We start from the raw sequence: 44,531 nt of genomic DNA, 5'->3' as shown, positions 1-44,531 counted from the left end.
CCGCACGACGAGCGCACTCCCCCGCCGCACGGCCCGCGCACTCCCCCACCCAACACCCCACACACCCCCCCACCGCACGACGAGCGCACTCCCCCGCCGCACGGCCCGCGCATTCCCTCACCCGACACCCCACACACTCCCCCGCCGCGTGGCGCGCGCGCTCCCCCGCCGCGGCGCTCTCCGCTGCCGGCCACCACGGTCCTCATTCCGGCGCCGATGCGGCGAGAACCGGTACGGCGAAACCGGCGCCGCCGTACGGCGGCCGGCCGGGGGGCGGGGGTGATGGCGACCGCGTCCAGCACGGCGCCGACGCTTCGGCACCGGCTGGCGGAGCGGGGAATCGACCGGTCATTGCTGCTGCTGGTGCCCGCGCTGGCCGTCCTGGTGGCACTGTTCCTGTATCCGATGCTGTACGGCGTGGGGTTGTCGCTCCAGCCGGCGTCCGGGGGCGGGATCTTCGCCAACTACACGGCGTTCTTCCAGGACTCCTACCAGAGCGGCACGGTGTGGCGGACGATGCGGCTGGCGCTGCCCGCGGCGCTGATCAACGTGGGGGCGTCCGTGCCGATCGCGTACCGGCTGCGCGGCCGGTTCCGGGGGCGCAGGCTGCTCACCGCGATCCTGGTCCTACCGGTGACGCTCGGCACCGTGCTGGTGGCCGACGGGTTGCTGCGCTACCTAGGGCCTAAGGGATGGTTCAACCGGGTCCTGCTCGACCTCGGCCTGATCGACGAGCCGATCCGGCTCATCTACAACTACTGGGGCGTGCTGTTCTCGCTGCTCATCACCGGCTTCCCGTTCGCGTTCCTGCTCGTGCTGTCGTACATGTCCGGCATCGACCCAACGCTGGAACGCGCCGCCGCCACCCTCGGCGCCGGCCCCCGGCAGCGCGTCAGGTACATCACGCTGCCCCTGCTCGCCCCCGGCCTCGCCACCACGTTCATCCTGGCGTTCGTGCTGGCGTTCTCGGTGTTCCCGTCCGCCAACCTGGTCGGCGAACCGGCCGACGAGACACGGGTGATGGCCATCGCCGCGTACCAGGCGGCGTTCGAGAAGTACGACTACTCGATGGCGTCCACCATCGCCGTCCTGATGGGCGTCTTCGAGCTCCTGGTCATCGCCCTGGTCCTGCTGTGGCGCGGCCGACTGTACACCGGCTCGACAGGAGGCAAGGGATCATGACCGCCCTGGACCCCAACCCCGCCACGAGGACCGGCCCGGCTCCCGAACCCGCGCGCCGCTCCGGCTCCCGGTGGGGACGGCCGTACGCCTGGCTGGTCTGGGGCGCGGTGGCGTTCTTCCTCGTCAACCTGGCCGGCCTGATCCTCTCCGTCGTCGTGGACTCGTTCGCGACCACGTGGTTCGGCACCTGGCTCCCCGACGGCTACACCGCGAGCTGGTACGCCGACGCCTGGAAGGAGTTCGGCCTGGCCCAGGTGCTTCAGGTCACCCTGCTGGTCGCGCTCGCCGTGGTCGGCATCTCCCTACTGTTCGGCGTGCCCGCCGCCTACACGCTCGCCCGGCGCGACTTCGCGGGCAAGCGCGTCGTGATGCTGCTGCTCCTGCTGCCGGTACTGCTGCCACCCATCACGTACGGCATCCCGCTCGCCACCGTCCTGTACAAGTTCCAGCTCGCCGGGACGCTGTTCGGGGTGATCGCCGCCAACCTGGTGCCCGCCCTGCCGTTCGTCGTCCTGGTGATGACCCCGTTCATCGAGCAGATCGACACCAACATCGAGTCCGCCGCCCGCATGTGCGGCGCCCGCACCAGACAGGTCTTCACCCGGATACTGGTCCCGCTCCTCATCCCCGGCATCCTCGCCGCCGGAATCCTCGTCCTGGTCCGCACGGTAGCCATGTTCGAGCTCACGTTCCTCGTCGCCGGCCCCGACAGCCAGACACTGATCGTGGCCCTGTACAGCGCCGCCTTCACCCCCGGCATCCGCGCCGCCCAGGCGATCGACGCCATGGCCGTCATCTACACGGCCCTGTCCGCGACCCTGCTGGCCCTGGCCCTGCTGTTCGTCAACCCCACCCAGATCGTGTCCCAGGTCAGGGACACCTCCACGGACTAAATCAAGGCTCTCCGGCCGCCGTTCCGGCGCGGGACGGCGGCTTCGCCGTGCCTTCGTCGAAACGGGTGCGGCGGAAGTGGCGGAAATAGTTTGGAATTCTTTTTGAACCGCGAGTGGGGTAGGCCCGTACCTGTGGCCGTACGCACATGCAGACGACATAGGAGGCCTTGATGCGGCCACGCATCGTCACGTTCTGCGCTGCGGCACTCGTCCTGGGTCTCACCACCGGCACGATCCCCGCGCAAGCTGATTCCACGTCCCGTCCCAAGGAGTCCACCAGAACCACCACAGGAAGCATGCGGTTCGCGTCAGTTCCGATGATCTCGGACCTGGCGGGCAAGGCAGACGTCACCGACCCCAAGCTGGTCAACCCCTGGGGTCTGGCAATGGGTAAGACGCTCTGGGTCTCCAACGCGGGCACAGGAACGGCGACGGTGTACTCCGGCGGCGCCGGTCTCATCACCAAGGAGAAGACCGAGGTCTGGATCCCCGGCGGCACGCCCACCGGGCAGGTCTTCAACGGGACCGACGGCTTCGAGGTCTCCGCCAAGGGCAACTCCGGACCGGCGCAGTTCATCTTCGCCAGCCCGAGCGGCGCCATCACCGGGTGGAACGCCGAGGTCGACCCCAAGAACGCGATCATCGCGGCCTTCTCCCGCCACGCCGACTACAAGGGCCTGGCGATGATGCACACCAACCGCGGGTCGTTCCTGCTCGCGGCCGACTTCGCCCGCAACCGGGTGGACGCCTACGACAGCGACTTCCGCAAGGTGCGGCTTTCCCGCTGGGCGTTCCGCGACCGGGGCCTGCCGTCGGACTACCACGCCTTCAACGTCGAGATCGTGGGCACCTCGGTCTACGTGGCGTTCGCCAAGCGCGACCCCGAGACCGGCAAGTCCATCGCGGGCCGTGGCCTCGGCTTCGTGAGCCGCTTCAACGCCACCGGCCGGTTCCTCGGACGGGTCGCGGCGCGCGGCGCGCTCAACGCCCCCTGGGCCATGATCTCCGCTCCTCGCGGCTTCGGCGGCTACTCCGGCGCCCTGCTCATCGGCAACTTCGGTGACGGCTGGATCAACGCCTACAACGCCCGCACCGGTCGCTACCTCGGCCCGCTGCGCAACGCCGCCGGCAAGGCCCTCGCCTTCGAAGGCCTCTGGGACCTGGAGCGCGGCACCGCGGAGAGCGGCGGCGAGAGCTCGATCTGGTACTCCGCCGGCATCCAGAAGGCTCAGCACGGCGTGGTCGGCCTGATCATGCCCGCCAACGCCGCAGGCGGCACCCCCACCCCGACCTCCTCGTCCTCCCCCACGCCGTCCCCGAGCTCGTCCTCCAACGGCAATAACAACAACAACTACTAAGGGCTAAGCACGTTTCCGCGAACGAACAAGCGGAAGTCGGCTGCGGGGTGGCGCGCCCCGCAGCCGTCTTTCGCGTGTTCGGACCCTTTTCCAAAAGGGCAACCGGAACACAAATCGACACCGCCGTACGACGGCGCGGGCGGCCGGTGAAATAGCCCTCACGAAAGCGCGCGAATCGCGGCGGAAGAGCGTGGTCGAATTCGCCGTCCCGGCGAGCGGTGGAATACTCCCTCGCGATCGACGGCATCCGAGCCACGCTCGGATCTGGGCCACGCTCGGATCTGGGCCACGCTCGGATCTGGGCCACGCTCGGATCTGGGCCGCCGCGCTGGGGAGGTCAGTCCAGCGCGGCCGCCTTGCGTAGCAGCACTGAGCGTTCGCGCTTGTTGGCGCACAGCCGGGCGGCCCTGTCCAGCTCGGCGCGCGCCTCCGGCCGCCGGCCGAGGCGGGCCAGCAGCTCCCCGCGTACGGTCGGGACCAGATGCGAACCGGGGAGCCGGTCCGAGGCGATCAGCTCGTCCACGATGGCCAGGGCCCGCGCCGGACCCGAGGCCATGGCCACGGCGACGGCCCGGTTGAGCTCGACCACCGGCGAGGGCGCGACCCGGCCGAGCGCCTCGTAGAGCAGCACGATCCGGTTCCAGTCGGTCGCCTCGACCGAGGGCGCCGCCGCGTGGGCGGCAGCGATCGCGGCCTGCAAGCCGTAGGGGCCGAGGCCGCGGGCCGATGCCCTGGCCAGCGCGGCCAGCCCCCGGTGGATCGCCGGGAAGTCCCACAGCCGCCGGTCCTGGTCCTCGAGCAGGACCGGCGTGCCGTCCGGACCGGTCCGGGCCGGGAAGCGCGCGGCCGTCAGCTCGCACAACGCGAGCAAGCCGTACACCTCCGGCTCGTCCGGCTGCAGCGCGACCAGCGTACGGACCAGCCGGATCGCCTCGTACGCGACGTCGGGCCGCAGCAGCCGGTCGCCCGACGTGGCCGTCGACCCCTCGGTGAAGATCACATAAAGGACGCTGAGCACGCCGCCCAGCCGTTCCCGCCGCTCACCGGCCGGTGGCAGCTCGAACGGCACCCCCGCCGCCGCGATCGTCTTCTTGCCCCGGGTGATACGGGCCTGCACGGTCGGCACGGGTACCAGGAACGCGCGGGCGATCTCCTCGCTGGACAGGCCGCCGACCACGCGCAGGGTCAGCGCCACCCGGGCCTCGCGGGAGAGCACCGGGTGACAGCTGACGAACATCAGCGCCAGGACATCGTCATCGATCTTGTCGAGGTCGATCTCCTGGTCGGCCGCGGGCCCGGCCGCCAGCAGGGCGTATCGGTCCTGCAGGGCGGCCCGGCGGCGGATCGCGTCGATCGCCCGCCGCCGGGCCGTGGCCATCAGCCAGCCCGCCGGATTGGCCGGAGAGGCACGCGGCCACGACACCAGCGCCTCAGCCACCGCCTCCTGAGCCGCGTCCTCGGCCAACCCGAAATCGCCGGTGAACCGGGTCAGCGCGGCGACGATCCGGGCCGACTCGATCCGCCAGACGGCCTCGACGTCGGCCGTACCCATCAGCTCTGGCCGTTGCTCTCGCTGCCCGGCGGGACCTCGTCGGCCTCGGCCACCCGCCGAACCTCGATCTTGGACCCGCGGACCGCCGGAACCCGCTTGGCCCACTCAACCGCCTCCTGTTTCGTGGCGACATCAAGCATGAAGTAGCCCCCGAACAGTTCCTTGGTCTCCCCGTACGGCCCATCCGTGACCACCGGCACCTCACCGCTGAAGTCGACCACGACCCCCTGCCCCGGATCGTCCAGCCCGTCAGCCGCGAGCAGGACCTCGGCCTTCAACATGTCCTCGATGAACTGGCGAGTCGTGGCCATCATCGCGTCGATATCAGCCATCATGGCCGCGTTCGTCTCATCGGTCCCCCGCATGATCAGCAGGTACTTCGACATCCCGTTCTCCTCCTCCAGCAGGACCGCCCCTCGGCCCTCGCCCTCACACGTCGAACGAGCGCCCCGCCGATCGACACGACCCCGGAAAAATCTCTCACCGCGACACTGCCGATCCCGTCAGACCGTCCCCTGAGCGATGGCCGACGCGGACACCCTGCCGAAGATGCTGATCAACTTAGTAGCGCTGCCGACCAGGATGCCCTCGGGTTCCACGGCGGGCAACCCGGCGTGTGCGAGCGTCGGGGGAAAGGTCCTCGCGGAGGGCGCGCTCCGCGCGGAAGGCGCAAGTGCTGTTCTCCCGCGGGGGACACCCCCGCACCCCCGGCCCTGCCGGGCTCATGGTGCTCCACCGCGACACGTTCCGCCGGGCCGGTGTCCCGCCGTATGACGGCGCCGTGTTCGCCGCACCACTTCCCGCCGACCCGGCGCCGGTAAGTCGAACCCAACGAGGCGACGGGACTCCGGCGCCGCCTTACGGCGGACAACCCGATGTGCTCGGACGCTCCGGAAATGGTCCTCGCGAAGGACGCGCTCCGCGCGGAAAGCGCAAGCGCTGTTCTCATGCGGGGGGTGCCCCCGCACCCCCGGCCCTGCCGGGCTCACCATGTCCGACCGCACCCCCGCCCCACCCACGGGTAAGCACTCTGGCGCCGACGCGGCCGAATCCACATGGAGCGAACCCGGCGCCGCCTTATGGCGGACAACCTACCGGGGCGCGGGGGCCGGGGGCTCACAGATCCCAGGCGGCGGCCAGACCCGCTCTCCAGACCCCCGCCGGTCGGTCTGCGGCTGGGCTTCGTGCCGCCGCTGGTCATCCCAGTGTCGTGGCGCGCAGGGCCCCTGAAACCACCTTCGGCCAAGATCCCGTACTTCGATGGGTGTCACCATGAGGCCATGAGGCACGACGGATCCTCGGCCGCCGGTGAGCGCGTCCGTCGCAGCGCGCAGCTTGAGTGTGGTGCTTCCGAGACGCCGTGGCCGCCCGGGTAAAGGGATCCGGGCCTTCATGCGTACTTGGGACGTGGAGCAAATAGGACATGAATTCAGCACGTTCTACACCGCCTCCAAAGATGACTGCCTGCGGATCGTGCTGGTCAACGTCGGCGACAGGCAACTCGCCGAGGACCTGGTGGCGGAGGCGTTCACCCGGGCCTGGACGTCCTGGCGTAAGGTGCGCGAGCACCCTGTGCCACGCGCCTGGGTGGTGCGGACAGCGCTGAACGCCCACGTGTCCTGGTGGAGGCGCCGGCGGCGCGAACTGACAGTGGACGATCCAACAGCGTTGACAGGCCTGGAGGACAGCCAGCTGGCGCGTTCGGTGGACCTGGGCCTCGACCAGGCGCTGGTTGCGGCGCTCCGGATGCTCCCACTCAGGCAGCGCGAAGTGATCACGCTAAGGGTCTTCTTCGACCTGGATACCGATGCCACGGCGAAGCTGCTCGGCATCTCCCCGGGGACCGTTGGCACGCACCTGCACCGGGCGCTGGCCACGCTCCGCGCGCAAACACAATCCTTCAGCGACCAGGAGGTCACCTCATGAACGACGACGGCATGCTGGCGGCAGTGCGAAGCTCGCTCACCAGCACCAAAGATGCCCTCACCCACGTGCACATGGACCAGCGGCCCGAGGCGATCATGGCTCGGGCCCGCAGACGCCGGCTGCGCGGCGTTGCGGGGGCGGGCACGGGCGGCCTGGCGCTGGCAATTGGCTTGGCGCTGTCCTTGTCTGGCGGTACGTCTGTAGCGTCCGGCGGCCACCCTGGCGCTCCCAGCGGATCGTCGGACGCTCGGGCGGTCCACGTCAACCTGGCCGCATGGTCGGTCAATACATTGCCGGACGGCTTGGTGAATGTGACGATCCGCGAGTTGAAGGACCCAGCGGGGCTGAGCAAGACCCTGGCTGACGCCGGCATCCCCGTGGTGCTGACGTCCGGGCACGTGTGCGACTCCCCCTACGACAAGCTGCAGGTCGAAGAAGTGGTGCGCAAACTGCCCGCAGACGACGGCCTCGCGATCTCCATCGACCCGAAGGCGATGCCGGCCGGAACGGAACTGGTGATCGGGATCGGCACCCTCCGGATCGATGGCCAGCCCCAGGAGCCTGCTGCGGCGTTTGGCCTGGAAAGGAAGGGGTCCCCGCTGAACTGCCCCGGAAAGCCCACAGCCACCAAGTAGCTCCCATCCCACTGGCCGCAAGCCAGGACGGCCAACCACACGACGGCCTGAACCGTGAACCCCGTACCAGCGGGCTCACGGCCAGGCTGCGGCCACCTGGTGCTCCGGGATCTCAGACGGCGTGTCACCAGACCCGGTGAACGTTGGTGCTCAGCGCACTAGCTGCACAAACGATCACCAGAAACGCCGTGACCAGCACAAACGCCGCCCACGGGCCAGACGCGGGCCAAGTACCCCAAACGTCGCCGCATAACGGCAAAGCCACAGGTCAGAGCATGATCCGCCGGTGCCCCTGGTTCTCCGCCGTAAGGCGGCGCCGGAGTCCCGTCGCCTCGTTGGGTTCGACTTACCGGCGCCGGGTCGGCGGGAAGTGGTACGGCGAACACGGCGCCGTCATACGGCGGGACACCGGCCCGGCGGAACGTGTCGCGGTGGAGCACCATGAGCCCGGCAGGGCCGGGGGTGCGGGGGTGTCCCCCGCGGGAGAACAGCACTTGCGCCTTCCGCGCGGAGCGCGCCCTCCGCGAGGACCTTTCCCCCGACGCTCGCACACGCCGGGTTGCCCGCCGTACGACGGCGCCGGAGTCCCGTCGCCTCGTTGGGTTCGTCTTACCGGCGCCGGGTCGGCGGGAAGTGGTACGGCGAACACGGCGCCGTCATACGGCGGGACACCGGCCCGGCGGAACGTGTCGCGGTGGAGCACCATGAGCCCGGCAGGGCCGGGGGTGCGGGGGTGTCCCCCGCGGGAGAACAGCACTTGCGCCTTCCGCGCGGAGCGCGCCCTCCGCGAGGACCTTTCCCCCGACGCTCGCACACGCCGGGTTGCCCGCCGTACGACGGCGCCAGATTGAATGAGCCGTGGGATGCCAGCGGGTGGTGACCGCGTCAGCGGCCTCCCGGCACCGCCGCCTTAGGGGCCACACGGTTCTGCCACGTCAGTGGCCGTCCGGCACCCCCACCTCCACGGCCCTCCGGCACCCCCGCGTCAGCGGCCGTCCGGCACGCCGCGGCTGGTCACGCAGTGACCGCCGCGGCGAGGGGTGGGCGGTGGTGGACAAGATTGTGAACGACAAGGGGTGGGCCAGTGCCGCCCCAACGCGATTGGGGGTTCAGGTTCTCGTCCGAGACAACAATCGTCACCGGCCAACACCGTGGGGCATGCGGCACTCGCCCCGCTGGTCACACAGGCAGCATGGAGTAGGGGCTGGTCTCCCACCGGCGCCCGGCTTACCGCCGAAAGGCGGCACCGGGTTCGCTCCATGTGGATTCGGCCGCGTCGGCGCCGAGTAGTCCCTGGGTGGGGCGGGGGTGCGGTCGGACATGATGAGCCCGGCAGGGCCGGGGGCGCGGGGGCACCCCCGCATGAGAACCCTTGCGCTTTCCGCGCGGAGCGCGTACTTCGCAAGGGTCATTTTCGTGGGCGCCCGCACCCCAGACACGTCCCCGCGCCATCCACGGGTCACTTCTCCGGCGCCGGCGCGCCGGGGCCACGTGCGGCGAAACCGGCGCCGTTTTACGGCGGCGTCGCGGCCACGCGCTCACCGGATGGCGAACGCGACGCTCGCGATGCTGGCGATGACCGTGGACAGGATGATCACCACTACCAGGGTGTTGAGGGGGTTACGGCGTTTTGGGGGGGCCACCGCAGGCCGTTTCGCCGGGGGGCGGACGGCCTTCGGCTGATAGGTGGGGTGGGTCGCGGACGGTGTCGGGGTCGGGGTTGGTGTCGGGGTCGGGGGTGGGGACTCGGCCGGGCGCGAGGGGCGGGGTGCCGCGATCGGGGGCCTTGGGCCTGGGGGAACCGGGGGCCGTACGGTCGGGGGCACGGGGACTGGTGGCTGTTTCTTGGTGGGACGTGGACGGGGTGAGACGCTCGGCGGTGGAGGCGGCGGAGGGCTCACCGTCCTGGTCGGGGTGGGGGTGGGAGTGGGCGGCGGCACCTCCTCGGGGGCCTGGGGACGGGCGCGGGGGCAGATGGGCGGTCCGAGGACGCTGATGCCGACGCGGAGGCTGACCACCACGTCGAGATCTATGCAGATGGAGACGACGTCCACGGCCACCACATCCCGCGACGGGAGGGCCGCCGGAGCGGCGAGACCTCTCGGAACGGCGCCCGGAGCGGCCAGGCCCGTAGCAGTCAGGCCAGCACTGGTCAGGCCGGGAGTGGTCAAGCGGGGAGTGGCCAGGCCCGTAGTGGTCAGGCCGGCACTGGTCAGGCCGGCACTGGTCAGGCCGGCACTGGTCAGGCCGGGAGTGGTCGCTGGGGTGCCGATTGAGGCTGCTGCCGGGAGGGCGGGGATGCCGATGGTGAGGGTGGCGGCCAGGAGGGTTGCGGTGTGGGAGAGGGGCATGGTCAGCCGCTCGTGGGGATCTGCTGGATTTCCAGGAGGGCGACGGTGAAGGCGTCTGGGCCGATGGAGAGGCCGCTGGCGAAGACGTGGGAGATCTGCCAGGCGAGGAAGACGCCTACGCCTAGGAGGCCGGACATCACGGTCAGGGGGACGAGGGTCCAGCCGCGCGGGCGCGCGCCGGCCAGGAAGGGGAACAGGATGACGATGGTGCCGGTCAGGATGGCCAGTGGCAGCACGCCGGCGGGCGGCTCGGATCGCGCGTCGGCGGCTCGCTGACGCCGTGACGACGACATCGACTGGAGTTGTTCCAGCACGGCGGCCCGTGCGTTCTTGGCGTCGTCGTCCTGGAGGACGAGGTTCCCCATCTGGGTGCGCATCGCGTTGAGCCGGGACGTGCCCTCGGGGCTCAGCCGGCCGGAGGCCATCAGCGGCCACTCCTTGCCGACGACGAAGTCGAGGTAGCCGCGCACCTGGGACTGCACCGCGGTCGCCGCCGGGGCGGGCAGCCCGGTGGCAGCCCAGTAGGTCTCGACGGCCGCCTGGCTCTCGCCGTAGGTGTTCAGCCGCGCGGCGTCCGCGGTGGTCCAGGGCACGACGATCGCGATCGCGAACACGAGCAGGAACATCGCCGAGAGCATCGAACCGGCGTGCCCGGCGGACGGCCCGTTCGGGGCCAGATCATCGGTGCCACGGCTCAGCCTCCGGAACAGGAACGCCGCCGTGCCGACCACGCCGAGCGCCGCGAGGACGGCGATTACGAGGACGAGCATGACCATCTCCATAACCTTGTCTGGGCAAGGCCGTGCGGCGCCTTACCGATCACATGCCGTCACATAACTATCACATTACGTGACCATGCCGGGCGGTCATTCACACAGACACGCACACCGTTTTACGACGGGAGAGTCAGCGGGAGTTCGTGAGATAGCGGTCGGCGAGGACACAGGTGCCCTCGGTGTACCCGGCGCCGAGCTCGCGGGCGATGTCCGCCACGGGGTGGGTGCCGATCCACGCGACCAGCAGCAGGCGGCGCAGCATGACGAACGTCCAGAGCTCCCGCTCGTCCTGTCCCGGCAGGTCGAGCACGGTCCGGTAGCCGCGGACCCAGGAGTCGAGCATCTTCGGCACCTCGGGGCGGTGCTCGATGAAGCTGACCGCGGCGGCGAAGTCGTACATGTACCAGCCGAACCCGCAGTCGTCGAAGTCGATGACGGTGGTGCCGGCGCCGTCCACCAGCAGGTTGGCCAGCCGCAGATCCGCATGGATCAGCCCATAACGGTCGGGCCCGCTGCCGTACCGGGTCAGCCGCTCCCGCAGTTCCAGCTCCAGCCGCCCGAGCACCTCGCGCTGCTCGCGGCCGATCCCGGCGCCGTCCCGCCACCGCCCCCAGCGGGGCGCGGGGCCGAACGCGGCGGGAAGGTCCCAGTGGAACCGGGTGAACCCTGCGGGACGCCCCCACCGCCGGGCGTGCGCGTGCATGCGCGCGGTGATCGCGCCGAGCGGCTCGAAGTCCTCGACCAGGCGGTCCTCGGCGGGTTCCGTGCCCGGCACGAACTCGAACATCACGCAGTGGCGCGGCGCCGCCCCCGGGTCCTCGACGGTGAGGACGCGCGAGCCGTCCCGCGCCGGGACGACGGCCGGGGTGGGCACCACGCCGTCCTCGCGCAGCGCGGTCAGCCAGTCCAGCTCGGACGCGATCGCCTCGGGCGGGTGATACCCGTGCCGGTGCACCCTCAGGATGGACCTGGCGCCGCCGTCGTCCACCAGGAACGTGGCGTTCTCCGACACGTTGAGCAGCGACACCTCCGCGTCCGGCGACACCTCGTAGCGCCGCAGCGCCCGCCTGGCCACCAGCGCGACCCGGTCGAGCACCTCGCCGCCGCCCGACAGGTCGTGCAACCGCACCGCGCCCCTCCTCGTGATCACCCCGCCACACCGCCCGAAACGCCCCGAATGATAACGTCACGCCCGTGGGGGCACGAAGAGTACTGGTCACCGGGGCGTCACGAGGCATCGGCCGTGCGGTCGCGAGCGCGTTCGCGGCTCAGGGCGATCGGGTGGCGATCCATCATCGCGGTTCGGCCGAGCTGGCCGGCGAGTTGCGCGACGCGCTCCCCGGCGACGGCCACACGGTCGTCCAGGCCGACATCGCCGACCCGGACGCCGTGCGGCGCATGGTGGACGAGGCGGCCGAGGCGCTCGGCGGCATCGACGTGCTGGTCAACAACGCCGGGGTGTGGTTCCACCACCCCGTCACCGAGACGTCGTACGAGGAGTGGCAGGCAGCGTGGCACACCACGCTGGACCTCAACCTGGTGGGCGCGGCCAACGTCATCTGGTGCGCCGTGCGCCACATGCCGCCCGGCGGCCGGATCGTCAACGTGTCCTCACGCGGCGCGTTCCGCGGCGAGCCCGAGGCGCCCGCGTACGGGGCGAGCAAGGCGGGCATGAACGCCCTCGGCCAGTCGCTCGCCATCGCCCTGGCCCCGCACGGCATCGCGGTCGGCACCGTGGCCCCCGGCTTCGTCGAGACCGACATGACCAACGAGCACCTCAAGTCCCCCCGCGGCGACGCCGTCCGCGCCCAGAGCCCGTTCGGCCGGGTGGCCCGCCCCGAGGAGATCGCCGCCGCCGTCCTGTACCTGGCCTCCCCCGAGGCCGAGTGGGCCTCCGGCACCGTCATCGACCTGAACGGCGCCTCGTACCTGCGTTAGGCCTGTTTTCCGCACGAGCCCGAATGTCCCTGATCAGGCGTTGAGGCCATCCGGCACGGTAAGTGATCGGTCCGGGTCATCGCGGGCGATGTGCGGAAAATGGGGCTAGGTCTCCACGATCTGATAACCGGGGGCGGGGAGCGCGCGGCCGAGCCCCGTGGTGGTGGCGAGCAGCAGCAGCCCCGCCGCGACGGCCTCCATGCCGTCCCCGAGCCAGGGCACCGCCTCGACGACGTCCGCGACCTCGGAGGCTTCCCCCAGATGACGCCGGGCGGCGACGGCGACGGTACGGAACACCCCTCGCTCGACGTGCGTCTCGTTGAGGAACCACGCGACGCGATGCTCCTCGGGCAGCCCTTCCGGCGGCAGCCAGTCGAAGTCCGACCGGGTCTCCACGGCCAGGAACCCCGTGATGAGACGGTACTGCCACCACTCCGGCCGGGGCCGCCCAAGACAAGCCGGCTCCAGATCCCAGGCCCGACGCGCCCCCGTCTGCGAAGGCCTGTCCCCGATGTCACTCACCCGGGCGAACGGTTCCTTGACGGTGATCCCGACAAGCCGCCCGATCCGCCACAAGGCGTCCCGCGACCCCCGCACACCCGAGTGCGGCCACTCGCCACCACCGACCAGATCGCCGCCACTGGCCGGGCCGCCGCCCTCGACCGGCTCGTCGTCGTCCAGGAGCTCGTTCAGTGTCGCGCCGTATTCCTCTCGCGCGAGTTCTTCCAGGTGGCCGAGCGCTCTGATCAGCGCCTCGCGCGCAGGTGGACCGCCGGGCATTGCCCCCTCCGTCCCCTCGCCGGCGTTCGGGGCCCCAAGGTCCCACCGCGACGCCCGCGTGTCCACGCGGTTCCATCACAATGCGGTCACCACCTCCACCGGGGACATTACGGACGCATCATCACCATCCGGACCACGTAAGGAGGTGGTGGCTTGCGGCTTCATTGGACGGAGCGCACTCTGGCTGCTATGGACGCCGGTGGGGGGTTTCGGAGAGGTCGTATGGGTGCGCTGCAGGCGTGGTCGTCCACCGAACGGCCCGAGGCGTTCAACCTCCCCGAGACCCTGACCCGCCTGCGCGACCCCGACCCCGACGCGCCCGACGACCCCGAACTACGCGGGCTGTACCACCGGGACCAGGAGGACCGCCGCGACAACCAGCTCGCCGACGGCGCCGTCGAACGCGACATCCTGCGCCGCCGACGCGGCATGGAGAAACTCGCCGCCGGCGAGGTCCGCTCCCCCTGGGACTACTACCACCTGGCCATGCTCCTCCAGCACAGCGGCCTTCCCGAGCACTACCACCTGGCCCACGAACTGTGCCGCCGCGCCGCCCCCCACTGCCCCCGCGCCCCCTGGCTCGCCGCCGCCGCCCTGGACCGCTGGCTCCTCCACATGGGCCTCCCCCAGCGCTTCGGCACCCAGTACGTGAGATCCGGCGGCCGCTGGTCCCTCTACCGAGTGGACCCGTCCACCACCGACGAGGAACGCACCACCTGGGACGTCCCCACCCTCGCCGAGGCCCACCACCAGGCCGAGAAGATGAACCACTCCGAGAACCGCTGACCGTCTCCTCAGGCCGGTGTGACCACACCCAGGCTCTTGAGCTCCTCGTCGAGGTCCCGGACGTGTTTGTTGCCCGCCCACGGCTGGAGGTGGACACGTGCCTGGCGGATCTCGTACGGAAGGCGGCCGGAGCTGTACGCGCTGCTCACGTACGCGGCTTGCCGGAGCTTGTCCGCCGCCGCCGGGATCTCTCGCTTCTGCGTGAGCGCCTCCGCGTAACGGACGAGTGTCTGGCCACGCAGGAACTTGGGCGTCCCTGGCGAGGCCAGGGTCCGCTCGGCGGCCGTGATCGCGTCGTCCGGGCGGTTCCAGGCGATCATGCAGTCAGCGGTGCAACTTTGCACCTGGTCAGCGGTCCACCAGTAAAGATAGAGAGGGTCAGCCTCGCCGAGCGGCCGTCCGGCGAGGTGAATCGAGTGGGCCAAGGCTCGCTCGCTCTCCTTGGTATCGCCGGTCCTCGCCAGCACGCGAGCCAGTTCCATGGACTGCACGGAACGTACGAGATCGCTGGAGCTTCGCCGGGCCCAGCCTTGGGCGGCGAAGGCGTGATCCAAAGCGATTTCCGGGTGACCCCGGCCGTCCGCCATCCGGCTCAGAAGGACATGCACATAGGTGATCAACCGCGCATCGGAGATCTGGTGCGCGGCGGTGATCGCATCCTGATAGCCGCTTCGCGCTTGGCGGTAGTTCAGCAGGTTGTGGTGCACATACCCCGAGAGCTGGCTGAGCTGGGCGTAGGCGGTCGTGAGCCGGTTTTGCACGGCGGGCAGCAGGGACTCCCGGGTCAGCAACCCGGCGACGAGGCGGCGTTGGGCCTCGACCGTGGGCAGGATGGCGGCGGGGCCGAAGTCGTCGTCCAGGCGGCGGCAGCGGGCCGTCAGCTTCTCGATCACCTCGACGGTGCCGGGTTCGACGCGGCCGGTGCCGCGTACGGCGCGGGAGAGGCGGTCCTCCTCGGGTGGGGTGAGGTGGCGCAGCAGGGTCAGGGCGGGGGTGCCGCCCAGGGCCAGGGCCAGTTCGAACAGCAGGTCGCGGCGTCGCACATCGGCCTCCTCGGCTCCGAGGGCGCGGAGCAGGGCGGCGCAGCCCGAAGGCGTGGGGACCGGGACCGCGCCACCTGTATCCGCCTCGGGATCCATGCTGACACGGGCGGGCGGCGTGCCCGGGACGGGACGAGACCGCTGGGGGTCGAGGTGACCGTGGTCCGTACGGTCGATGAGGTCTCGGTCGCGGGCGGTGTACGTGGCGTAGACCTCGTCGGTGACCAGGCGTCTGGCGCCGGTCCGGTAGATCTTGGCGAAGATCGCCAGGGCCCGAGCGCTCGGGCGGCGGTCCGAGCCCGGCCATGCCTCGAAGACGTACAGGCGGCATTCGCGCAGCGCGGCGCCGGCGGCGGGGTCCAGGTCGTTGTACGCGGCCACGACCTGCGCGCCGGTCAGCCCATGGGCGTAGCGGTACAGCTTCAGCGGGCCGGCGTCGTGGTACAGGGCGAAGACGCCGACGATCTGGTCGTAGCCGAACCCCTGAGCGCGCAGCGCCTCGCTGCGGCGCCGGCAGTCGAGCAGGACGCGGTAGCCGTCCCAGGATATGGCGTCCCCTCTCCTCACCCTCCCGGTTTGGTCACGTATGGTACTGGCGCCGACACTCTCCGGGGGCGGTCTTCGGCAAGCCGGAGCCCGCCGACGAGGGGAACACGCGGTCGTCTTGCCCCTTGTTCCCGCAGGTCACCGGTTCGTCCTCACGATCTACGCCCGCCCGCCGCCGGGGGATCCCCCTCGCTCACCCCACGGGCCAGATTCGCTCCCATGCACCCTGTGCCGACGAATCCCTCCACCGGCCGGCTCGCCGGGCCGGCGAAACCCATCCCGTTCCGGCTGCCGCTCACCGGCACCATGGTGTGGGCCAGGACCTTTCCCGGCAGGCTCGACCAGGCCGCGCAGGCCCGCCGGTTCGCGCGGTTCCTGCTCGCGGAGACGCCGTGGGCCGACGACGCCGAGCTGATCGTGTCCGAGCTGGCGGGCAACGCCCTCCGGCACACTCGCAGCGGCGGCGCGGGCGGGCGGTTCGCGGTCGAGGTGGCGCTCGGGCGGGCCTCGCCGGGCCGGGTGGCGGACGGCGTCGTCGTCACCGTTCAGGACAACGGGGGCGGCGGGGTGCCGCGCCTCGGCGGGGACGGGCCGCCCGACACCGAATCGGAGCACGGGCGGGGGCTGGCGATCATCGCAACCGTCGCCACCCGGCTCGGCTACCAGGGGAATCCCGAAACCGGTCACAGCGTCTGGGCCTACCTCGCGCCGGAACGCACCGGAAGTCGATGATCGTTTCCGGGTCGTGCCGGGTAGAAGATCGGCATGGCCAGATCAGCGCACAGGCTCCGCCGGGGCATCGCCCTGCCCGGGGCGGTGCTCGGTGCCGGGCTGGGTGGGTTCGTGGACGGGATCCTGCTCCATCAGATCCTGCAGTGGCACCACATGTTGTCCAGTACGGACACCGACAACATCGGGGTGCACTACTACCCGTCGGACACCGTGGCCGGGCTGCGGATGAACACCCTGTGGGACGGGTTCTTCCACGCCTTCACCTGGCTGGCCGTGCTCATCGGGCTCAGCCTGCTGTACTACCGGGTCACCCTGTCCCGGGGGCGGGTGTGGCGGTCGCGCGCGCTGTGGGGGTGGATCCTCGTCGGGTGGGGCCTGTTCAACCTGGTGGAGGGGGTCGTCGACCATCATCTCCTCGGGATCCATCACGTACGCGACGGGCCGTACCGGCTGTGGTGGGACCTCGGGTTCCTGGCCCTCGGGGTGGCGCTGGTGGTGGTCGGGTGGCTCGTCCAGCGGCGTACGCCGGCGGTCGACCTTTGCGAGGGGCGCGCCGCCGGGGCGTTCCCCCGGTCGCGGTGAGTCACGACCACGCCGGGCTGCTGCCTCTCGGGGTGCTCGCCGCGGTGGCGGTCGCGTATCTGGTGCTCGCGGCCCGCGCGACCGGCTGGGATCCGTGGCGGACGGCGAGCTTCGCCTGCGGCGTCGTCCTGGCCGCCGCCGCCGTCTCCGGCCCCGTCCCACTGCTGGCGATGACCGACTTCCGGGGCCACATGCTGCAGCACCTGCTCATCGGCATGCTCGCCCCCCTCGGCCTGGTCCTCGGGGCGCCGGTGACGCTGCTCCTGCGGTCCCTTCCGCCCGTCGCCGGGAAGCGCCTCGGCCGTACCCTGCGCAGCCGCCCCTTCCACCTGCTGGCGAACCCCTGGACCGCGCTGACCCTGAGCACCGGCGCCATGGCGGCCCTCTACTGCACTCCCTTGTACCGCCTGACCTCGACCACCCCGTCACTCCACCACACCCTGCACGCCCACTTCCTCCTCTCCGGCTACCTGTTCACCTGGTCGATCGCCGGCCCCGACCCCGCCCCGAACCGCCCCCCGGTCCCCCACCGCCTACTGACCCTCGGCGTCGCCATAGCGGCCCACGCCACCCTGTCCCAACTCATGTACGCCGGCCTCCTCGTGGACATCCCCGCCCCCGCCGACCAACTCCGCGGAGCCGCCGAACTGATGTACTACGGCGGCGACATCGCCGAACTACTGCTTGCCTTCGCCCTGGTCTCCCACTGGCGCCCGGCCTACCGCCGTACGACGGCGCCGGATCCGCCGTACCACTTCCCGCCGGCGCGGCGCCGGATTGAATGAGCCCTGGGGATGCCAGCAGGTCGTGACCGCACCAGCGGCCAGCACCGCCGCCTCAGCGTCCGTCCAGCACTCCGCGTCAGCGGCCACACGGCACCCCCACGCCAGCGACCACACTGTTTCTGCCACATCAGCGACCATCCGGCACCGCCACGCCAGCAGCCACACGGTTCTGCCACATCAGCGACCACACGGCACCCCCACGCCAGCAGCCACACGGTTCTGCCACGCCAGCGACCATCCGGCACCCCCACGTCAGCGACCACACGGCACCGCCGCGCCAGCGGCCGTCCGGCACCGCCGCGCCAGCGGCCGTCCGGCACCGCCGCGCCAGCGGCCGTCCGGCACGCCGCGGCTGGTCACGCAGTGACCGCCGCGGCGAGGGGTGGGCGGTGGTGGACAAGATTGTGAACGACAAGGGGTGGGCCAGTGCCGCCACAACGCGCTTGGGGGTTCAGGTTCTCGTCCGAGACAACGATCGTCACCGGGTAGCACCGGTGGCTCGCGCGGTACTCGCCCCGCTGGTCACGCGGGGGGCGTGGAGTGAGTGAGGAAGTGCTGGTCTCCGACTGGCGCCCGGCTTACCGCCGTACAACGGCGCCGGATTCGCCGTACCACTTCCCGCCGTCGCGGCGCCGGATTGAATGGGCCCTAGGGATGCCAGCGGATCGTGACCGCGACAGCGGCCGCAGCTCCGCCCCTCAGCGGCCGTCCGGCACCGCCGCGTCAGCGGCCGTCCGGCACGCCGCGGCTGGTCACGCAGTGACCGCCGCGGCGAGGGGTGGGCGGTGGTGGACAAGCTTGTGAACGACAAGGGGTGGGCCAGTGCCGCCACAACGCGCTTGGGGATTCAGGTTCTCGTCCGAGACAACAATCGTCATGGGCCAACAGTGGTGGTTCGCGCGGTACTCGCCCCGCTGGTCACGCGGGGGGCGTGGAGTGGGTGAGGAAGTGCTGGTCGCTCACTGGCGCCCGGCTTACCGCCGTACGACGACGCCGGATTCGCCGTACCACTTCCCGCCGTCGCGGCGCCGGATTGAATGAGCCCTAGGGATGCCAGCGGATCGTGACCGCGCCAGCGGCCAAGCGGCACCGCCGCCTCAGCGACCACACCGCACCCCCGCGTCAGCCGTCGCGGCGCCGGATTGAATGAGCGCTGGGGATGCCAGCGGATCGTGACCGCGTCAGCGGCCACGCGGCACTGCCGCGTCAGCCGCCACGCCGCACCGCCGCGTCAGCGGCCGTCCCGCGCCGCCGCGGCTGGTCACGCAGTGACCGCCGCGGCGAGGGGTGGGCGGTGGTGGACGAGCTTGTGAACGACAAGGGGTGGGCCAGTGCCGCCCAAGGCGAATGGGGTTCAGGTTCTCGTCCGGGACCACGGTCGTCACCGGCCAACGCCGGGGAGGGCACGCGGTACTCACCCCCGCTGATCACGCAGGAGGTGTGGAGTGGGTGAGGAGGTGGGCGTAGTTAGTCAGGGAGCGTTGGTAGCGGGGGAGGTGGGGGGCCAGGGCGGTTAGGGAGAGGGTGAGGGCTTCGCGTTCTTGGCCGGTGTCGGCGAGGGCGAGGGCCAGGAAGGCGCGGATGGCGTCGTCCAGGTGGTCGGAGGGGGCCGTCAGCTCGGGGGTTAGGAGGGCGATGCTTTCCTCGGGGTGGCCCAGGTTGCGGAGGGAGCTGGCCAGCTGGATCACGGTGCGGCGGCGGCGTTCGCCGGTGGTGCCTTTGGCCAGGGCTTCGCGGTAGAGGGGGACGGCGTGGCCGGGGTGGCCGGTGGAGTCGTAGGCGGCGGCGCGTTCGAAGGAGGCGTCGCCGTCGTCGGAAGGGAGTTCGGCGGCGAGTCGGTCGATGAGGGCGCGGAAGTCTTCTTCGGGGAGGTGGTCGAGCTGGGTCCAGGCTTCGGCCACTCGGCGATCCCAATCCTGTTTGTCCATGAAGGGGAGCATTTCAGGCACCTCGTAGGTCGGCGTCGGCGAGGGTGGATCTGGCCTGGCGGACGATGGCCTCGTCGACGAAACGGCCGTCCGGGAGGAGGGTGGCGCCGGAGCCGGAGGCGGTGAGGACGGCCTGGGCGGCCTCGATCTCGGGGGCGGTGGGACGGTAGGCGGCCTCGATCACCGCGAGCTGCGCGGGGTGGATTGCGGCGCGGCCGCGGAAGCCCATCGCGCGGCCGAGGCGGCAGGACACGGCCAAGCCCTCCAGGTCGCGGAGGTCGGTGTAGGCGGACTGCGCGGGGGCGGGCAGCCCGGCCGCCCGGGCGGCGACCACGACGCGGGAGCGGGCCCAGGCGAGCCCGGCCTCGTCGCGTACGCCCAGCTCGGCGCGCAGGTCGGCCTCGCCCAGCCCGATGGACGCCACCGAGGAGTGGGCGGTGGCGATCTCGTACGCCCTCTCCAGCCCGATGGCCGACTCGATGAGCGGATGCAGCGGCACCCCGGGCACGGCGTCCGCGATGGCCCGGATCAGCGCGGGCGACTCGACCTTGGGCAGCCGGATCCCCGCCGTGCCCGCGACCACCGGGGCGAGGTCCCGCAGGTCGGCCTGCCCCCACGCGGTACGCACGTCGTTGACCCGCACCTGCACCCGCGCGGCCCGCACCACGGAAACGGCCACCTCGCCGGACCGCGTCCGCCCCCGCGGCGCGGGCACCTCACCGGGCCGCGCCTCAGCCCAAGGAGCGGACTCGCCAGGCCGTGTCCCAGCCCGAGGAACGGGGGGCTCACCGGGCCGCGCCTCAGCCCAAGGAGCGGAGGACTCACCGGGCCGTGTCCCAGCCCGAGGAGCGGAGGGCTCGCCGGAGCTCCGTGAAGGCCCAGGTGCCGACCGCAGTGAGCCGAGCAGCGCGACGACCTGAGCGCGGGCCGCCTCCTTGGCGGTGGGGGCGACGGCGTCCTCCAGGTCGACGATCACCATGTCGGCGGGGCCGTTCAGGGCCTTGGTGATCAGCGTGGGGCGGTCGGCGGGGGTGTAGAGCCAGGTGAGCATTCAGATCACGCCCTTGGCGCGGAGGGCTTCGAGGTCGGCGGGAGTGAGGCCCAGGGTGGTCAGGATGGCGGTGGTGTCGGAGCCGTGGGGTCGGCCCGGCCAGTTGATGTGGCCGGGGGTGGCGGACAGGCGGAACATGACGTTCTGCATACGAATCGGGCCGAGGCCGGGATCTGTGACGGTGGTGATGGCGTCCAGGGCGGTGAGCTGGGGGTCGGCCATCACGTCGCGGACGTCGTAGACGGGGGCGACGGCGGCCTCGGCCTTCTCGAAGGCGGTCAGCACCTCGTCGCGGGTGCGCTCCCCCACCCAGGCGGCGACGGCCGCGTCCAGTTCCTCGGCGTGCTCGGCCCGGCCGGCGCCGGTGGCGAACCACGGGCGGTCCACCAGCTCGGGGCGGCCCACCAGGCGCATCACCCGCTCGGCGATGCTCTGCGCCGAGGTGGACACCGCGACCCAGGAGCCGTCCGCGCAGCGGTAGGTGTTGCGCGGCGCGTTGTTGACCGAACGGTTCCCGGTGCGGGGCGGCACCACGCCGAGCTGGTCGTAGATGGTGGGCTGGGCGCCGAGCACGGTCAGGATCGGCTCGACGATCGACATGTCGACCACCTGGCCGGTGCCGGACGCCTCCCTGGCCCGCAGCGCGGCCATCACGGCGTACGCGGTCGCCAGCGCGCAGATGCCGTCGGCCAGCCCGAACGGCGGCAGGGTGGGTGGCCCGCCGGGCTCGCCGGTCATCGCGGCGAACCCGCTCATCGCCTCGGCGAGGGTGCCGAAGCCGGGGCGCCGCGCGTACGGGCCGAACTGCCCGAAACCGGTCACCCGGGCCAGCACCAGGCCGGGGTTGGCGGCGCTGAGCCGCTCGTAGGACAGGTTCCAGCGTTCCAGCGTGCCGGGCCGGAAGTTCTCGATGACGACGTCGGCGTCCGCGACCAGCCGCAGCAGCAGGTCCTGCCCCTCGGGGGTGGACAGGTTCAGCGTGAGAGCGCGCTTGTTGCGGGCGAGCATCTTCCACCACAGTCCCCCGGGCCCGTGCCCCCGCGACGGGTCCGGTCTGGTGGGATGCTCGACCTTGATCACGTCGGCCCCGAAGTCTCCGAGCAGCATCGCCGCCATCGGCCCAGCGAACAGCGTCGCCAGGTCCAGGACCCGGATGCCGTCCAGAGCGCCTTCCATGTGTTCTCCGTTCATCGCAGCGCGGCGTCGATCTCCGCCCGGGAAGGCATCGAGGTCCCGGCTCCGGGACGTCGCACCGACAGCGCCGCCGCGGTGGCGGCGAACCGCAGTGCCTCGGGGCTCGGCCGCCCCTCGGCGCGGGCCACGGCGAGCGCGCCGGCGAAGGCGTCCCCGGCCGCGGTGGTGTCGACGGCCTGGACGGGTACGGCGGGCACGCTCAGCCGCTCCCCCGCCCGCGACCCGTACACGGCGCCCCGCGCGCCGAGCGTGATCACCGCCTCGGGGACCAGCTCAAGCAGCGCCTCCAGCGCCTCGCCGGGGTCGGTGCGCCCGGTGATCGCAGCGGCCTCGTGCTCGTTGGGGACGATCAGGGTGACCGCGTCCAGCAGCTCGGCGGGCAGTTCCCTGGCGGGTGCGGGGGTGAGCACGACGGGCACCGTCGCGGCGCGGGCGGCGGCCACCACGGCGTCCATGGGCAGTTCGAGCTGGAGCAGCAGCGCGTCCGAGCGGGCGATGACGTCGAGATCCTCGGGGGTGGGCCCGGTCACGGTGCCGTTGGCGCCGGGGATGACGATGATGGAGTTCCCGCCGTCGTCGTCCACCACGATGTGCGCGATCCCCGACGAACCTGGCACGACCCGCAGCCGGGACACGTCCACCCCGGCGTCTTCGAGGGACGCCCGCAGCGCGGGCCCGAACGCGTCGTCCCCGACAGCTCCGATGAACGCGGCCCCCGTCCCGGACGCGCGGGCCGCCGCGATGGCCTGGTTGGCTCCCTTGCCGCCGGGGACGGTGGCGAACGAGCGGCCGGTCACCGTCTCCCCCAGTTTGGGTGCCATCGGGGTGTACGCCACCAGGTCCATGTTCGCGCTGCCGAATATCGAGATCACGTGAGCCTCCTCGAAGGACCGGCCAGGGCCAGCGTTCGCCCGGCGAGCGCGCCGAAGGTGGTTCCGTCGAAGCCGCGCAGGGTGGTCGTCACATGATCGCGCAGGTGCCACCGCGGGGGGAGCCGCCGGGCGCCGAGGATGCCGCCCATGACCGAGCCCACGGTGGCGCCCGCCGAGTCGGTGTCCCAGCCGCCCGCGACGGCGCCCGCCACGGCGGCGGTGAAGTCGCCGCGGGAGTGGATCAGGGCGGCGGCGATCAGGGCCGCGTTGTTGACGGTGTGCACCCAGTGCAGGCCGCCGTGCCGTTCGTACAGGCGGTCGGCGACGCGTTCGAAGCAGGGCTCGGTCCGGGCGTCGGCGACGGCCTCCCGCACGGCCACCGCCAGGCGGGACCCGGCGGGGATCACGGACAGCCCGGCGCCGACGACGTCGCGCACGGCCTGCGCGGGGTCGGGGCCGGTGGTGAGCGAGCGGGCGCACATGGCGGCGGTCATCATGGCGCCGTACAGGCCGTTGGCGGTGTGGGTGAGGCGGGCGTCGCGCCAGGCGGAGGCCGCGGCGGCGGCCGGGTCGCCGGGGTTGACCCAGCCGTGGACGTCGGCCCGGATGAGCGCGCCGATCCACTCGCGGAACGGGTTGCGGTATGTCGCGGTGGCCGGGGGTTCGAGGCCGTCGAGCAGGTTGCGGTACGCGACGCGTTCGGCGGTGAAGACGCGGCCGGCGGGCAGCTCGTCCAGCCACAGCCGGGCCACGTCGGCGGTGGTGAAGTCGCGGCCGTGGCGTTCCAGCAGGGTCAGCGCGAGCATCGGGAAGTTCAGGTCGTCGTCCTCGGGGACGCCGTCGATGTTCTCGGCCAGCGAGGTGGTCGCGCTGCGGCGGTTCCACGGCCAGCGGGCGGCGACGTCGTCCGGCAGGCCCTTGGCGGTGAACCAGCCGCGGATGGGCCAGTTGCCGGTGGCCTCGGCGATCTCCCTGATGCCCTCGCGCGGGATCTTCTCCACGGGTTTGCCGAGCACGCACCCGGCGGCCCGGCCCATCCACGCGCCGAGCAGCCGGTCGGGCAGGTCGTCCCCGGCGGGGGTCGTCTCCGGGACGGACGCCGCGCCCGCAAGGATCTCCCGCAGGCCGGACGGCTCGGGAAGGGGTGAGGGGACGGCCGCGAGCTCGTCCAGCAGCTCGGCGGCCAGGGCGCGCGACGCGGCGGAGGCCGGGCCCGGGGAGGCACCCGCGCGGGGCGGCGCCGGGTGGCCGCCCGCGTCGTGCCAGCGGGCCGCGACGGACGCCACGTCCCTGCCGTCCTCGGCGGCCTGGCGCAGCTCGTGGCCGACGAGGTCCTCGGGCTGCACCCAGGTGAGCCGCAACGGTGTCACCGGGGCTCCCCGTCGAAGGTCAGGGACGCGAAGGCGGACTCGTGCGCGCGGCGGCGGGCCAGGTCGGCGGTGTGGAGGCGGCGGGCGACGCCGGCGATGGCGACACCGGGGGCGACCAGGTCGACGCGGCTGGCCTCCGACACCGGGTCGAGCCACTCGGCGGGGACGCACTTGGCGCCGCCGAGGGCACCGGCGACGGCGCCGCCCATGCTGGCGATGGAGTCGGCGTCGCGGCCGTAGTTGACGCCGCCGAGCACGGTGTCGCGGTAGTCGCCGCCCGCGATGAGCAGGAACGCCAGCGCCAGGGGCAGTTCCTCGATGCTGTGCACGCGGCTCGGGCGGCGGGCGCCGAGACCCTGGTCGCGGTAGGTGTCGGCGACCGTGTCGTACGGCGCCATGGCGCGGCGCAGCGCCTCGAACGAGCCGTCCCAGTGCGCGAAGTCCCTGGCGCGGTCGCACACGGCCTCGATGGCGGCCCGGGTGCCGTCGCGGGCGAGGCGCAGGCAGGTGGCGACCACCGAGTCGGGGGTGGCGCCGGGCCGCATCGCCTCGGCGACCGCGGCGGCCAGCACGCCCGCCGCCTCCCGGCCGTAGCTGGACTGGTGGGCGCCCGCCAGGTCGACGGCCTCGGCGTACGCGCCGTCGGGGTCGGCGGCGTTGACGACGCCGACCGGGGCCATGTACATGGCGGCGCCGCAGTTGACGATGTTGCCGACGCCGGCCTCGCGGGGGTCCACGTGGCCGTAGTGCAGGCGCAGGACCAGCCACTTCTCGGCGAGGAACACGCGGTGCAGGGGCAGCGCCTCTGCCTCCAGTTCGGGGATCCAGCGCTTCTCGCCCATCATCTCGGGCACCAGGTGGTCGGCGGCGGCGTACGCGTCGAGGTGCGCGCCGGCGCGTTCGTACACCCGGATCAGGGCGTGGGTCATGAGGGTGTCGTCGGTGACGTGGCCGTCGCCCTTGTGGTACGGCGCGATGGGGCGGGCGTTGCGCCAGTCCGGGTTGAACGGGGGGACGATGCCGGTGACCGGGCCGCCGTAGCGGCCGGTGATCTGCTCGGGGGTCCAGCCCTCGGTGGCGCCGCCGAGGGCGTCGCCGACGGCCGCGCCCGCCACGCAGCCGACGGCCTTGTCGGTCAGCAGGTCGTCCGGTCGTCCGGTCGCCGCTGTGTGGGACGTCATGCGAGTCCTTCCGCGATGTCGATGAGGTCGGTGCCGGCCAGGTCGGGCAGGGCACAGCCGATGAGGGTGCGGGCGGCCTCCCGCCAGCCTTCGGGGACGGCCCGCAGGCCGCCCGCGGCGCCGGTGAGGGCGCCGGTCAGGGCCGGGGCCGAGTCGGCGAGCGAGGGGAGGCAGGCGGCGGCGGGCACGGCCTCGGCGAGCCTGCCGCCGGAGACCTCGGCCAGGGCCAGCGCCACCGGCAGCGTCTGGGCCGCGGACACGCCGTAGCTGTAGACGTGGTCGAGCAGGGCGGCGTCCAGCGCGGGGACGGCGGCGAAGGCGCCGCCCGCGTGCCTGGCCGCCTTCAGCGCCGTCCGGGCCGCGTGGCCGATGGCCGTGTCCGGGGGCAGCTCGTCCAGCGCCGCCGCGACGGCCGCGGTGACGGGTGCGCCCGCCACCAGTTCCCGCACGGCGGCGGCCATCGCGACGGCGGCGAGCACGCCGTCGCCCGCGTTGGTGACCTCCGCGTCCGGGCGGGGGTCCATCCCGGCGGCGCCGAACGCGACGGCCCGTACCGCCGCGGCGTCGTCGAAGTGGTGCGGGTTGTCGTACCCGCTCACCGGGGGCGCCTTCCCGGCCGCGAGGTTGCCGAGGGCGGCCCGCACCGAGATCCGCACGCGCAGGTCGTCGCGTCCCGCCAGCCGTCCGAACGCCTCGGCCCGGTCCTCGTGCCTGGTCAGCGCCGTCCAGGCGAGCCACTCGGCGTCGTCGGACGGCCCCGTGGCCAGCGGCTCGGGCGGCTGGTTGAGCGCGAACGGCACCGGCAGCGTCGTCACCGCGTGCTCCTCGGCGAACCCGTCCAGCTCTCGCGCCAGCCGCCTGCTCCACGGCGCGTGCAGCCCGGACCTGTGCCGTGCCGCCGGCCACCCGGCGGCGTCCCCTGCGGCGAGCCCGATGAAGGCCCCCCGGATCCTGTCCCCCGAAGACATCTCCCTCTCCTTACCTGCCTCGCGCCGCGGCCTCGGCGAGCTCCGTGGCGACGTCCAGCACATGCAGCCCTTTGACACCCGGCAGGCACCGCCCCGCCACCGGCCCGATCTCCTTGGCCCACCGCTCCGGCACCCCGCCCTCGCCGCGCCCCGCCCCCGCGAGAGCGCCCGCGATGGCGGCCACCGTGTCGGCGTCCCGCCCGAAGTTGGCCCCGATCACCACGGACTCCTCCACGTCCCCCTCACCCAGGAGATACGCGGCGAACGCCAGCGCCACCGCCTCGGGCGCGAGATCCGTCCACGGGTAGTCCCGCACCACCACGGCCTCGTACAACGCCCCGATGTCCTGCGCCGACATGGCCGCGCGCAGGTTGCGGGCGGTCCACGAGTCCTCGGGGATCGCCGCCAGGGCCGCGTGGGCCACCTCGGGTGGTGGGGCGCCGGTCATGGCGACGGCGACGGCCGCCGCGACGGCCTGGCCGCCGTAGACGCCCTCGCCGTTGTGGCTGACGGTGCCGTCCTCGGCGGTCAGGCGGGCGGCCTCGGACGGGTCGCCGGCGGCGAAGACGCCGTAGGGGGCGGCGCGCATGGCGAGGCCGTCGGACCAGCCGTGGGAGTGGGTGAGGCCGGTCATGGGGGGGTTCAGGCCGCGGAGCAGGGCGCGGACGGTGCCGAGTTCGGAGAAGCCGGCGCCGCGCATCGGGCCGTCCATCAGGGGGATGACGCGGGTGCGGTACTCCCTCGCGACGTCGGCGGAGGTCAGGCCGTGGCCGTGGCGGGACAGCAGGGTGGCGGCGAAGATCGTGTACTCGGTGTCGTCGGTGCCGCCCGAGCCGGGTTCGATCTCGGTCAGGCGGCCCCAGCGGCGGGTGATCTCTTCGGGCGTGAGGTTCTCCGCGGGGCGCCCGAGGGCGTCGCCGGCCGCCAGGCCGAGCAGGCATCCTCGGGCGCGGGTCCTCAGCAGGTCGGGGGTCACCGGTTGTAACGCTCCAGCACCTTGTTGCCCTCCTCGACGAGCCGCTGTGCCGTCTGGTCGAGGGTGATCTTGCCCGCGAAGTACTCCTGCAACGCGGGGGTGGCGACCTTGCTCCGCCACTCGTCGAAGCCGTTGACCCGCAGGTACGGGGCCACCACCAGGTCCTTGGCCGACGCGGTCGCGACGTCCCAGCCGTTCTCGGTGGTGGTCATGGACGGGTCGCTCGCCGCCTTCACGCTGGTCGGCAGCAGCCAGTCGCCCTTGGCGAGCTTGGCCTGGTTGGTGCTGTTGAGGAAGTAGGAGATGAACTTGGCGGCCTCGTCGGGGTGCTCGCTGTCCGCGGACACCGACAGGGTCTGCGAGATGGCGGCCTGGTGGGAGCTGGTGCCCTTCAGCGGCGGGATGGTGATCCACTCGAAGCCCTCGGGGGCCTGCTCGACCACCTGCTGGCGCAGGTAAACGCCGGTGGGCAGCAGGGCGTACTTGCCGGCGTAGAACCCGGGCAGCGGGTCGGCGGTGCCCATGCCGAGCGTGGCGGGGTCGGCGGACTTGTCGGTGTGGAGCTGGTCGTAGATGCGCTGGAGCACCTCGCGCTCCTGCGGCCCGACCTTGACGGTGGCCTTCGTACCGTCCACCTGGAAGAACGTGCCGTCGAAGTTCAGCGCCAGGGTGAGCACCTTGTTGACCGGCGACTTCAGCGGCCACGCGACGCCGTAGGAGCCCTTCTTGGTGAGCTTCTTGCTGATCTCGGCGAACTCGTCCCAGGTCCAGGGGTCGGCCGGTGTCGGGATCCGCACGCCGGCGTCGTCCAGCAGCTTCTTGTTGCCGATGATGATCTGCGACTCCTGGAGGAACGGCACGCCGAACACCCCCTGCCCTCCCTTGCCGTCGGAGAAGGTGACGGTGTCCCAGGCGGGCTTCGGGATGTCCGCGGTCAGCTCGGCGGACAGCTTGCCGGTGAGGTCCAGCAGGTAGCCCCGCGCGGCGAAGCCCGCGAGGGCCGGGGAGTCGTCGTGGATGACGTCCGGCGGGTCACCGGCCTCGAAGGACGTGACGAGCTGGTCGTTGACGTTGTCCCAGCTCCCCTGGACGTACTCGACCTGGATGTTCGGGTTGGCCTTGTTCCACTCGGCGACGATCTCCTTGTTGGCGGCGACCGACTCCTTCTGCCAGGCCAGGCTGAGGAACTTCAGCCCGACCGGCGCGGAGGAGGAGGCGGCGCCGTCCCCGCCGCCGCTGGACGAGCAACCGGCGGTCAGCGCGACGATCGCCGCCGCGGCGACCGCGAGTGCGGTTCTGGTACGCAAGGGGCTTTCTCCTATCGAAACTGCTGCGGCTGGGGGTGGAGGAACAGGGGCGGCGTCATCCCTTGACGGCGCCGGCCATCAGGCCGGATCTCAGCCGCCGCTGGATGACCGCGAAGAAGGCCAGGCTGGGGATCGTGGCCAGCAGCGACGCCGCCGCGAGCGGCCCGAGGCGGGCCACCCCCTCGGCGCCGGTGAAGCGCACCAGGGTCAGCGGCAGCGTCGCCACGTCGGGATCCTTGAGCACGACCAGGGCGAACAGGAACTCGTTCCAGGAGGAGATGAAGGCGAACAGCGACGTGGCCACCACCCCGGGCGCGAGCAGCGGCGCGACCACCCGCACCAGCGCCCGCAGCCGTCCGGCGCCGTCCACGGCCGCGGCCTCCTCCAGCTCGCGGGGCACCGCCCGCACGTACCCCTGGAGCATCCACAGCGCGAACGGCAGCACGAACGTGACGTGCACGACGGTCAGCCCGGCCAGGGTGTTCACCAGGTCCAGGGTCCGCAGCACCATGAACAGCGGGATGATGATCAGGATGAACGGGAACACCTGGCTGACCAGCACCCACCCGGTGGCCGCCTTCCCGAGCAGCGACCGGTGGCGGGCCATGGCGTACGCGGCGGGCAGCGCGAGCACCACGGTCAGCAGCGAGGCGCTCACCGCGACGACCAGGCTGCGCAGCGCGGCGCCGAGAAGGTCCTGCTCGGCGAACGCGTCGGCGAAGTTGCTCAGCACCGGGTCGCGCGGGATCCAGGTCGGCGTCAGGCTCGCCATCTCGCGGGCGGTCTTGAACGCGGTGGACATCAGCCACACCAGCGGGAACGCCAGGAAGACGACGTAACCGGCCAGGGCGAGGTACTGCAAAGGCCTGCGCATGTCAGTGCGCCTCCCGCATCTGCCGCCTGATGTAGAGGCCGAGCACGGCCAGCACGACGATCACGATGGCGACGCCGAGCGTGGCGGCGTAGCCGAAGAAGCCGTAGCGGAACGCCTCCTCGTAGGCGAACAGCATCGGCAGCCGGGTGCGCCCGCCGGGCCCGCCCTGGGTCAGCACGTACACCAGGCCGAACTGGTTGATGTTCCAGACGAAGTCCAGCGAGGTGATCGTCACGATGATGGGCCGCAGCTGCGGCAGCGTGATGCTCCAGAACGACCGCCAGGACCCGGCGCCGTCCACGTGCCCGGCCTCGTACAGCTCCCTCGGGATGGTCTGCAGCCCGGCGAGCAGCACCACGGTGGTCTGCGGCATGCCGGTCCACACCCCGACGACGATCACCGCGGGCAGCGCGACGGAGAAGTCGTTCAGCCAGTCGACGTTGTGGGAGATCAGCCCGGTGTCGCGCAGCAGGCCGTTGAGTATGCCCGCGTTGGGGTGGTAGACGAGCCGCCACATCAGGCCGATCACCACCGGCGGCATGGCCCACGGCACCAGCGACAGCACCCGGGCGAGGCCCCGCAGGCGCAGGTTCTCGTTGAGCAGCAGGGCGAGGCCGAGCGAGGCGGCGAACTGGAGCGCGGTCACCGACACCGCCCAGATCAGGCCGATGCGGAACGAGCCCCAGAAGTCGGCGTCGGTGAGCAGGTCGCCGAAGTTGGCCACGCCCACGAACGACGTCACGGCGCCCCGGCCGGAGCGCGCGTCGGTGAAGGCCAGGTAGATGCCGTACAGCAGCGGCCCGACGCTGAAGATCAGCACCGGGACCAGCGCGGGCAGCATCAGCAGCAGGGCCTCTCGCCCCTGGCGGTTCTTCGTCCCGGCGAGGCGCGGCGCGGCGGCGCGGGTGGCGGTGGCGGTCATCGGGCCTCCTCCCCCGCGGTGGAGGCCCGGACCACCAGGTGGGGACGTACGGTGACCACGCGCGGCGGGCCCTCGCCGCCGCGCAGCCGGTCCAGCAGCAGCTCGGCGGCGACCCGGCCGCGTTCGGCCGAGCCGAGGGAGACGCTGGTCAGGGCCGGCCACGTGAGGGTGGCGAGGTCGGTGTCGTCCATGCCGGCCACCGCGACGTCCTCGGGGACCCGGCGGCCCGCGGCGCGCAGCACGTCGAGCGCGCCGGCCGCGATCAGGTCGTTGGCGCACAGCAGGGCGTCCACGTCGGGGGCCCGCCTCAGCAGGCGGGCCGTGGCGCGGGCGCCGTCGGCGCGGTAGAAGTCGCCCACCTCGGCCAGCCGGGGGTCGTGCGGCAGGCCGAGCGCGGCGAGCGCCTCGGCGTAGGCGGCCGAGCGGGCGGCGCCGGGGACGGTGTCGGTGGGGCCGTTGACGAAGCCGATGCGGCGGCGGCCGATGGCGTGCAGGTGCTCGACGGCCAGCCGGACGCCGGTGCGGGAGTCGGTGCGCACGTTGTCCACCGGGGTGCCGTCCGGTGCGCCGCCGATGACCACGATGGGGGCGCGGGCGGCGGCGAACATCTCCAGGTGCTCGGGGGTCATCCGCAGCGGCACCATGATCAGGCCGTCGATGTACCGCTCGCCGAGGCCGCGCAGCACCTCGATCTCGTCGGCGGTGTCGGTGTCGGTGGAGTGCAGCACGAGGCGGTACCCCGCCGCCTTGATGAGCGGCTGGATCTCGCGGATCATCGCGAGGTACGCCGGGTTGCCGATGTCGGCGATGGCGAAGCCGACCTGGTTGCTGCGCCGCGACTTGAGCGACCTGGCCGCGGAGTTCGGCGCGTATCCGAGCTCGCGCGCGGCGTCCAGCACCCTGCGCTCGGTGTCCGCCCTGGTGGGCAGCCCGTTGAGCACGCGCGACACCGAGGCGATGGACACCCCGGCACGCTGGGCGATCGTCGTGATCGTCGGCTCCTCGGTCACCTGGTCCCCTCGGTCGGCGTAGACGGTAAACGTTTACAGTAACCGCCGGATCGAGCAGGTGTAAACGTTTACGGTGTGCGGCCATGAAACATGCCCGTAACGGCAACCGTCAAGTCACAATCCCGTAAAACGGCCGTCCCTTATGGGAAACCCCAGGTGGAAGCGCCTCAGTGAACGTGCCCGCGGGCCGGGTCGCGGGGGTTGGCGCGCAGCCACGCGAGGCGGTCGCGGCTCTCGTCGTCCATGGGTGTGTAGACGACCATGCGGGTCTCCGGCGGCGAGGCCAGCGCCATGCTGGTGGAGGTGGTGCGCACCAGGCCGGCTCCGGACGGCTGGAAGATCTTCATGCGGGTGCCGGGACGGGCCACCTCGTGGTCGGCCCACATGCGGGCGAAGTCGGGGCTCGCCGCGGACAGCCTGCGCACGAAGCTCTCCCAGGACGGCTCGCCGAGGTGGCGGACGAACGCCGACCGCAGTGTGGCCACCATCAGCGGGCGTTCCTTCTCGGCGTGCAGGATCGGGTTGCAGCACGGCGGGCACATGAAGCACTGCCAGATGGCGTTGCGCTCGGGCAGCCCGCGGGAGGTCAGCGTCGGGAACAGCACGGCGTACGCGGCGTTCCAGGCCAGCAGGTCGTACCGGCTGTTGTACACGCAGGCGGGCAGCGGATCGAGGTTGTCCAGGATCTCGTGCACCTCGGCGCCGAGGTCCTCGCCGGCCCCGTGCTGCGGCACCTCGGGCACGTCGGCCAGGCGGTACAGGTGTTCGCGCTCGGCGGAGTCGAGCCGCAGCGTGCGGGCGACGGCGTCCAGCACCTGCACGCTGGCGTTGATGCGGCGGCCCTGCTCCAGCCAGGTGTACCACGTGACCCCGACCCCGGCGAGCTGCGCCACCTCCTCGCGCCGCAACCCGGGGGTGCGGCGGCGGGGCCCCGGCGGCAGCCCGACGTCGCCCGGGGTGATGCGGGCGCGGCGGCTGCGCAGGAACGCGGCCAGCTCGGCGCGCCGTGGAGCGGTCGTGGTCACGCGGTCCATACTGCCCCGTGAGCGGACATCGTGCCAGGTGGTGGCGGTACCAGGATAACCAGGCTCTCACTCCCCGTATCCCCGGCGGGCCACGATGACCGGCGTGACAATCATCGCTCCACCCCTGAGACGTCCGGCCGTCCGCACGTCCCGCGGGATCCTCGGCGTCGTGCTGATCGGGCAGTTCATGGCGATCCTGGACGTGTCCATCGTGAACGTCGCCGCCCCGACGATCCGCACCGACCTCGCCGCGTCCGGCTCCGGCCTCCAGCTGATCATCGCCGGGTACACCGTCGCGTACGCCATGCTGCTGATCACCGGGGCCCGGCTCGGCGGGCTGACCGGGCCGCGGCGGATGTTCCTGCTCGGCCTCGCCGTCTTCACCGCCGCGTCGCTGGCCTGCGGGCTCGCGGGCTCGGAGACGGCGCTCATCGTGTTCCGCCTCGCGCAGGGGGCCGGGGCGGCCCTGATGGTGCCGCAGGTGCTGAGCGTCATCCAGCTGCGCTTCGAGGGGACGGCGCGGGCCAGGGCGCTGAGCGCGTACTCGGCGGTGCTGGCGGGCGGCATCGTGGCCGGGCAGGTGCTCGGCGGGGCGCTGGTCACCGCCGACCTGTTCGGCACCGGCTGGCGGCCGGTGTTCCTGGTCAACGTGCCGATCGGCGTCGCCCTGCTGGTGGCGGGGGCGCGGCTGCTGCCCAAGGACCACGTGCCGCGCGACCAGGGGGTGGACCTGCCGGGGCTGGTGATCCTGTCGGCGGCGGTGTCCCTGCTGGTCGTGCCGCTGGTGCTCGGGCACGAGCGGCACTGGCCGCTGTGGGGATGGGTGTCGATGGGGGCCGGCGTGGCGCTGGTGGCCGTGTTCGTGCCGGTGGAGCGGCGGGCCCGGCACCCGCTGATCCCCGGACGGCTGCTGCGCGCCCCCGGGCTGGTGCCCGCGACGATCGCCATCTTCATGGCGATGCTCACCTGGGGCGGGTTCCTGTTCGCCGTGGCGCTGCATTTGCAGGGCGGGCTCGGGGACGACCCGCTGCGGGCCGGGCTGACCTTCGCGCCAGGCGCGGCCGGGTTCGCCGTGGTCAGCCTGACCTGGCGACGGCTGCCCGAGCGGCTGCACCGGGCGCTGATCCCGGCGGGGTTCACGATGGCCGCCGCCGGATACCTCGGGATCGCCGGGGTGCTCTCCGGCGGCGGGCACGGGGAGCCGTGGCTGGAGGTCCTGCTCGCGGTCAGCGGGGCCGGGCTCGGCGCCGCCTACAGCCCGCTGTTCACCGTGGCGCTGGCCCGGGTGGCGCCCGCGGACGCGCCGGACGCCAGCGGGCTGCTCGCGACGACGCTGCAACTCGGGCAGGTGGTGGGGGTGGCGGCCCTCGGCACCCTGTTCCTCGGGCTCGGCGCTTCCGCGCACGCCATCGGGGTGACGGGCGTCGTGCTCACCGTTCTGGCGCTGGCCGGCGCCGCGTGCGCGGTTCCGCTGCTCACACGAGGCGGCGCCAGACGTCGATCGTGAGGACGGGACGCATGCCCGCCGACAGGTAGAGGTCGAGCGCCGGGGAGGTGTTCTCGGAGTCCACGTGCAGGTAGGTGCCCGCGCGGCCCCTGAGCGCGTCGGCGGCGAAGGCGCGGCGCAGCAGCAGGCGGCCGAGTCCCCGGCCGCGGAACTCCGGCAGCACCGCCAGCACCCGGACGTAGCCGCAGTTCTCGTCGGAGACGAACATGTCCGAGCCGAGCAGCATGCCCGCGGGCGCGCCGCGCACCGTGGCCAGCAGGAGCTGACCCCAGTCGTGCGTGCTGGACGCCTCGAACTCCTCGCGCCACCCGGGGTACTCGCGGGCCACGAAGCCGAAGTGCTCCGCGAACCCCTTCTGGTGCACCTGGTGCGCCGCCCGGACCTGCGCGTCGGTCTCCGCCCGCCGCACCTCGGCCCCGTCCGGCGCCGGGACCGGGTCGACGGGGCCGTCGTGGTCGATCCGCAGCCGATGGAAGCTCCGCTCGGCCGCGAAGCCGTACCGCTCCGCCCACTCCCGTTTGCCGGTGTCCTCCCGGTAGATCCCGATGTCGGCCATGGCGCGCGGCGCCCCCGGCCCGGCCGCGATCTCCCGTGCCCGCCCCAGCACCGTGTCCCACAACCAGCCCGTCACCCGCGGGTCCTGCGAGCACACCTCGATGTCGCTGTCCCCGCCGTCGCCCTTGCGCCGCGCGTACCCCCAGCCGACGACGCCGGCGTCCCGGAGCACCACCCAGGCGTCCCGCCCGCGGTCCAGCGACGGGTCGGACAGCTCGTCGGTCACGTCGTCGAGCGTCATGTCCGGATGCCCCAGCACCTCGGCGTCGCACGCGGAGATCAGCCCGTGGATCGCCGACGCGTCCTCCACCTCGGGCCGCCGCACCTCGTATGTTCCGTCGAGCCGCCCGTTCTCACCGTTCTCGTGCACGAAACCCGTTCTACACCCCACCCCGCTCCGCCCCGAAGCGATTTATCGGCGGGCCCGGGCCCCTGAGCGGGTGAACCGGAGAACGCGAACCGGCCACGCGTTAGGCTGATCGGTCATGGTACGCACCCGTCTCTATCGCCACGGGGCTCTTGAGGCCGAGGGGTTCCCCGTCGCCGAGGTGTCCGACTACCTGAACGATCCCTCCGCCACCGTGTGGTTCGACCTGCTCAGCCCGACCCCGGAGAAGCTGGCCGTCGTCAGCGAGGAGCTCGGGCTGCATCCGCTGGCCATCGAGGACGCGCTCCACCCGCACCAGCGGCCGAAGATCGACGTCTACGAGAGCCATCTGTTCATCACGGTGTACGTGGTCACCCTCGCCAACGGCGGGCTCGACCTGTCCGAGGTGTCGATCTTCGTGACCAAGAACGCCCTGGTCACCGTGCGCACCAGCGACTCCTGCGACATCGACGCCATCACCGCCCGCTGGGACAGCACCGCGCGCATGGCCAAGCACGGCGTCACCTTCCTGCTGCACGGCCTGCTCGACTACGTGGTGGACGGGCACTTCGACGTCGCCGAGGCCCTGGACGACCGGGTGGAGAACCTCGAGGACCAGCTTTTCACCGACAACCCCGCCGACGGGCGGGCCATGCAGCGCCAGATGTTCGACATCCGCCGCACGACGGTCCGCTTCCGCCGGGTCGTGGTCCCGATGCGTGAGGTCGTGAACAGCCTCATGCGCCGCGACCTGGACATCGTCTCCCCCGAGATGGCCCCCTACTACCAGGACGTCTACGACCACGTCCTGCGGGTGTCGGAATGGACCGAGTCCCTGCGCGAACTGGTGGGCAACGTCTACGAGACCCACCTCAACCTGCAGAGCAACCGCATGAACGACATCATGAAGCGCGTCACCAGCTGGGCCGCCATCATCGCCGTCCCCACCGCGATCACCGGTTTCTACGGCCAGAACATCCCCTATCCCGGCTTCGCCCACGCCGCCGGCTTCTGGACCTCCACCATGCTCATCGCGGTGATCTCCGTCGCCCTGTACCTCGTCTTCCGCAAGAACGAGTGGCTTTAGAAGCACACCCGCACGAGAAACGAACGGCCGCGGAGCGCCTTTTTCACGCGACCAGAACACTTTCCACGCGAGAACCGCACGGGCCCGCGCACCTCACGCGCGAGAAACTCGGGGCCTAGGAGCGGAGAGCGCCCCGGCCGTCCTGAATCGCGTGCCATTCCTCGTCCGACATCGGCGGTGTCCCGAGGGAACGCGCCGCCTCGTCCAGGTCGGCCCGGTTCAGCCGCCAGCAGTGCATCAGGCGCTCGGCCCGCCGGCGCTGGCGTTCGCTCGCCACGATCAGTGCCATCGCGGCCCGCACCCGTTCCATGATCCCGCGATTCACCCGGCACCTCTCCCCGAGTTCCCCCACCGCCCCGGCCTCCCCGGGAACGTCCCCCATCGTCACGGCAGACGCTCTCCCTCCCCCATGCCCCCTCGCCGCCTCCTCGCAACTCGGCGTACCGCCCCGCCACCCGCCGCGCCGTCGTGACCGGATCGTCGGCCGGGCTGTAGCAGTACGTCCGCCGCCGCGTCGTCTCCGACACGCCTCCCGACCACCAGAAGTAACAACTCCCGTCCGTCCAGGCCACCAGGTCCGCGCACACCTCCACCAGCGCCAGCCCCATGCCCTCGTGCACCTCGCCACTGATCCCGTGCCCCTCCAGCACCCGGCTCAGCCGATGCGCCGCCCAGGCCGCCGCGTGCCGTCCCTCACCACTCACGACCGCCGCCCGAGCACCACAAGAGAAACGCCATACAACGAACGTAGAAATTTCCCCGGTAACCGGCAAGAAGGTTCCGGAATGTTGCTGCACATCGCACGACAGAAGCCGCACCAGTACCATGAAACATTCGACCTCAGGCGAGAGCGACGCTTTTCGGCGTCCGAATCAACGTTGCACGGTCGCGCCGTATATCGACCTGTGCCCTACACATAATTGGATGCCATCTATGGCAGGCGTGGAATATCTACTGTGGGGACTTTTCGGCGGTTTCGCCGTTGAGGGCCTGGAGTTCGCGGGCGCGATCCGCCGCTCCGGGAAATGGCCCTGGAAGGAGCCCCACGAGATCGTCCCGCTCATCGTTTCGGTGATCATCCGCTTGCTGGTGGGCGGCGGGCTCGCCGCCGCGGCGGGCGCCGCACAGCAGATCAACGGCCCCTTCGGCGCCTTGGCCATCGGCGTGGCCGCCCCCCTGATCATCGAGCAGCTCACGTCCCAGATCTCCCTCACCGGTGCCACCGGCGGCACGCTCCCGCTGGTGGGCGCCAGCGCCGAGCGGGCGGCCGACCCCGCCGGGGGCGGCGATGCGGGCTGACACCTTCGCCGGCCGCCTGGTCGCCGCCCTCTCCCGCCGCGACCCGGCCTTCGGCACCCGCCCCGACCTGTCCTTCGCCGCGAGCCGCCGCTGGCTCGCGGCCTTCACCCGCCGGACCGCCCCCTTCGCCCCCGCCTCAGTGGCCTCCCCGCGGGACCGGCCCGCGACCGGTGACCGGGCTCCCGCGACACCCTGGCACAAGCGAACGGTCCCCATCTGGGTCCCCGTCCTGTGTTCCCTGACCGTCGCGCTGATCATGCTGATCCCGTACGCCGTCCGCCAGTCCCGCGCCGCCCCGGCCCCGATCACTCCCCCGTCGTCCGGCGGCCCCGACCGCACGGACTTCGCCTCCGCCCTCCCCTCGTCACATGTCATCAGCGTGGACATAGAGTCCTGGGACGGCGTGAAAGCGATATTTCGGGTACGCACTACCGACCGCCGCCCCGTCAGCCTGAGCGCCATGATGTCCCGCTCGGACACCGAGTCGCTTCCCGTCATCACACGCACCACGAGGCTCTCCGGCAGCGACACCTACCAGCGCCTCCATACCTACGAGCCGCCTCCCTGCGGAGTGACCGAGACCCGGGTGCTGACCGGCGTCACCACTCCCGCCGCGCGGGACGGGTGGTCCACGGCGACGGCCACCGCGGCCGGCCCACGGTGCCCCTCCTTGGAGACGCTAGCGGTCACGATGAAGAACCCGTCGCTCACGGTGACCTGTGGCAAGAAGGCCGAGATCATCGCCATCGTCGGCACCAACGGCGCCGCCGGGACGCTCCGGTACCAGTGGCTCCGGAGCGACAGTAAGACACCGATAACGGGCGAGGAGACGGTCTCCGGCAGTGAACGTCTGCTGACCTTGTCCCTCGACTGGACGTTCACCGGCAAAGGCACCACCCGCCACACCGCCACCCTGCGCGTCCTCGACCCCGTGCCCTCCGGGTCACCCCCGGAGGCCACCACCACCATCACCTATTCCTGCTGACCATCACCCATTCCTGCCGGGCCGGAACCTTCCTCGATCGCGCGCGGTATCAGCGATGCCGGACCCGGCAGAGCGAGAGGAAGCCCGCCTGATGAACCCCAGCCACCCTTCACCGTTCGTCCGCGTCGTGGTGGCCGCCGCGTTACTGGGCACCGCTCTCGCCGCATGCTCCAGCACCACCGCGGCACCGGCGACCTCCCCGCCCGCGCTCCGGGCCACGCCGCTGGGTGCGCGGCCCAGCCCGCCGGCGAGCGAACCGGTCACGCGGCATCCGGCGCCTACCGCCGCGCGGGGGGCGGACGGCTGCCCCGTGACCCGGCCCTCGGACCGGAAGACCGACCCGCCGCCGGAGGTGCCCGGCAGGGGGGACCGGTGGTACGGCGGGGGCCGGCTCTGGGTCTCCCTGCCGGATCCGGAGTACCGGGCGGAACGGCAACCGGACGGCTACTACGCGCTGAAGGTCGGCTGGTGGCGTCTGGCGGAAGGCCAGCTGCACATCACCGTCAACCGGAGTGAGGTCGAGAAGGGGACCTTCATCCCCGAGGTGCCCTCCGGCTACGGCCCCACCGGCTTCCAGCCCACCGGCCTCACCTTCTCCAGCCCCGGCTGCTGGCACATCATCGGAACCCTGGCCGACACCGAGATCGACTTCTGGCTCCGGATCCCGTGACCTAGCGCTCGGCCGCCGCGGGCACCAGGCCGTCCGCCACCAGGCCGGTGAGGACGGCCTCGCCCAAGGCCTGTACGGCCGACTGCGGGCGGACCATCACGGTGAACTCCTTGATCAGGCCCGCCTCGTCGAACTGGAGCATGTCGATGCCGTGGATCTGCTTGCCGGCGGCCGTGGCGCGGAACAGCAGGATCTCGGCGTCCGTGTCCTGGCCGTCGGCGCTGGTCTCCGCCGTGCCGGTGAGACGGCCGATGTAGCGGAACTCCTCGAACGTCCGGAGCAGGACCCCGAACAGGCCCATCACCAACGGCTTTCCGACGAACGGCGTGAACTTCACAGGGCTGTAGAACCGGATGTCCTCGGCGAACAATGCGTCCAGCGCCCCGAGATCCCGCTTCTCCACCGCGGCGCGGAAACTGTCGGCGGTCGTCACAATGGCCTCCATGATCAAGAGCGTTCTTCATACCCGCTCATTGTGGTACGAGCAGGGCCATCCGTACCGCGTCAGGCCGGGACGAACATCGGGGTGAGCGACACCGGCAGATGTAACGCGCCGTCGCGGATCTGGACGGGAGGGACGGCGCCAAAGGCGTCGACGGCGGTGGCCGTGGCGGACGGCCAGGGCCAGGTGGCATCGCCACCCGCCTCCCATCTGGAACAGAGACATCGGCGACCACCTTTACGTTGTAGATTTCGATGCTCCCTTCGACGGCCAGGAGCACGGACCAGGCCCGAATGGTTCTGCTGGAGGATGGGCTTGAGTCTCCCGTGAGGGGAGGCGCGAGGGTGGGGGCATGGACGGCGACACGCTCTACACGATCGGGGCGCTGGCCCGGCGGACCGGGCTCACGGTGAAGACCATACGGTTCTACTCCGACCGCGGGATCGTGCCGCCGACCGGCCGCAGCCCGGCCGGCTACCGGCTCTACGACCTGCGCGCGCTCGCGCGTCTGGACCTCATACGTTCGTTGCGCGACCTGGGGCTGGAACTCGCCGTCATCCGGCAGGTGCTGGACCGGGAGATCTCGGTGCCCGAGGTCGCGGCGGCGCACGCCAACGCTCTGGACGTGCAGATCCGCACCCTGCGACTGCGTCGCGCGGTGTTGCGAGCGGTGGCCAAGCGGGGCTCCACACCTCAGGAAATGGATCTCATGCACAAGGTCGCGAAACTCTCCGACGACGAGCGCCGGCGTCTCGTCAACGACTTCATCGACGACACCTTCGGGGGGCTGGACGCCAACCCCGCCCTCGTGGACATGATGCGCACCGCCATGCCCGACCTGCCGGACGACCCCGAACCCGATCAGGTCGACGCCTGGGTGGAGCTCGCCGAGCTCACCCAGGACCCGGACTTCCGCACCGCGGTGCGCCGGATGGCCGAGTACCAGGCGGCCGAACGCGCCGAGGGCGACACCACCGGCCTGCACCACGAGCTCACCGAAACCGTCCGCCGGCAGGTCGGCGACGCCCTCACCGCCGGCATCGCCCCCGCCTCGGCCGAGGCGGCACCCGTCGTCGACGCCCTCACCGCCCGTTACGCGCAGGTCTTCGGCCGTGCCGACGACACCGGCCTGCGCCGCTGGCTGCTGACACGCCTGGAACTCGCCAACGACCCGCGCGTGGAACGCTACTGGCATCTCCTCGCCGTGATCAACGGATGGCCCGTCCCGCCGAGCCTGACGCCGATGTTCGCCTGGTTCATCGCGGCCATGCGCGCCGATCTCGAACCGTAGCCCGGCGGGTCAGAAGTCGCCCTCGGCTACCTGGAGGACGGTGAGGCCCAGGGAGCGCCACATGGCGACGACGGTCTTCCTGTCGTCGATGACGCCGGTGATCTCCTGGTGGGCGAAGTGCCGGCGGTAGATGTCGCGTTTCAGGCGGAAGTCGGGGCGGTTGTCGTGGTCGGGGCGCATCCACAGGCCCTCGGTGCGGTCCCAGTGGCCCACGTGGGTCGCGAGCCAGAGTTCGGTCTGCCTGCGGCAGCGTTCCTTGCGGCCGGAGAGGTAGGCGACGCGGTGGTCCGCCTGGATGAGGGCCTGGACCACGAGGATCACGGGGAGGTTCGGGAGGTCCTCCCCGACGCGGTCCCAGTCGTAGGGACTGCGGTCGCCCTTCAGGGCCAGGGTCCCGTCGATGTCGACCAGCCACATGCCGGGCTCGCCTCCAGGGGTCAGGCGCCGGAGGGACGGCGGGCGTAGACCTCGATCTCGATCTTCATGCGAGGGTCGGAGAGGCCGCACTGGATCATCGTGGCGGCCGGGGGCGCCGCGGCGAAGGCGCCGCGGAGGGCGGGCAAGCAGGGCTCGAAGTCGTCCCGGTCGGGGAGGATGTACCGGACGCGGACGACGTCGGCGAAGGTGCAGCCCGCCTCGGCCAGGGCGGCCTCGATGTTACGCAGGCACTGCTCGACCTGGTCGACGATGTCGTCGGAGATGGTCATGGTGCGGTAGTCGAATCCGGTGGTGCCGGAGACGTGGACGTGGTCGCCGTCCACCACCGCCCGCGCGTACCCGACCTGTTCCTCGAAGGTGGAGCCGCTGAAGATCGCTCGACGCTCGGTCATGGACGAACGGTAGAAGATCGGGAGTGGCCCGTCCAACCCCATATTCAGTAGCCATGGCGATAGTAGCCATGTACAGTAAATCTCCATGACCACGGAGGAGGGGCCGACGACGGGATATCTCGTCTGGCGGCTGGCGAACAGATGGCGGGTGGCGGTGGACCGGGCGCTGGCGCCGCTCGGGCTGACGCACAGCCAGTACGTGGTGCTGTCCTCGCTGTACGGGATGCGGCGCGCGGAGCTGTACCCGAGCCAGCGCGAGCTGGCCGACCACACCGGGCTGGAGGCGCTGTACGTGTCCAAGCTGGCCCGCGCGCTGGAGGCCGACGGGCTCATCGAGCGCACCCGCGACCCCAGGGACACCCGGGCGGTCCGTCTCACGCTCACCCCCAAGGGCCAGGACGCCGTCCGCCCCGCCATCGGCATCGTGCGGAAGCTGGTGGACCGCCTGCTCCAGCCGCTCGGCGGGCGGGACGACCCGCGTACCGCGGCGTTCGTCCGCGACCTGACGGCCCTGCTGGACGCGCCGCCCGACCTCTCCGAGAGCAAAAGGGACCCCGATGCCTGAGACACGTGTGCTCGACTCGACCATCCACCACGAGGACTCCGGGAGCGGGACGCCGTTCGTGTTCCTGCACGGCAACCCGGCGTCATCCCACCTGTGGCGGGACGTCCTGCCCCGGATGGGCCCCGGAAGGATGCTGGCGCCCGACCTCATCGGCATGGGCCGCTCCGGCAAGCCCGACATCCCCTACCGCTTCGCCGACCACGCCCGCTACCTCGACGCCTGGTTCGACGCGCTCGGCCTGGACCGCGTCGTGCTGGTCGGCCACGACTGGGGCGGCGCGCTCGCCTTCGACCACGCGGCCCGCAACCCCGGCCGCGTCCTAGGGATCGCCTTCCTGGAGGCGATCGTCAAGCCCATGTCCTTCGACGACCTGTCCCCGCAGGCCAGGAAGCGCACCGAGCTGATCCGCAGCGACGCCGGCGAGGACCTGATGCTCGACCAGAACCTCATGGTCCGCCAGGCCTTCACCGGCGGAGTGCTCACCCCGCTCGGCGAAGGAGAACTGGCCCCGTACCTCGCCCCCTACCCCACCCGCGACAGCCGCCGCCCCCTGCTCGCCTGGGCCCGCCAGTTCCCCCTCGACGGCGACCCCGCCGACCTGGTCGTCCGCATCGAGGCGTACGACGCGTGGCTCGCCAAGAGCACCGGCGTCCCCAAACTCCTGATGACCTTCGAAGGCTCCCCCACCCTCCTGGTCGACCACCGCATGGCCGCCTGGTGCACGGAGAACATCGCCGCACTCGAAACCGTCCACTGCGGCCCCGCCGGCCACCACGCCCCCGAGGACCGCCCGCAAGAGATCGCCGCCGCCGTCAACGCCTGGGCCGACCGTCACGCCCTGCGCTGACCCTCCGAAATCCCCGGCACTGAACGTTTCACCCCCACCGCGCGTCCACCCGCCTTCCGCCCAGCTCACCACCGCTTTCGATCGCTCCACCACAACGTGATCTATCCGCCGCGACCGCCCGATGCGATGCTTCCGCCAGCCCGACCCGAGCCGCCCGGGGACTCCCCCGCAAGGTCGCTCATCCCGCTGGAGGAACCATGCGCACGGTACGAACTCTCCTGGCCTCGGCCATCCTGGCCGCCGGTCTCGCGATCACCCTGACCGCCACCCCCGCCCACGCCGAGACACTCCGCAACGTCTACTACACCAGCTCGGAGTGCTACCGCGTCGGCAACCTCGGCGTGTCAAGCGGCTGGTGGACCTACTACCACTGCGACCTCCAGTACAACTTCTGGTTCCTCTACGCCTGATCCTCACGAAGGGCCTCCCCGTCCGCGGCGGGGAGGCCCTTTCGCGCGTCCGGGGCCCCGGACGGCCCGTGCCGCGACACCGGGGTTAGCGTTGCGGGTGATCGGGCTTCGACGGCGCGGGAGGGCGATATGGAATACGTGCGGCTGGGGCGGACCGGGATGAAGGTGTCGCGGGTTTGCCTGGGGATGATGAGTTTCGGGGATCCGGAGCGGTGGCAGGGGTGGGTGCTGGACGAGGAGGGGGCCAAGCCGCTGGTGCGGAAGGCCGTGGAGGCGGGGGTGACGTTCTTCGACACGGCGGACGTGTACTCGTTCGGGACGTCGGAGGAGGTCACGGGACGGCTGCTGCGGGAGTTGTTCCCCCGGCGGGAGGACTACGTGCTCGCCACCAAGGTGTTCTTCCCGGTCGGGCAGTCGGTCAACGACTCGGGGTTGTCGCGCAAGCACATCTTCGCGGCGATCGACGCGTCGCTGAAGCGGCTCGGGACCGACTACGTGGATCTCTACCAGATCCACCGGTGGGACGATCACACGCCGATCGAGGAGACCATGGAGGCGCTGCACGACGTGGTGCGGGCCGGCAAGGCGCGGTACATCGGGGCCTCGACGATGTTCGCGTGGCAGTTCGCGAAGGCACAGCACGTGGCCGAGGCGAACGGGTGGACGCGGTTCGTGTCCATGCAGAACCACTACAACCTGCTCTACCGGGAGGAGGAGCGGGAGATGGCGCCCATGTGCGTGGACCAGGGGGTCGGGATGATCCCGTGGAGCCCGCTGGCGCGTGGGTTGCTGGCGCGGGCGGGGAGCGGTGACCAGGGGACGACGCGGACCGAGGTGGACGGGCGGATCGAGGAGCTGTACGGGGGGCCCGGGGACGCGACCGTGCTGGAGCGGGTGGCGCGGGCGGCGAAGGAGCGCGGGGTGCCGGCGGCGCGGGTGGCGCTGGCCTGGCTGATGGCGCAGCCGGGGGTGACCGCTCCCATCATCGGGGCGACCAAGGAGCGGCACGTCGACGACGCGGTGGCGGCCGTGGAGCTGTCCCTGAGCGATGAGGAGCTGGCGTCCCTGGCCGAGCCGTACGTGACCCGGCCGGTCAAGCACTGAGGCGGTCGGCCGGGGCGCGCGCGGCGGCGGGC

The 44,531-nt window shown here is 71.8% G+C and carries 45 protein-coding genes; 20 read left to right on the top strand and 25 right to left on the bottom strand.

Going from position 1 to position 44,531, the window contains the following annotated elements; translation table 11 throughout:
• The first annotated feature begins 282 nt into the window (after nucleotides 1-282).
• The 3 genes from ACFP1K_RS33350 (at nucleotide 283) to ACFP1K_RS33340 (ending at nucleotide 3,433) form a co-directional block, all read left to right on the top strand.
• Complete coding sequence (locus ACFP1K_RS33350; RefSeq protein WP_380760932.1) at nucleotides 283-1,182, top strand: ABC transporter permease; 900 nt, start codon at nucleotides 283-285, stop codon at nucleotides 1,180-1,182.
• On the top strand, nucleotides 1,179-2,075 hold the full coding sequence (locus ACFP1K_RS33345) for an ABC transporter permease (protein WP_380760930.1): 897 nt from the start codon (nucleotides 1,179-1,181) through the stop codon (nucleotides 2,073-2,075). Before ACFP1K_RS33350 ends, ACFP1K_RS33345 begins: the two co-directional genes overlap by 4 nt.
• A gap of 170 nt (nucleotides 2,076-2,245) precedes the next feature.
• A complete protein-coding gene (locus ACFP1K_RS33340; RefSeq protein ID WP_380760928.1) occupies nucleotides 2,246-3,433 on the top strand; it encodes a TIGR03118 family protein in 1,188 nt (395 codons plus the stop codon).
• A 337-nt stretch (nucleotides 3,434-3,770) separates the two neighbouring features.
• Here the strand turns inward: ACFP1K_RS33340 and ACFP1K_RS33335 are convergent, their stop codons facing one another.
• Nucleotides 3,771-4,985: an RNA polymerase sigma factor gene (locus tag ACFP1K_RS33335; RefSeq protein WP_380760926.1), complete on the bottom strand. Its 1,215-nt coding sequence runs from the start codon at nucleotides 4,983-4,985 to the stop codon at nucleotides 3,771-3,773.
• The gene (locus ACFP1K_RS33330; protein ID WP_380760924.1) at nucleotides 4,985-5,371 is read right to left on the bottom strand and encodes a YciI family protein; all 387 of its coding nucleotides are present in this window, start codon (nucleotides 5,369-5,371) and stop codon (nucleotides 4,985-4,987) included. The genes ACFP1K_RS33335 and ACFP1K_RS33330 overlap by 1 nt, the downstream gene beginning before the upstream one ends.
• Nucleotides 5,372-6,377: 1,006 nt before the next feature.
• Here ACFP1K_RS33330 and ACFP1K_RS33325 point away from each other — a divergent pair.
• Nucleotides 6,378-6,911, top strand: coding sequence for an RNA polymerase sigma factor (locus ACFP1K_RS33325; protein ID WP_380760922.1), 534 nt, complete (start codon nucleotides 6,378-6,380; stop codon nucleotides 6,909-6,911).
• On the top strand, nucleotides 6,908-7,546 hold the full coding sequence (locus ACFP1K_RS33320) for a hypothetical protein (protein ID WP_380760918.1): 639 nt from the start codon (nucleotides 6,908-6,910) through the stop codon (nucleotides 7,544-7,546). Before ACFP1K_RS33325 ends, ACFP1K_RS33320 begins: the two co-directional genes overlap by 4 nt.
• A 1,538-nt stretch (nucleotides 7,547-9,084) precedes the next feature.
• Here ACFP1K_RS33320 and ACFP1K_RS33315 read toward each other — a convergent pair.
• From ACFP1K_RS33315 to ACFP1K_RS33305, 3 genes are all read right to left on the bottom strand, one after another.
• Complete coding sequence (locus tag ACFP1K_RS33315; protein WP_380760916.1) at nucleotides 9,085-9,897, bottom strand: hypothetical protein; 813 nt, start codon at nucleotides 9,895-9,897, stop codon at nucleotides 9,085-9,087.
• 2 nt (nucleotides 9,898-9,899) lie between these two features.
• Nucleotides 9,900-10,667 (bottom strand): bestrophin-like domain, encoded by a 768-nt coding sequence (locus ACFP1K_RS33310; RefSeq protein WP_380760914.1) that lies wholly within the window; start codon nucleotides 10,665-10,667, stop codon nucleotides 9,900-9,902.
• A 136-nt stretch (nucleotides 10,668-10,803) separates the two neighbouring features.
• On the bottom strand, nucleotides 10,804-11,802 hold the full coding sequence (locus tag ACFP1K_RS33305) for a phosphotransferase enzyme family protein (protein WP_380760912.1): 999 nt from the start codon (nucleotides 11,800-11,802) through the stop codon (nucleotides 10,804-10,806).
• A 65-nt stretch (nucleotides 11,803-11,867) separates the two neighbouring features.
• On the opposite strand from ACFP1K_RS33305, the gene ACFP1K_RS33300 reads away from it, so the two are divergent.
• Nucleotides 11,868-12,611 carry an SDR family NAD(P)-dependent oxidoreductase gene (locus ACFP1K_RS33300; RefSeq protein ID WP_380760910.1) on the top strand — a complete coding sequence of 248 codons (744 nt, stop codon included), beginning with the start codon at nucleotides 11,868-11,870 and terminating at the stop codon, nucleotides 12,609-12,611.
• A 105-nt stretch (nucleotides 12,612-12,716) separates the two neighbouring features.
• Here the strand turns inward: ACFP1K_RS33300 and ACFP1K_RS33295 are convergent, their stop codons facing one another.
• Complete coding sequence (locus ACFP1K_RS33295; protein WP_380760908.1) at nucleotides 12,717-13,391, bottom strand: hypothetical protein; 675 nt, start codon at nucleotides 13,389-13,391, stop codon at nucleotides 12,717-12,719.
• A 222-nt stretch (nucleotides 13,392-13,613) separates the two neighbouring features.
• Between ACFP1K_RS33295 and ACFP1K_RS33290 the strand changes: the two genes are divergently transcribed.
• Complete coding sequence (locus ACFP1K_RS33290; protein ID WP_380760907.1) at nucleotides 13,614-14,177, top strand: hypothetical protein; 564 nt, start codon at nucleotides 13,614-13,616, stop codon at nucleotides 14,175-14,177.
• An 8-nt stretch (nucleotides 14,178-14,185) separates the two neighbouring features.
• Here the strand turns inward: ACFP1K_RS33290 and ACFP1K_RS33285 are convergent, their stop codons facing one another.
• Nucleotides 14,186-15,784 (bottom strand): hypothetical protein, encoded by a 1,599-nt coding sequence (locus ACFP1K_RS33285; protein ID WP_380760905.1) that lies wholly within the window; start codon nucleotides 15,782-15,784, stop codon nucleotides 14,186-14,188.
• Between the two features lie 207 nt (nucleotides 15,785-15,991).
• Between ACFP1K_RS33285 and ACFP1K_RS33280 the strand changes: the two genes are divergently transcribed.
• From ACFP1K_RS33280 to ACFP1K_RS33270, 3 genes are read left to right on the top strand one after another with little or no spacing between them, the layout of a single operon-like run.
• Nucleotides 15,992-16,495 (top strand): ATP-binding protein, encoded by a 504-nt coding sequence (locus ACFP1K_RS33280; protein ID WP_380760903.1) that lies wholly within the window; start codon nucleotides 15,992-15,994, stop codon nucleotides 16,493-16,495.
• 33 nt (nucleotides 16,496-16,528) lie between these two features.
• Complete coding sequence (locus ACFP1K_RS33275) at nucleotides 16,529-17,077, top strand: DUF2243 domain-containing protein (protein ID WP_380760901.1); 549 nt, start codon at nucleotides 16,529-16,531, stop codon at nucleotides 17,075-17,077.
• Nucleotides 17,074-17,862, top strand: coding sequence for a cytochrome c oxidase assembly protein (locus ACFP1K_RS33270; RefSeq protein ID WP_380760899.1), 789 nt, complete (start codon nucleotides 17,074-17,076; stop codon nucleotides 17,860-17,862). Before ACFP1K_RS33275 ends, ACFP1K_RS33270 begins: the two co-directional genes overlap by 4 nt.
• A 1,427-nt stretch (nucleotides 17,863-19,289) precedes the next feature.
• On the opposite strand, the gene ACFP1K_RS33265 is transcribed toward ACFP1K_RS33270, so the two are convergent.
• The 13 genes from ACFP1K_RS33265 to ACFP1K_RS33205 all read right to left on the bottom strand — a co-directional run bounded on the left by ACFP1K_RS33265 (nucleotide 19,290) and on the right by ACFP1K_RS33205 (nucleotide 32,549).
• Entirely contained in the window at nucleotides 19,290-19,790 is a 501-nt protein-coding gene (locus tag ACFP1K_RS33265; RefSeq protein WP_380760897.1) for a tetratricopeptide repeat protein, read from the bottom strand.
• Between the two features lie 13 nt (nucleotides 19,791-19,803).
• Nucleotides 19,804-20,841, bottom strand: coding sequence for an HpcH/HpaI aldolase/citrate lyase family protein (locus ACFP1K_RS33260; RefSeq protein WP_380760895.1), 1,038 nt, complete (start codon nucleotides 20,839-20,841; stop codon nucleotides 19,804-19,806).
• Entirely contained in the window at nucleotides 20,842-22,017 is a 1,176-nt protein-coding gene (locus ACFP1K_RS33255) for a CaiB/BaiF CoA transferase family protein (RefSeq protein ID WP_380760893.1), read from the bottom strand. It abuts the gene before it with no gap.
• An 11-nt stretch (nucleotides 22,018-22,028) separates the two neighbouring features.
• Nucleotides 22,029-22,907 (bottom strand): ribokinase, encoded by an 879-nt coding sequence (locus ACFP1K_RS33250; RefSeq protein WP_380760891.1) that lies wholly within the window; start codon nucleotides 22,905-22,907, stop codon nucleotides 22,029-22,031.
• Nucleotides 22,904-24,277 carry an ADP-ribosylglycohydrolase family protein gene (locus tag ACFP1K_RS33245; RefSeq protein WP_380760889.1) on the bottom strand — a complete coding sequence of 458 codons (1,374 nt, stop codon included), beginning with the start codon at nucleotides 24,275-24,277 and terminating at the stop codon, nucleotides 22,904-22,906. Before ACFP1K_RS33245 ends, ACFP1K_RS33250 begins: the two co-directional genes overlap by 4 nt.
• Nucleotides 24,274-25,458, bottom strand: a complete 1,185-nt coding sequence (locus ACFP1K_RS33240) for an ADP-ribosylglycohydrolase family protein (protein WP_380760887.1) — start codon at nucleotides 25,456-25,458, stop codon at nucleotides 24,274-24,276. Before ACFP1K_RS33240 ends, ACFP1K_RS33245 begins: the two co-directional genes overlap by 4 nt.
• Nucleotides 25,455-26,426 (bottom strand): ADP-ribosylglycohydrolase family protein, encoded by a 972-nt coding sequence (locus ACFP1K_RS33235; RefSeq protein WP_380760885.1) that lies wholly within the window; start codon nucleotides 26,424-26,426, stop codon nucleotides 25,455-25,457. Before ACFP1K_RS33235 ends, ACFP1K_RS33240 begins: the two co-directional genes overlap by 4 nt.
• Before the next feature lie 10 nt (nucleotides 26,427-26,436).
• Entirely contained in the window at nucleotides 26,437-27,402 is a 966-nt protein-coding gene (locus ACFP1K_RS33230) for an ADP-ribosylglycohydrolase family protein (protein ID WP_380760883.1), read from the bottom strand.
• Nucleotides 27,399-28,709, bottom strand: a complete 1,311-nt coding sequence (locus ACFP1K_RS33225) for an ABC transporter substrate-binding protein (protein WP_380760881.1) — start codon at nucleotides 28,707-28,709, stop codon at nucleotides 27,399-27,401. Before ACFP1K_RS33225 ends, ACFP1K_RS33230 begins: the two co-directional genes overlap by 4 nt.
• A 55-nt stretch (nucleotides 28,710-28,764) precedes the next feature.
• Nucleotides 28,765-29,583 (bottom strand): carbohydrate ABC transporter permease, encoded by an 819-nt coding sequence (locus tag ACFP1K_RS33220; RefSeq protein WP_380760879.1) that lies wholly within the window; start codon nucleotides 29,581-29,583, stop codon nucleotides 28,765-28,767.
• Nucleotide 29,584: 1 nt separating this feature from the next.
• A complete protein-coding gene (locus ACFP1K_RS33215; RefSeq protein WP_380760877.1) occupies nucleotides 29,585-30,505 on the bottom strand; it encodes a carbohydrate ABC transporter permease in 921 nt (306 codons plus the stop codon).
• A complete protein-coding gene (locus ACFP1K_RS33210) occupies nucleotides 30,502-31,515 on the bottom strand; it encodes a LacI family DNA-binding transcriptional regulator (RefSeq protein ID WP_380760875.1) in 1,014 nt (337 codons plus the stop codon). The genes ACFP1K_RS33215 and ACFP1K_RS33210 overlap by 4 nt, the downstream gene beginning before the upstream one ends.
• Nucleotides 31,516-31,682: 167 nt before the next feature.
• Nucleotides 31,683-32,549 (bottom strand): helix-turn-helix transcriptional regulator, encoded by an 867-nt coding sequence (locus ACFP1K_RS33205; protein ID WP_380760873.1) that lies wholly within the window; start codon nucleotides 32,547-32,549, stop codon nucleotides 31,683-31,685.
• A gap of 85 nt (nucleotides 32,550-32,634) precedes the next feature.
• On the opposite strand from ACFP1K_RS33205, the gene ACFP1K_RS33200 reads away from it, so the two are divergent.
• Entirely contained in the window at nucleotides 32,635-34,047 is a 1,413-nt protein-coding gene (locus tag ACFP1K_RS33200; protein ID WP_380760871.1) for an MFS transporter, read from the top strand.
• On the opposite strand, the gene ACFP1K_RS33195 is transcribed toward ACFP1K_RS33200, so the two are convergent.
• Entirely contained in the window at nucleotides 34,016-34,972 is a 957-nt protein-coding gene (locus ACFP1K_RS33195) for a GNAT family N-acetyltransferase (RefSeq protein ID WP_380760869.1), read from the bottom strand. The genes ACFP1K_RS33200 and ACFP1K_RS33195 overlap by 32 nt on opposite strands.
• Before the next feature lie 115 nt (nucleotides 34,973-35,087).
• Here ACFP1K_RS33195 and corA point away from each other — a divergent pair, with 115 nt between their 5' ends.
• Nucleotides 35,088-36,056, top strand: coding sequence for a magnesium/cobalt transporter CorA (gene corA / locus ACFP1K_RS33190; RefSeq protein WP_380760867.1), 969 nt, complete (start codon nucleotides 35,088-35,090; stop codon nucleotides 36,054-36,056).
• Nucleotides 36,057-36,171: 115 nt separating this feature from the next.
• Here corA and ACFP1K_RS33185 read toward each other — a convergent pair whose 3' ends face one another.
• Nucleotides 36,172-36,444 (bottom strand): hypothetical protein, encoded by a 273-nt coding sequence (locus tag ACFP1K_RS33185; protein WP_380760865.1) that lies wholly within the window; start codon nucleotides 36,442-36,444, stop codon nucleotides 36,172-36,174.
• Between the two features lie 554 nt (nucleotides 36,445-36,998).
• Here ACFP1K_RS33185 and ACFP1K_RS33180 point away from each other — a divergent pair.
• From ACFP1K_RS33180 to ACFP1K_RS33170, 3 genes are all read left to right on the top strand, one after another.
• A complete protein-coding gene (locus tag ACFP1K_RS33180; protein ID WP_380760863.1) occupies nucleotides 36,999-37,355 on the top strand; it encodes a hypothetical protein in 357 nt (118 codons plus the stop codon).
• Entirely contained in the window at nucleotides 37,345-38,340 is a 996-nt protein-coding gene (locus tag ACFP1K_RS33175; protein WP_380760861.1) for a hypothetical protein, read from the top strand. The genes ACFP1K_RS33180 and ACFP1K_RS33175 overlap by 11 nt, the downstream gene beginning before the upstream one ends.
• A 91-nt stretch (nucleotides 38,341-38,431) precedes the next feature.
• Nucleotides 38,432-39,010 (top strand): hypothetical protein, encoded by a 579-nt coding sequence (locus ACFP1K_RS33170; RefSeq protein ID WP_380760859.1) that lies wholly within the window; start codon nucleotides 38,432-38,434, stop codon nucleotides 39,008-39,010.
• A 1-nt stretch (nucleotide 39,011) separates the two neighbouring features.
• Here ACFP1K_RS33170 and ACFP1K_RS33165 read toward each other — a convergent pair whose 3' ends face one another.
• Nucleotides 39,012-39,455, bottom strand: a complete 444-nt coding sequence (locus ACFP1K_RS33165) for a nuclear transport factor 2 family protein (protein ID WP_380760857.1) — start codon at nucleotides 39,453-39,455, stop codon at nucleotides 39,012-39,014.
• Nucleotides 39,456-39,804: 349 nt separating this feature from the next.
• On the opposite strand from ACFP1K_RS33165, the gene ACFP1K_RS33160 reads away from it, so the two are divergent.
• On the top strand, nucleotides 39,805-40,743 hold the full coding sequence (locus ACFP1K_RS33160) for a MerR family transcriptional regulator (RefSeq protein ID WP_380760855.1): 939 nt from the start codon (nucleotides 39,805-39,807) through the stop codon (nucleotides 40,741-40,743).
• Between the two features lie 9 nt (nucleotides 40,744-40,752).
• Here ACFP1K_RS33160 and ACFP1K_RS33155 read toward each other — a convergent pair whose 3' ends face one another.
• Complete coding sequence (locus ACFP1K_RS33155) at nucleotides 40,753-41,160, bottom strand: phosphatase domain-containing protein (protein ID WP_380760853.1); 408 nt, start codon at nucleotides 41,158-41,160, stop codon at nucleotides 40,753-40,755.
• Nucleotides 41,161-41,180: 20 nt separating this feature from the next.
• Complete coding sequence (locus tag ACFP1K_RS33150; protein WP_380760851.1) at nucleotides 41,181-41,573, bottom strand: RidA family protein; 393 nt, start codon at nucleotides 41,571-41,573, stop codon at nucleotides 41,181-41,183.
• A gap of 85 nt (nucleotides 41,574-41,658) precedes the next feature.
• Between ACFP1K_RS33150 and ACFP1K_RS33145 the strand changes: the two genes are divergently transcribed.
• From ACFP1K_RS33145 to ACFP1K_RS33130, 4 genes are all read left to right on the top strand, one after another.
• Nucleotides 41,659-42,138, top strand: a complete 480-nt coding sequence (locus tag ACFP1K_RS33145) for a MarR family winged helix-turn-helix transcriptional regulator (RefSeq protein ID WP_380760849.1) — start codon at nucleotides 41,659-41,661, stop codon at nucleotides 42,136-42,138.
• On the top strand, nucleotides 42,131-42,985 hold the full coding sequence (locus tag ACFP1K_RS33140; protein ID WP_380760847.1) for a haloalkane dehalogenase: 855 nt from the start codon (nucleotides 42,131-42,133) through the stop codon (nucleotides 42,983-42,985). The genes ACFP1K_RS33145 and ACFP1K_RS33140 overlap by 8 nt, the downstream gene beginning before the upstream one ends.
• 197 nt (nucleotides 42,986-43,182) lie before the next feature.
• A complete protein-coding gene (locus ACFP1K_RS33135) occupies nucleotides 43,183-43,395 on the top strand; it encodes a hypothetical protein (protein ID WP_380760845.1) in 213 nt (70 codons plus the stop codon).
• A gap of 129 nt (nucleotides 43,396-43,524) precedes the next feature.
• Nucleotides 43,525-44,499 carry an aldo/keto reductase gene (locus ACFP1K_RS33130; protein WP_380760843.1) on the top strand — a complete coding sequence of 325 codons (975 nt, stop codon included), beginning with the start codon at nucleotides 43,525-43,527 and terminating at the stop codon, nucleotides 44,497-44,499.
• Nucleotides 44,500-44,531 lie beyond the last annotated feature (32 nt).

It is taken from the genome of Sphaerisporangium aureirubrum (genome assembly GCF_042658925.1).
Taxonomy (GTDB): Bacteria; Actinomycetota; Actinomycetes; order Streptosporangiales; family Streptosporangiaceae; genus Sphaerisporangium; species Sphaerisporangium aureirubrum.
Note: the sequence above shows the minus strand (reverse complement) of the source record. Positions and strands in the feature narration are given on the sequence as shown.

What these genes read in the sequence shown, in the direction of transcription:
- ACFP1K_RS33350 (WP_380760932.1), top strand. Translation starts at nt 283, where the DNA reads ATGGCGACCGCGTCCAGCACGGCGCCGACGCTTCGGCACCGGCTGGCG.
- ACFP1K_RS33345 (WP_380760930.1), top strand. Translation starts at nt 1,179, where the DNA reads ATGACCGCCCTGGACCCCAACCCCGCCACGAGGACCGGCCCGGCTCCC.
- ACFP1K_RS33340 (WP_380760928.1), top strand. Translation starts at nt 2,246, where the DNA reads ATGCGGCCACGCATCGTCACGTTCTGCGCTGCGGCACTCGTCCTGGGT.
- ACFP1K_RS33335 (WP_380760926.1), bottom strand. Translation starts at nt 4,985, where the DNA reads ATGGGTACGGCCGACGTCGAGGCCGTCTGGCGGATCGAGTCGGCCCGG.
- ACFP1K_RS33330 (WP_380760924.1), bottom strand. Translation starts at nt 5,371, where the DNA reads ATGTCGAAGTACCTGCTGATCATGCGGGGGACCGATGAGACGAACGCG.
- ACFP1K_RS33325 (WP_380760922.1), top strand. Translation starts at nt 6,378, where the DNA reads ATGCGTACTTGGGACGTGGAGCAAATAGGACATGAATTCAGCACGTTC.
- ACFP1K_RS33320 (WP_380760918.1), top strand. Translation starts at nt 6,908, where the DNA reads ATGAACGACGACGGCATGCTGGCGGCAGTGCGAAGCTCGCTCACCAGC.
- ACFP1K_RS33315 (WP_380760916.1), bottom strand. Translation starts at nt 9,897, where the DNA reads ATGCCCCTCTCCCACACCGCAACCCTCCTGGCCGCCACCCTCACCATC.
- ACFP1K_RS33310 (WP_380760914.1), bottom strand. Translation starts at nt 10,667, where the DNA reads ATGCTCGTCCTCGTAATCGCCGTCCTCGCGGCGCTCGGCGTGGTCGGC.
- ACFP1K_RS33295 (WP_380760908.1), bottom strand. Translation starts at nt 13,391, where the DNA reads ATGCCCGGCGGTCCACCTGCGCGCGAGGCGCTGATCAGAGCGCTCGGC.
- ACFP1K_RS33290 (WP_380760907.1), top strand. Translation starts at nt 13,614, where the DNA reads ATGGGTGCGCTGCAGGCGTGGTCGTCCACCGAACGGCCCGAGGCGTTC.
- ACFP1K_RS33275 (WP_380760901.1), top strand. Translation starts at nt 16,529, where the DNA reads ATGGCCAGATCAGCGCACAGGCTCCGCCGGGGCATCGCCCTGCCCGGG.
- ACFP1K_RS33265 (WP_380760897.1), bottom strand. Translation starts at nt 19,790, where the DNA reads ATGGACAAACAGGATTGGGATCGCCGAGTGGCCGAAGCCTGGACCCAG.
- ACFP1K_RS33260 (WP_380760895.1), bottom strand. Translation starts at nt 20,841, where the DNA reads ATGCTCACCTGGCTCTACACCCCCGCCGACCGCCCCACGCTGATCACC.
- ACFP1K_RS33255 (WP_380760893.1), bottom strand. Translation starts at nt 22,017, where the DNA reads ATGGAAGGCGCTCTGGACGGCATCCGGGTCCTGGACCTGGCGACGCTG.
- ACFP1K_RS33240 (WP_380760887.1), bottom strand. Translation starts at nt 25,458, where the DNA reads ATGACGTCCCACACAGCGGCGACCGGACGACCGGACGACCTGCTGACC.
- ACFP1K_RS33235 (WP_380760885.1), bottom strand. Translation starts at nt 26,426, where the DNA reads ATGTCTTCGGGGGACAGGATCCGGGGGGCCTTCATCGGGCTCGCCGCA.
- ACFP1K_RS33220 (WP_380760879.1), bottom strand. Translation starts at nt 29,583, where the DNA reads ATGCGCAGGCCTTTGCAGTACCTCGCCCTGGCCGGTTACGTCGTCTTC.
- ACFP1K_RS33215 (WP_380760877.1), bottom strand. Translation starts at nt 30,505, where the DNA reads ATGACCGCCACCGCCACCCGCGCCGCCGCGCCGCGCCTCGCCGGGACG.
- ACFP1K_RS33205 (WP_380760873.1), bottom strand. Translation starts at nt 32,549, where the DNA reads ATGGACCGCGTGACCACGACCGCTCCACGGCGCGCCGAGCTGGCCGCG.
- ACFP1K_RS33200 (WP_380760871.1), top strand. Translation starts at nt 32,635, where the DNA reads ATGACCGGCGTGACAATCATCGCTCCACCCCTGAGACGTCCGGCCGTC.
- corA (WP_380760867.1), top strand. Translation starts at nt 35,088, where the DNA reads ATGGTACGCACCCGTCTCTATCGCCACGGGGCTCTTGAGGCCGAGGGG.
- ACFP1K_RS33175 (WP_380760861.1), top strand. Translation starts at nt 37,345, where the DNA reads ATGCGGGCTGACACCTTCGCCGGCCGCCTGGTCGCCGCCCTCTCCCGC.
- ACFP1K_RS33170 (WP_380760859.1), top strand. Translation starts at nt 38,432, where the DNA reads ATGAACCCCAGCCACCCTTCACCGTTCGTCCGCGTCGTGGTGGCCGCC.
- ACFP1K_RS33165 (WP_380760857.1), bottom strand. Translation starts at nt 39,455, where the DNA reads ATGGAGGCCATTGTGACGACCGCCGACAGTTTCCGCGCCGCGGTGGAG.
- ACFP1K_RS33160 (WP_380760855.1), top strand. Translation starts at nt 39,805, where the DNA reads ATGGACGGCGACACGCTCTACACGATCGGGGCGCTGGCCCGGCGGACC.
- ACFP1K_RS33155 (WP_380760853.1), bottom strand. Translation starts at nt 41,160, where the DNA reads ATGTGGCTGGTCGACATCGACGGGACCCTGGCCCTGAAGGGCGACCGC.
- ACFP1K_RS33150 (WP_380760851.1), bottom strand. Translation starts at nt 41,573, where the DNA reads ATGACCGAGCGTCGAGCGATCTTCAGCGGCTCCACCTTCGAGGAACAG.
- ACFP1K_RS33145 (WP_380760849.1), top strand. Translation starts at nt 41,659, where the DNA reads ATGACCACGGAGGAGGGGCCGACGACGGGATATCTCGTCTGGCGGCTG.
- ACFP1K_RS33140 (WP_380760847.1), top strand. Translation starts at nt 42,131, where the DNA reads ATGCCTGAGACACGTGTGCTCGACTCGACCATCCACCACGAGGACTCC.
- ACFP1K_RS33135 (WP_380760845.1), top strand. Translation starts at nt 43,183, where the DNA reads ATGCGCACGGTACGAACTCTCCTGGCCTCGGCCATCCTGGCCGCCGGT.
- ACFP1K_RS33130 (WP_380760843.1), top strand. Translation starts at nt 43,525, where the DNA reads ATGGAATACGTGCGGCTGGGGCGGACCGGGATGAAGGTGTCGCGGGTT.